Origin of the sequence: Pseudolysinimonas sp. (assembly GCF_039912695.1) — a bacterium.
Classification (GTDB): Bacteria; Actinomycetota; Actinomycetes; order Actinomycetales; family Microbacteriaceae; genus Pseudolysinimonas_A.
Window position 1 is genome coordinate 56,286 of the sequence record NZ_JBDSPJ010000014.1, and the last position, 56,056, is coordinate 112,341.

The following is a 56,056-nucleotide window of genomic DNA, read 5'->3' on the forward strand; positions in this document are numbered from 1 at the left end:
TTGGTAGCCCTCGACGACGATTCAGCGCACATTCACGCGGTCGACGTACCGTGTTGGCATGACGGATCTCGTGGACCTCACCACCGCTGCTGACAAGAGCGACGGCGCGCGCATTGACGTGACCGCGCTCGGGCAGACCCTGATGGGTCGCTGGGCGGATGTGCGTCGTCGGTCCCGCGAACTCGCCGGCCGTGAGGAGTTTCAGCGCATCCCCGGCCAGCCGATGGATGAGCACCGCACTCGCGTTTTCGGGCAGTTGAAGCGCCTCGTCGAGGAGCGCAGCGTGCACCGGGCGTTCCCGGTGAAGTTCGGGGGCCTTGACGACCACGGCGGTAACCTCGCGCAGTTCGAAGAACTCGTCATCGCCGACCCGTCTCTGCAGATCAAGTCGGGTGTGCAGTGGGGTCTCTTTGCTGCCGCAATCATGCACCTGGGCACCGACCGGCACCACGATCAGTTCCTGCCCGGCGCGATGAGTCTCGCTGTTCCGGGTGCGTTCGCGATGACCGAAACCGGCCACGGGTCGGATGTCTCGAGCATCGGTACGACGGCGACCTACGACGCAGGCACCGATGAGTTCGTCATCGACACCCCATTTCGTGCCGCCTGGAAGGACTACCTCGGCAACGCCGCCCTCGACGGTCAAGCCGCCGTGGTCTTCGCCCAGTTGATCGTCGGCGGGATCAACCACGGCGTGCACGCGCTCTACGTGCCGATCCGCGACGGTCGGGACTTCCTGCCCGGAATCGGCGGCGACGACGACGGACTCAAGGGCGGCCTCAACGGTATCGATAACGGTCGGCTGCACTTCAGTGGTGTGCGCGTGCCGCGTACCAACCTGCTGAACAAGTACGGCGACGTCGACGAGAACGGGGTCTACAGCTCGCCCATCGCCTCGTCGGGCCGTCGCTTCTTCACGATGATCGGCACCCTCGTTCAGGGTCGGGTTTCGCTCGACGGCGCGGCAGTCGTGGCGAGCAAGGTCGGCCTCACGATCGCGATCAAGTACGCGACCGAGCGCCGACAGTTCTCTGACACCCGCGGCGGCGACGAGATCGTGCTGCTCGACTACCAGCGTCACCAGCGCCGACTGATCACCCGGCTCGCGACGACGTACGCGATGTCGTTCGCGCACGAGCGTCTGCTCGAACAGTTTCATGCGGTGTTCAGCGGGCAGAAGGCAACGGATGCCGACCGCCAAGATCTGGAAACGCTTGCCGCTTCCTTGAAGCCGTTCTCGAGCTGGTCGGCTCTCGACATCCTGCAGGAGTGCCGCGAAGCGTGTGGCGGTGCCGGGTTCCTGGCCGAGAACCGGTTCACCCAACTGCGCAGCGACCTCGACATCTACGCGACCTTCGAGGGCGATAACAACGTGCTGCTGCAGCTCGTCGCCAAGCGTCTGCTCGCCGACTACGCGAAAGGCTTCAAGAACGCGGATGCTGCCGCGATCGCTGGCCTCGTCGCGATGCAGGTCGGTGAGGTGGCTCTCAACCGCTCCGGCATCCGTTCGCTCGCGCAGAGCATTGTCGATTTCGGCTCCCGCGCGCGTTCGATCGGCTACGTGCGGGGCGCAGCGGCGCAGCGTCAACTGCTCACCGATCGGGTGCACACCATGGTCGCCTCGATCGCGGGCCGCCTGAAGGGCGTCGGCTCGCTCTCGCCAGAGGATGCGGCGGCGCTGTTCAACTCGAACCAGAACGAACTCATCGAGGCTGCCTACGCGCACGCCGAGCTTCTGCAGTGGGAGGCCTTCACTGACGGTCTCGGGCAGGCCACCGACTCGGGCACCAAGACCGTTCTCACCTGGCTCCGCGATTTGTTCGGCTTTTCGCTGATCGAGAAGCACCTCGCCTGGTATCTCATCAACGGTCGTCTGTCGACCGCGCGAGCGACCGCGATCACCGACTACATCGACGACCGACTGCTCCCCCGCTTGCGGGCACACGCTGTCGACCTGGTCGACGCGTTCGAGCTCGCGCCCGAGCACCTTCGGGCGCCCATTGCGACCGGTGCCGAGAAGGAACGTCAGGACGAGGCGCGCGCGTACTACGCAGCCAAGCGCGCTGCCGGCGAACTTCCCGGCGACGAGAGTGCTCCCAAGCCGACCAAGTAGTTCAGGGCCGACGAAGTAGTTCAGGGCCGACCAAGTAGGTCAGGCCGCAGGAAGGGCGGCGACGATCGCTGCCGCAGTTTCGGTCGGCTTCGTGAACATCGGCCAGTGCCCGGTGGGTAAGTCAACGATCTCGTAGTGCTTCACCTTGCGCAGCTCGGCGGTGTACCCGTGGCCCTTCTCGACGAGGGCACGACGTCATCCCATGCGGTCGCGTCGAGCCAGAAGCCGGGGATCAGCAGAACGTTCATACCGGCAGCCTAGGAATGACCGCCGATATCGGGAGGTACTCAGTTCTTCTTGGTGGCCTTCGTGATCGCGTCCTGGGAGGCATCCCGAGCGCCCGATGCCTTCTTGTCGTTCTTCGCGACGCGCTTCTCTTTCAGCGTCTTCGCAGCCGCGGTCTTGGGGCTGTTCTTACGTGCGGATTTCTCGGCCATGGAGTCTCTTCTCGTTCTTGAGAGCCGCGGTGACCCTGTTGCCCGAAGGTTACGCCCTGCCGCCGTGGGGCGGGGGATACTCGCTCCATGGCCGCATCTTCATCGCACCCGCATCCGGAGCACCGTTGGCCGGTCACGGTGGCGATCCTGCTGGCGCTGGGGGTCTACGTCTTCCTTCCCCCACCGCTGCCCTTCCTCCCCTCCTGGGCGATCCCGGTCGCCGCGCTGATTGCCGTCATCCCGCTCGTTGCGCTCAACCCCCGTCGGCTCGGCAGAGAGACGGTCTGGTCGCGTGCGCTCGGCGTTGCGATCGCGGTCGGGCTGGTCATCGTGAACCAGGTGTACATCGTCGAGATTCTCAACCAACTGCTCAACGGTCAGGGCATCGGCGTCAACATCATCTACACGGCGGCGGGCGTCTGGGTGACGAACGTGATCGCGTTCGGGGTGCTCTTCTGGGAGGTCGACCGGGGTGGGCCCTACGCGCGGCGCTTCGAGGGCGTGCGGGATGACGCTCCGATGGACTTCCGGTTTCCGCAAGAAGACGGCTCGCCCGGTCTTGACCCGAACTGGCGGCCGGAGTTCTTCGACTACCTGTACTTCTCGCTCACCTCGATGATGGCGTTCAGTCCGACGGATGTCATGCCGCTCACCCGCAAGGCGAAAGCCCTGATGGCGTACGAGGCGCTGTCCGGGTTCGTGCTACTCGCGCTTGTGATCGCGCGCGCGGTCAACATCATCAGTTAGCAGCGCGAAAGCCTGGAGTCGCGAGGAGTGCGCCCGCGCGGTCGACGGTCAGCACGTCGACATCCCATCGGTCGCTGATGTCGTCGAGGGTGGTGCGTCCGCCGGCAATGATTGCCGTCGCAAGAACATCGGCAGTCAGGATGTCGTCGGCCACAACGGTTGCTTGCACGAAGTCGGCGATGCCGTCGCGGGACCAGATGTGGTCGCCGCGCTCGGCTGATCCCGAGGTCGCAACCGCGCGCCGCGAACCGCGCAGCTGAACTGTCGTCAGCAGAGCCGTGCGGTCATCCGGGTCGATGATCCCGATCAGTTCGGGCTCGTCGACGCCTGCTGGGAGAGCTCGGGATGCCGTGAGCACGTCACCGCCGACGGCGAGCGTCCAGTTTGTGACCCCCGCCCGATCCAGCACGGTGCCGGCATCCGCGATTGCGAGGGCTTTGACGACGCCGTTCAGGTCGATGACGCCGTCGGGGCGGTTCGGGGTGAACGCGCCTCCCGTGAGCCGGCGCCACTCGACGGCGGTCGCGTACGCGTCCCGGAGGGTCGTGCTGGCGTCGTCGAGCCGCAGTTCGCCGGAAGCGACTCTGCTGAGCTCGGAGTCGTTGCGGTAGAGGCTGAAACGTTCGTCGTAGGCGGTGAACACGGCCTCGACATCCCGCACCGGGATCGGGGCGTCATCGAGCGCGCCGAGGGATGCCACCGTACCCATGGTCGAAAAGGTATGGCGCACGCGGGCCTGTCAGAAGCCGGCTTGATCGAGCGCAGACTGCACCGAACGGAGGTAACCGTCTGACGTGTAGGTCGCACCGCTCACGTACGACACTCGTGTCGACTGTGCCGAAAGCACCTCTTGGCGCAGCATCGGGGCCGCTCGGTTGCTGATCTGCCTCGAACGACCATCGGCGTTGGTGAGTTGAAGGGCGGTCACCTCGGTGATCGAGTTTCCCGAGATCGTCACCGAGACCTGCACCGGACCGAACGGAGTGTTGGCGGTCGCACCCGTGTAGGTGCCGTCCTTCGACGCAGGCGTCGACGGGGCGGAAGACGGGCTTGCGGCCGGAGCGCCAGACGGGGTTGTTGACGGAGCGGCGGACGGCGTGGCGGCACCAGGACCTGGGACGCTGCCCGTCGACGATCCGGCGGTATTCGTGCTGCCGGAGGTCGAGCCGTTCCCCGACGCGAGTGCGGTCGGAGGCGAGGTCACCCCGGCTGCCCCGACCTGCCATCCAATGATCAGGATTCCGAGCGAGGCGACGACCCCGCCAACTGCTGCGCGCGCCCTCACCAGTCGAACCTTTCTGCGTGAATACGGTGCTCGGCAACACCGAGGCTTCGGGCTTCCGCGACGACCGACTCGAGCCACGCGGTTGGACCGCAGACGTAGAGGTCGGATTCGAGCAGACCGGGAAAGACGCTCGCCAGGGTCACCCCACGTGCCGCGTCGGCCTGGCTTGCCCACGCGTGGCCTCGACGCGACCGGTGCCCAATCATCGTGTAGAACTGAGCGCCCTTGGCCGCGGCAATCTCGCGGATCTCGTCCCAGTGATAGGTCTCGGTGTCGTCACCTGCCCGAAGCAGCACCGTGGCTTCGCCCGGCGCGAGGGGAGCGTCTTCGAGCAGCGCCCGGATCGGGGTCACTCCGATGCCTGCGGCAATCACAGCCAGTCGCCGAGAGGTGCGGGCCGCGTTCGAGAACAGGCCGTAAGGTCCCTCGATCCAGACTCGGGTTCCCACCGGGACCGACTGGAGCTTTGCCGACCCCTTCCCCAACTCGCGCACCGTGATGCGGGCGGTCGTTGAGGTCGGCACCGCGCTGAGCGAGATGGGATGAGAGTGCCACCAGGTGCGCGGAGTCCAGAAGCGCCAGATCAAGAACTGCCCGCCCGACCCGCCGAGAGCTCGCAGATCGCGACCGTGCAACTCGATGGAGGCCACCCCCGGTGCGATCTGGGTCACCCGCGAAACCCGGATGCCGTGGCGCAGGCTGGCGAACAGAGGGCGCGCGAAACGGAACCACCCGATCGCACCGAACGCGATCACGTAGAGGGCGACCCAGTAGACCCGTTGCATCGAACCCGCGGCGAGAACACCGCCGAGGCTGAGCTGGTGGGGAATCGCAACGGCGACGGCGACGTAGCTGAGCAGGTGCACGAGGTGCCAGCCCTCGTAGCTGAACTTGCGCCGCACGGCGACCAGCGAGGTCACCACCACGATAATCAGCAGACCCGTTCCGATGAACGCGAGCGGCATGTCGGGAAGCGCGAGCATCGAACCGATCTCGGCGATCGGATTGATTCCCTCACTCATCCCGTAGCCGATGAGCAGCAGCACCGCGTGGGCCAGGATCAGGTAGAGCGCGGGCTTTCCGATTCGCCGATGCAGGGCGATCGCCCGGTCATGCCCGATCGTGCGATCGAGCAACGGAACGCGCGCGGCGAGCACGAGCATCACGAGGATGAAGTCCGAGCCGACCAGGCCGGTGATGATTCCGAGGCTGGTGACCCCAACCGCGGGGGTCCCCCACAGCGCGGTGCCTCCGGTGGTCAGGAACAGCGCGATCGCGAGAGCGCCCGATGCCCAGAGCAGGGTGACCAGCAGATCCGACACTCGGGCCCGGTGCGCGTAGCGGGTCGCACGCAGGGCAACAGCCGCCTGATCCGGGTGCTGAGCACTCCGGCGCGAAGCGAGCTGGGGGGCGGTCATGGGCTCACAGTGCCGACGCCACCTGTACGCCAGCTATGAAATGTCGAGGAACGCGGCGTGTGAACATCCAAGGTTTGTCAAAGGCTCTTAGACCAGCCCGCTCGCTCCGAGCAGCGTGCCGATCAGGTAGGTCGCCGCCAGCGCTAAGGCCCCCCCGATCACGACCCGCAGCGTGGCCCGAAGCTTGGGGCTGCCCCCGATCCAGGCGCTCGTCGCGCCGGTGGCCCCGAGGGCGACGATGACGGCGACGAAAGTCACCGGCACCCGGATTTCGGGGGGCGGCAGCAGGATCGCCAGCATCGGCAGAATGGCGCCGATCGTGAACGCAAGGGCCGACGCGGCGGCCGCCTGCCAGGGGCTCGCGACATCCTCTTGGCGGATGCCGAGTTCGGCTTCGAGGTGGGCCGCGAGCGCGTCATGGGCGGTCAGCTCGAGCGCGACGCGCTCGGCGGTCTCCTCGCTCAACCCCTTGCCTCGGTACAGGGCGGTGAGTTCGGCGAGTTCCTCCTCGGGCATCTCAGCGAGTTCCCGCGTCTCTTTCGCGATGAGAGCGTGCTGACTGTCGCGCTGACTGCTGACCGAGACATACTCGCCCAGCGCCATCGAGATCGCACCGCCGACCAGTCCGGCCGCACCCGCGGTGAGGATCGGCGCGAGCATCGGGGTTGCGCCCGCGACTCCCACGACGATGGCCGCGACCGACACGATCCCGTCGTTGGCGCCGAGCACGCCGGCACGCAACCAGTTGAGTCGGCTGGCGATCCCCGGTCCGTGCGGCTCGAGAGGATGCAACCCGGGGATGTCGGCGCTCATCTTGCTATGACAGCACGACCGTCAGTCCGGCGCCAGCAAGGTCAGGCTGTGCTGACTGACGGATTCCCAACGACGAAACCCCCGGGAATCCCAGGGGTTTCGGTGGGTGGCTCCGACCGGCGTCGATCCGGTGACCTTCCGATTTTCAGTCGGACGCTCTACCAACTGAGCTACAGAGCCTCGGGGGCCGACTCGTGATGAGACGGTCCCCGATGTGGAAGAAGCCTTTCCTTGCGGAAAGGCTTCCACTCCGCGACCCTGACGGGACTTGAACCCGCGACCTCCGCCGTGACAGGGCGGCACGCTAACCAGCTGCGCTACAGGGCCATGCATTTTAAGTTGTCGTGGTGCAGTGAAACGGTACTGCTTTGTCGATCTGGTGACCCCAACGGGATTCGAACCCGTGCTGCCGCCGTGAAAGGGCGGTGTCCTAGGCCACTAAACGATGGGGCCCCTGGACGATCAAGTACAGCGCGAATCGCACAGCAACCGAGGGTCAAGCATACGGTCTTCAGCCCGTCGAACGCCAATCCCGTCTGCCGTAGCTACGGGATGGTCGGCCGCGTGACACTCGCCGGATGAGCCGGGGTATCAGCTCCCGCGGGATTACGTTCAAGTGGCTGTTGAAACTTTTCTAACGGATGTTGTAGCTGGCACGACGGATTAATCCCGCCGGCTGGGGAAGATGGGGAAGCCATGAGGCGACTGCGAGGCCGGGGGGCTGCGACTGCGGGGGCGCCGAGGGGCGTCGCGCGGTGGTTCCGGGTGATTGCCGGTGCCGTCGCACTCGCGTTGCTGCCGGTGCTCGCGCCGATGCCGGCATCCGCGCTGTCAGCCACCGACTACCCCAGTTGGCAAGACGTCATTGCTGCGCAGGCAAACGCCTCGTCGGCCAATAACCTCATCGCGTCGCTGAACGCGTCGCTCGGCGGGCTGCAAGATGAAGTAGACCGCACCAACGTCGACGCGAAGGCCAAGGGTCAGATCTACGCTGACGCGCAACAGAAGTACGACGAGCAGAACCTCAAGACGCAGGCCCTGATCGATCAGACCACGGCGGCCCAGGCTGATGCCGACAAGGCGTACAAGGTCGCAGCCCAGGTGATCGCTGAGATGAGCAAGGGCGGCAGCGGCGACCTGACGCCACAGTTGCTGACCTCTCCCGGATCCCCCGACCTGCTGCTCAGCCGCCTCGAGATCAGCCGCGTGCTCGGCGAACGCTACGCAGACATGTATCAGCGGGCGCTCGAGCTGAAGAATCGAGCGAACGCGCTCGCCGACCAGGCCGAAGTCGCCAAGGCTCTCCTCGAAGAGCTCCGGGATGCAACCGCGAAAGCCCTCCAAGAGGCGACAGCTGCCGCGACCGCGGCCGCCGACAAGCTGAAGCAGACCCAGAGCGACATCGTCGAAGTCTCCGCGCGGATCTCCTATCTGCAAGGCCTCAGCGCTTCGACAACCGCCGCCTACAACGAGGGACTCAAGGCCCAGTTCGGCGACGGCGCGGAGGGTGAGGTCAACTGGGACACCGGGTGGGCACGTCCGGTCGCCGGCCACATTACGAGCAACTTCGGGATGCGCGTCAACCCGGTCAGCCACATCTACCAACTGCACACCGGCGTCGACCTCTCAGGACCGGGGTGCGGTGCGACCATTCGGGCCGCCCACGCGGGCACGGTGATCTATGCCGGGTGGGACGGCAGTTGGGGCAACTACATCGCGACCGACAACGGTGACGGCACCGGTAACGGCTACGCGCACATCGTGAACGGCGGTATCGGAGTCAGCATCGGGCAACACGTCGACCCGGGACAGCCGATCGCCCGAGTCGGGTCGACGGGCCAGTCGACCGGATGCCACCTGCATTTCATTGTCCGCATCAACGGCAACCGTGATCTCACAGATCCCGTTCCCTTTATGCGCAACCAGGGGATTACCCTCAACTAGTACGCAATTAGTACGACATCCGAACCGGGGGGTTCGGAGAGGGGTAACACAATGGCCGACAAGGGGCAGCGCCGACGGCGCGCGATCGCCGCAGGGGTTCCGGCGACGCTTCTGCTTGCGTTCGCGAATCCGACGCAAGCGATGGCACTGCAGCACGACGACTACCCGAGTTGGGATGACGTCGAGCAGGCCCGACACAACGAGGCCGCCGCCTCCGCCAAGGTCGACGAGATCGAAGGCATCCTCGTTCGACTCGAAGCGGATGCCGCTGACCTGAACCGCACCGCCCAGGAGCGCGGCGAAGACTATGCGCTCGCCGCCACCGCACTCGACACCGCGAGTGTCAAGGTCGATCGACTTAAGACTCAGGCGGATGCCGCCCAGAAGCGTGCCCATGAGTCCGAACAGCGGGTTGCCGTCCTGGTTGCTCAGTTGGCGCGTTCGGGTGGCGGCGACGTCACACTCGGCCTTCTGCTGGGCTCGACGACTGACACCGACAGCCTGCTCACGAAGCTGGGTATCGCCGACCGGTTGACGGTGACGTCTGCGGCACTTCTCGACCGAGCCGTCTACGACAAGAAGACGGCGGATGCCCTCGCCACCGACGCCCGGGTCGCGCAACGTGAACGTGAACGCCTCGCTGGGGAGGCCCAGACCGCGCTCGACTCGGCCCAGGCTGCCGCGACCGATGCCCAGGCGAAGGCTGACGCGCAGCGCGCCGACATCGACCGGATGTACGCCCAGCTGGCGACTCTCAAGGGAACATCCGCCGCGCTGGAGCGTGAGTACTACGAGGGAATCTCGACCCCGCCCACGAACCCGCCTCCGTCTCCCTCGCCCTCGGACACGTCGTCCCCCTCGCCGTCCCCGTCACCATCGACACCCACCCCGCCAACGCCACCGACTCCGTCGTCGAGCGCTGTCGAGATGGCGATCAGTTATGCCACCGCGCAACTCGGCGAACGCTACGTGCTGGGGGGGATGGGCCCCAACGTCTGGGATTGCTCGGGGCTCACCAAGGCGAGTTACGCCGCGGCCGGCGTCTACATCGGCACCCACTCGTCGACCGATCAGTACAACTACATGGCGGCGCAAGGTCGGCTGGTGCCGATCTCGCAGATGCAGCGGGGTGATCTGCTGTACTACTCCGACGGTGGTTCGGCCTCGGTTGCCCGTAAATATCACGTCACGATCTACCTCGGCGGCGGCAAGATGATCGAGGCGCCGAACCCGACAACGGTCGTGCGGATCGTCAACGTTCGCTACGGAGATCTGGTTCCCTACGCAGGCCGGCCCACCGGCTGACACAATCAGAGCATGCGCCTGCCGTCGATCATCCCCGCCGCTGGTCTCGTGCTGCTGCTGGCTGGCTGCGGCGCCGGTGGTATTGCCACGCCGACCGGTACCGCGACTGAGACCGCGTCGCCGACTCCCTCGGCCACACCGACGACTGAGCCAACCCAACCACCGACGACCGTGACCCCATTTCCCTCGGGTGCATTCCTTCAGGTATCGGTGACAGCGTCGGTGGGCGACTCCGAGCTGCACCTAGTCCTGACTTTCGACCGCCCGGTCGTGGCCGCCGATTCGCAGGCCAAGTTCGACGCGATCCTCAGGGCGTGCCCGCGCGCGATCTCATCTCAGCTGGAGAACAACGCCGGATTTGAACCGACCGGCGTGGTCCTCTCCCGGATGACTGCCGTCGGAACGCTGCCCGCGGGCACCTCCTACGAGGTGTCGGCCGGGGGAGTCATCGCAACGATCGGCGAAGGCATCGGGGTCGCGGCACCCAACGACCCGCCCGCCGGCTTCGGGTGTTCATCCACGATTGTGAGCGGCTCGGACGGTGCGACCTTCGCGAGTCTGCTTCTGGGAACACCGGCAGGCATCGACCGTGAAGATCTTGAGAACGCCCTCGCCAAGGGCGTCTTTGGATTCCAGGCCGACGGCGACTCGGCGCACAAGATCGTCTGGCGTGACTGCGTCGTCCAGCTCGGGTCGCTCGCGAAACGTCTTTCGACGACGTGGACTCAGCCGGGCGACTGGGGCAATGGGTGCCAGATCGGCTACGCCGGCGGGGTCTGAGACCGCACCTCAGACCCGAGCGTCAGACCTGCACTTCAGTGTGACGCGGGCGGCACGTAGGCCTCGAAGCCGGCCTTAAGTGTGGCTTCGGCTTCGGCGGCGTCGCCCCAGCCTTCGGTCTTGACCCACTTGCCGGGTTCGAGATCCTTGTAGTGCTCGAAGAAGTGCTCAATCTCTTTGCGCGTGAATTCCGGGATGTCGTTGAGGTCCTGGATCCAGTCCCAGCGCGGATCCTTCGCGGGCACGGCGATCACCTTCGCGTCGCTGCCGCCATCATCGGTCATGTTGAAGACACCGACCGGTCGTACGTCGATCGCGATTCCGGGGAACAGCTCGGCCTCGAGCAACACGAGCACATCCACCGGGTCGCCGTCGAGGCCGAGGGTGTTCTCGAAGAAGCCGTAATTCGTCGGGTAGCCGAATGCGGTGTACAGGTACCGGTCGTAGGTGACGCGACCGGTCTCGTGGTCGACCTCGTACTTGACGCGGCTTCCCTTGGGGATCTCGATGATTGCGGTGTACGTGGCCATGATCGAAAGTCTCCTGAGGGTTCGAGTGCGTGCGCCGTTAAGGTTAGCCGATGCCTTCTTCCGGGCCCCGCCCTCGACTGACCCCGGAGATCGCGGATGTGCGCAGGGCCGTGCGGGGAACGTTGCCGACCTGGGGGTTGGTTCTCGTTGCGCTGAGCGGCGGTCCCGACTCGCTCGCTCTCGCGGCGGCCGTCGCGTTCGAGGGTCCTCGGGCCGGGCTGAGAGCCGGTGCGCTGATCGTCGATCATCAGCTGCAGACCGGATCGGATGCTGTGGCCGAGCAGGCGGCGAAAACGGCGGCAGCGCTCGGGCTCGACCCCGTTCGCGTGGTGCGGGTCACCGTCTCAGGCTCGGGTGGCCCGGAGGCGTCGGCCCGCGCGGCTCGGTATTCAGCACTCTCCTCGGTGGCAGTTGAGCTAGGTGCTGCCGCGGTGTTCCTCGGCCACACCCTCGACGATCAGGCCGAGACCGTGCTGTTGGGGTTGGCGCGAGGAAGCGGGTCGGGCAGCCTGCAGGGAATGGCATCCGTTTCGGGGATCTATCGGCGGCCGCTGCTCGGCATTCGACGGTCGACGACGGTGCAGGCCTGTGCCGACGCGGGGCTTGAACCGTGGTCGGATCCGCACAACGACGACCCGGCCTACACCCGGGTGCGAGTGCGGAGGAACGTGTTGCCCGTGCTCGAAGCAGAACTCGGGCCGGGAGTGGCGGAAGCGCTGGCTCGCACCGCCGAGCAGGCCCGGGAAGATGCGGAGGCACTCGAAGCTTTCGCCGAAGAAGTAGCCGAGGACCTGGCAGAGCACATCGAGGCGGGCATCTCGCTGCCGGTGTCGGCGCTCGCCGCGAACCCACCCGCACTGCGTCAACGCCTGGTGCGGTTCGCCGTGCACAGCGAGTTCGGGGTCGCGCTCAGTCGAGTCCAGACCCTCGAGGTGTGCCGCCTGGTTACCGACTGGCACGGCCAGAAAGGCGTCGACCTACCCGGCGTTAGGGTGGTCAGGCGGAACGGGCTGCTGGAGTTCCGCGCCCACGATTTTTAGGCAGCTGAGACGAGACCGGACGGGGATGCCGATGGACAGCACTGATGTCGAGGGCGACCTCACCGAGGTGCTCTTCACCGAAGCCCAAATCCACGGTCGAATCGCGGACCTGTGCCGCCAGATCGAAGTCGACTACTCGGGTCGAGACCTCTTGCTCGTCGGCGTGCTCAAGGGTGCCGTGATGGTGATGGCCGACCTCGCGCGCGAGCTCAAGCGTGACGTCGAGATGGACTGGATGGCGACGTCGTCGTACGGCACCGGCACGGCGTCGAGCGGCGTGGTTCGCATCGTGAAAGACCTCGACGCCGACATCTCGGGGCGCCACGTGCTCATCGTCGAAGATGTCGTCGATTCGGGGCTCACCCTCGCCTGGCTGCGCTCCAACCTCGAGAGCCGGGGACCGGCATCCCTCGAGATCTGTGCGCTGCTGCGCAAGCCTGACGCCGCAAAGGTCGACGTCGACGTTCGCTACGTCGGGTACGAGATTCCCAACGTGTTTGTGGTGGGCTACGGGCTCGACTACGCCGAGCGTTTTCGCAACCTGAGGTCGATTGGCGTTCTGGCTCCGCACGTGTACTCGTAGCGCGTTGGGTTCCGACGCCCGGGACGGGTGTCGGCGCTGGGACCGCGGCGGCGGCGCGAAAGCGCCCCCGCTCCTAGCGAAGTCCGCGCGGAGCGAACATCCGGGCGGCGCCCAGTAATAGGGCGATAACCTGGCTGTCTCATGGATGTCAGACGTATCTTTCGCGGACCATTTCTCTGGATTCTGGGCGGCCTGATCGCGCTCGGCGTCGTCTTCTGGCTGATCACCAGCTCGGCAGGTGCCAAAGAGATCACCACGCAGGAGGGTTTGACCCTCCTCAAGGGCACCACGGTCACCGAAGTGCAGATCATTGACGGTGAGCAGCGGGTCGACCTCACCCTGTCCGGCGCGTACAAGGACGAATCCGGCGTGGACTACGGCACGAACGTGCAGTTCTACTACGTCGCCCCGCGTGGCGGCGAAGTCGTCGACGCCATTACGGCGAGCAAGGCCAAGTTCGACGACCAGGTTCCGCAGGGCAACTGGTTCCTCAGCATCGTCGGCGTCCTGTTCCCGGTGCTGTTGATCGGGATCGTCTTCTGGTTCCTGATTTCGAGCATGCAGGGCGGCGGCAATCGCGTCATGCAGTTCGGCAAGTCCAAGGCGAAGCTCATCACGAAGGACTCGCCTCAGGTGACCTTTGCCGATGTCGCCGGCGCGCAGGAGGCTGTCGAAGAGCTCGAGGAGATCAAGGACTTCCTCAAGGATCCGGCCCGCTTCCAAGCCGTTGGCGCCCGCATTCCGAAGGGCGTGCTGCTGTACGGCCCTCCCGGAACGGGCAAGACCCTTCTCGCGCGCGCTGTCGCCGGTGAAGCCGGTGTGCCGTTCTACTCGATCTCGGGTTCGGACTTTGTCGAGATGTTCGTCGGAGTCGGCGCCAGTCGCGTGCGCGATCTGTTCGAGCAGGCCAAGCAGAATTCGCCGGCCATCATTTTCGTCGACGAGATCGACGCCGTTGGTCGCCACCGTGGGGCTGGCCTTGGCGGTGGCCATGACGAGCGCGAGCAGACCCTCAACCAGTTGCTGGTCGAGATGGACGGCTTCGACGTCAAGACCAACGTCATCCTGATCGCGGCAACGAACCGTCCCGACATCCTCGACCCCGCGCTGCTGCGTCCGGGGCGCTTTGACCGCCAGATCGGCGTCGATGCTCCCGACCTCAAGGGCCGCCAGAAGATCCTCGAAGTGCACGCCAAGGGCAAGCCGATGGCGAAGGGCGTCAACCTCGAAGTTCTCGCGCGCAAGACGCCGGGCTTCACGGGTGCCGATCTCGCGAACGTGCTCAATGAAGCGGCGCTGCTTACGGCGCGCAGCAACGCGCAACTCATCGACAACCGCGCGCTCGATGAGGCCGTCGACCGCGTGATGGCCGGCCCGCAGCGGCGCAGCCGCCTGATGAACGACAAAGAGAAGCTCATCACGGCGTACCACGAGAGCGGTCACGCTCTCGCCGCCGCGTCGATGCGCAACACCGACCCGGTGACGAAGGTCACGATTCTGCCGCGCGGTCGCGCCCTCGGTTACACGATGGTGCTGCCGCTCGAAGACAAGTACTCGGTCACGCGCAACGAACTGCTCGACCAGCTCGCCTACGCGATGGGCGGCCGCGTCGCGGAAGAGATCGTCTTCCACGATCCGACAACCGGCGCGTCGAACGACATCGAGAAGGCAACGGCGATCGCTCGCCGCATGGTGACCGAATACGGGATGTCGACCGACATCGGTGCGGTCAAACTCGGATCGTCGGGCGGCGAGGTCTTCCTCGGTCGCGACATGGGCCACCAGCGCGACTACTCCGAAGAGATCGCCGAGAAGGTCGACCTCGAGGTGCGCAAGCTCATCGACCAGGCGCACGATGAGGCGTGGAAGGTGCTCAACACCAACCGCGACATTCTCGACAAGCTGGCCAGCGAGCTCCTTGAGAAAGAGACCCTCGACCACGACCAGCTCGCCGCCCTGTTCGCCAAGGTGAAGAAGCTGCCCGAGCGGCCGCAGTGGCTGTCGAGCAAGACCCGCCCGGTCAGCAATCTGCCCGCGGTCAAGATGCCCAGCAAGGCACCGATCGATCCGGCCGCCGTTGATTCCGGCGTCGATTCCGAACCGACCCCGCGCCCGCGCACCCCGCGGCCGCGCAAGTCGCCCGGCATCGCCACCGCCTGACCGGCATGACCGTCGACCGGGGCCGCGTCGAAGCAGCCGTGGCCGAGCTGCTCGCGGCCATCGGCGAGGACTCGACGCGTCCGGGTCTCGTCGATACCCCGCGTCGAGTCGCCGAGGCCTACGGCGAATACTTCGCCGGCGTGGGCGTTGACGCCGTCGAGATCCTGCGCGCGGGCAAGGATGCGGCTGCCGCCGACGAGCGCGGTGAACTGGTTCTGATCCGCGACCTCGAGTTTCGCTCGATGTGCGAGCACCACCTGCTGCCCTTCCGCGGCGTCGCGCACGTCGCCTACGTGCCCAACGAGAAGCTGGTGGGACTTGGCCGCATCGCGAGCGTCGTCGAGACCCTTGCCGCGCGGCCGCAACTGCAAGAGCGCCTGACCGAGCAGATTGCCGACGCAATGGAGGCAGGGCTCGCTCCGCTCGGGGTGCTTGTCGTGCTCGATGCGCAGCACGACTGCGTGGCCGCCCGTGGTCCGCGGCAGATTCGGTCGACGACCGTGACGGTCGCGAGCCGCGGAGCGCTCACCGATCCGCTCGCGCGGGCCGAAGCGATGGTTCTGATCGGTGCCGTCGAGTGACGATCATCATGGGCATCCTGAACGTCACTCCCGACTCGTTCAGTGACGGGGGTCGGTTCGAGCACGTCGACGCCGCGATCGCGCGCGGACTCGAACTGCGCGATCAGGGCGCGGCGATTGTCGATGTCGGGGGCGAATCGACGAGACCCGGTGCCGCGCACGTGAACCCGCGTGACGAACTCGACCGTGTCATCCCCGTGGTCAGCGCTCTGACGCAAAGCGGTGTGAGCGTCAGCATCGACACCAAAAACGCCTCGACTGCCCAAGCGGCGGTCGAGGCGGGGGCACAGATGATCAACGACGTCTCGGGCGGCTTGGCCGACGAAGGGATGCCGCGGGTCGTCGCGCAGAGCGGCGTTCAGTACTGCGCCATGCACTGGGGTGGCGGCGCGGATGCGGTTCCCGTCTACGCCGACGTGGTCGCCGAGGTCCGTGCCGACCTCAAGAACCGGGTCGCAGAACTCGTCGTCGCCGGCGTTGACCCGTCGCAAATCCTGCTTGATCCTGGGCTCGGGTTCGCGAAAGACGCCGACGACAACTGGGCTCTGCTCGCTCGACTCGACGAGATCGCCTCCCTGGGTCATGGCGTGCTGGTCGGGGCGTCCCGCAAACGTTTCGTCGGTGCTCTGTTGCCCGCGGAGGCGCCGATGGATGCCCGCGACCTCCCCTCGGCCGTGATCAGTGCTCTGGCCGCTCGTTCGGGTGCCTGGGGCGTGCGCGTGCACGATGTGCCGTCGACTCGCCTCGCTCTCGCCGTGGCCGACCGATGGAACGCGGGAGTAGAACGGTGATGGAACCCCTCGACGAGATCACGCTCACCGGGCTGCGCGTGACGGCACACCACGGGGTCTTTGAAGCCGAACGTCAGAACGGACAAGAGTTCGTCATCGACGTGACAGTGCGGCTGCCGCTTGGCCCGGCGGCGGCCGGTGATGAGCTGGACCGCACCGTGCACTACGGACTGCTGGCCGAGCAGGTTGTGGCCGCGGTCGAGTCGGACCCGGTCAATTTGATTGAGACGGTTGCCGAGCGTGTCGCCGACGTCGCGCTCGCATTCCACGCGGTGCACGAGGTCGTTGTCACCGTGCACAAGCCCCAAGCGCCGATCTCCGTGCCGTTCGACGATGTCCGTGTCACCATCACGCGAGGGCGCTCATGAACGTTCAACTTCGTCAGATCACGTCGCGGGCGGTCATCGCTGTCGGGAGCAACCTCGGCGACCGCACGGCGACTTTCGCCGCGGCGGTGCGGGCACTTGCTGAGGCCGACGGCATCGAGGTGACCGCGATCTCGACCCCGATCGACACGGTCGCCGTTGGTGCTGACGGCGAGAATCCGGCTGCCCCCGCGTACCTCAACGCCGTGGTGCTGATCCGCACCACCCTTGCGCCCCGGGCGTTGCTCGCGGTGCTCAACGGCATCGAACACGACAACGGGCGGGTACGAGCCGAGCGCTGGGGCGACCGCACTCTCGACCTCGACATCGTCGACTATGCCGGCATGCAGTCCTCCGCACCCGACCTCACGTTGCCGCATCCGCGTGCGTTCGAGCGGTCCTTCGTGCTGCGCCCCTGGCTTGAGGTGGATCCCGAGGCCGTACTTGCCGGCCACGGTCGCGTCGCCGATCTGGTTGCTGGCTTGGACACCGGATCGTGACGCGTACCCGACCGTCGACGATCATCGGCCTCGTGCTCGCAGGCGGCATCGTCGCCTTCCTGCTGCAGCTCGGGCTCGCGGCGGCGAGTCAGCCGAAGTTTCGCCCGGAGTATTCGATCGCGGTCACCCTGATTGCGATTGCGATCGTGGTGATCGCGCTCTCGGTGCCTGTTCGACAAGCCACCCGCGCACAAGCCACGCGCGGGCGGGTCCGCGCTCGGATCGACCCGTTCCACGCGACCAGGGTGGTGCTGATCACGAAGGCGTCGAGCATCGTGGGCGCCCTGTTCTCTGGCCTCGCCGTCGGTCTCTTGCTCGAACTTCTCACCCGCAGCGGCGGGGTGAACGGCGACAATCTGCTGCGGGCGCTTGCCGTCGTTGGCGCGTCGATCGTGTTGCTGATCGCGGGGTTGCTGGGTGAGTTCTTCTGCACGGTGCCGCCTTCCGACGACGACGACCGGAACGGCGACCCCCTGCCGGGTAGCCTGGACCGGTGACCGCCTCGATCGATCCGGTTCCGGGTGACTGGCAGCGGGTGTCGCCCAAGTACGTCGTTGTCGACTTCGTCGGACACATCGTTTCATCGTTGGTGTTGGCCGCGGCCGCGACAGTGCCTTTCGGCATCACCCAGAATCCGTGGTGGCTGATCGCCCCTGCGGCCGTGCTGGTCATCGGCATCGTGGTTGCCGCGTTCATCCCGCGACGGGTTCGTTCCATCGGGTACCGGCTGCGTGACGACGACCTGGTCTTTCGCCGCGGCATCATGTTTTTGCGCGTCGTTGCGGTGCCGTACGGCCGGATGCAGTTGGTCGACATCAATCGCGGACCCATCGCTCGTGGCTTTGGGCTCTCAGAACTGAAGCTCGTCACAGCGGCCGCGGCGAGCCACATCACGATCCCCGGGCTGCCGGAGGCGGATGCTGAACACCTCCGCGACCGCCTCGTCGAACTTGCCGAAAGCCGCCGGGCGGGGCTGTGACTCCGCTCGCCGACGGCGCGTGGCACCGCCTGCATCCGGCGACGCCACTGCTGCGCGGCGGGATCGCGCTGATCGCGATCATCGGCATCATCGTCACGAATCTGCGCGAGCGTCTCGTGCAATGGTTTTTTCCCGCGATCGCCTGCCCGCCGAGGGCTCCCGAGTGTCAGGGCGACCCCGTCGATCTGATCGTGAGCAATGGCTACGCGCTCATTGCCCTGGCGATCGTTCTCGCCTTGCTGCTGGTTCTGGTCGCGTTGTTCTATGTCTCCTGGCGAGCGCACACCTTTCGCGTCACCGGCGAGGTCGTCGAAGTGCGCAGTGGCGTGCTCTTTCGAACCCATCGCAAGGCGCGGCTCGACCGCATCCAGGGCGTGACGATCGTGCGGCCGATGTTCGCTCGACTCCTCGGGGCCGCTCGGCTCGAGGTCGAGGTCGCGGGCAACGACGCGAACGTGCAGCTCGCCTACCTCGGTACCGCGGCATCCGATCTGCTGCGCGCCGACATCCTGCGCCTCGCGTCGGGGTCGCGCGCGGCAGCCGGTGAGAGTCCCGCGGCCGCCGGGTCACTGCTCGATCGCCGCGTGAGCGAACTTCTAGCTCCCGAACTCGATCCGTTGTTGGCCGCTCCGGAGTCGGTCGTGCGGATGCATCCGGGCCGCCTGATCGGCTCGACCCTGTTGAGCGGCACCACGGTGGTCTTCCTCGTCGTCGCCATCGCGGTCTCGATCGGTCTGGTGCTGTCGATCAGTGTCTCGCGTGATTTCCTCGTGCTGCTCTTCACTTTCGTGCCGATCGTGCTCGGTCTGGGCTCGTATCTGGTGCGGCGGGTCACCAGGTTTCTGCGGTACACGATCGCCCGTACGCCTGACGGAGTGCGGATCGGGTACGGCCTGCTGACGACGCGCAACGACACTCTGCCTCCGGGCCGCATCCACTCGGTTGCGGTGAGTCAGAACCTGCTGTGGCGTCCGGCGGGCTGGTGGACGGTGCGGGTCAACCGCGCCTCCCGTGGGGGGCCGTCGGCGGGGCAGTCGGCGCAGCAGAACACGATCGTGCTTCCGGTCGGATCGCGCGCGGACGTGTTGCGTGTTCTCGAGCTGCTCCTGCCCGAGCTGATGGGTGCCGCGCCGAACAGCGCCGGCGGTGTCGACCTGCGCACCCTGCTCAACAACGGCCTTGTGGGGCGTGGTGGACACGACGAGTTCACCGGGTCACCTCGCCGCGCGGTCGTGTTGCGCTGGTTCTCCTGGCGCCGCAACGGCTTCGCGCTCTTCCCGGGTGCCGTGCTGCTGCGCAAGGGGGCGATCTGGCGGGAGCTCGCGATCGTTCCGACGCCGCGCATGCAGAGCGTCGCGATCGAGCAGGGTCCGATCGAGCGGGCGCTGCGCCTCGCGGCGGTTCACGTGCACACCGTCGCCGGTCCGATCTCGCCGCGACTCGGCGCACTCGACGCCCGCGACGCCGAAGCGTTCTTTCGGGATGCCGAGCTCGCCGCGGTCACGGCCGGCGGCAGCGAGGGCACTCACCGCTGGCGTTCGGGGGAGAACTAGTGGCGCAGCGGTCGGGTCGACTCGGAATCGGGATCATCGGCGCGGGTCGCGTCGGCCCGGTGCTCGGTGCGGCGCTCGGCGGGGCGGGTCACGCGATCGTCGGCATCGCTGCGGTGTCCCAATCCAGTAGGGAGCGGGCCGACGCCCTGCTGCCTGGAGTGCCGATTCTCGAGGTGCCCGATCTGATCGAGCGCAGTGAATTGGTGCTGCTCGCCGTGCCGGGTGATGAATTGCCCGCACTGGTCGCCGGGCTTGCGGCAACCGGAGCCTGGCAAGCCGGGCAACTCGTCGTCCACACCGCCCCGGGCTACGGGATCGGGGTGCTCGCCCCCGCGGCCGCGGCCGGCGCGATTCCGCTCGCCATCCATCCGGTGATGGCCTTTACCGGCACGAGTCTCGACCTGGTGCGCCTTCGCGAGTCGTGGTGCGCCGTGACGGCGCCGACGCCCGTGCTGCCGATCGCGCAGGCGCTGGTCGTCGAAATGGGAGCGGAGCCGTTCGTGGTGGCCGAGGCCGACCGCGCCGCGTACTCAGATGCGGTTGCGGCCGCGACGACGTTCTCGACCGCGATCGTCACGCAGGCCACGGGCGCGCTCGGCCGAATCGGCGTCGACGACCCCGGGCGGGTGCTCGGGCCGCTCGTGCGCTCGGCTGTCGAGAACGCCCTGTCGTCCGCGGCTACGATCGACGCGGAGGCACGGAAGAGTGACTAGACCGCTCGTCGTCGAGACGATTCCGGCGATGAGGGCGGCTTTGGCCGAACACGTCGCTGCAGGCCGAACCGTCGCACTGGTTCCCACGCTCGGTGCCCTCCACGACGGGCACCTCGCACACGTCGCTCGGGCGCGCAAACTGGCGGATGTCGTCGTGGTGTCGATCTTCGTGAACCCGCTGCAGTTCGGTGCCGACGAAGACCTCGAGAAGTACCCGCGCGATCTCGACGGCGATCTCGACAAGCTGGCGCCCCTCGACGTCGACTACGTCTTCGCGCCGACCGTCGATCAGATGTTTCCCGACGGCGACACGCAGGTGAAGGTGACCGGGGGCGAGGTGTCGACGCTCTTCGAGGGTCGGGCGCGCCCCGGACATTTCGACGGCGTGCTGACCGTGGTGGCCAAACTGCTGCACATCGTGCAACCGCAGGTCGTCACTTTCGGGCAGAAGGATGCGCAGCAGCTCTTCCTCGTGCAGCGCATGGTGAAAGACCTCGACATCCCGGTCAAGATCGAGGTCATCGATACCGTTCGCGAAGCCGACGAGTTGGCGCTCTCGAGCCGCAACCGCTACCTGAGTCACGCCGAGCGTCAGGCGGCGCGAGCGATTCCGCGGGCGATCGAGGCGGCGGCATCGGCATCCGATCTCGGCATTGACACCGTCATTGCCGCCTCTCAGTCCGTACTGATGGATGAGCAACTGGTTAGCTTGGACTACCTCAAGGTCGTCAACCCGCGCACTTTCCTCCCCGTCGACGACGGCTACCGGGGGCCGGCTCGCGTGATCATCGCGGCGAAGGTGGGCACCACGCGGCTGATCGACAACGACTCGATTTACTTGAATTGAAATGAATGATCTCCCATGACTGACACCGTGACTCCCGAGCCTGAGGCGACTGACGAAGACATCGCCGAGCAGAAGGCCGTGCGGTTGGCTAAGCGAGCGCGATTGATTCGGGATGCCGACTCGGCTGGCGAGGGTGCGTATCCGGTCACGCTTCCGGTCACGCATTCGATCGCGGAGGTGCGGGCCACGTTCCCGGACCTTCAGGCCGATGATGTGACGGGTGTTACGGTCGGCGTTGCTGGGCGGGTCGTCTTCCTTCGAAATTCGGGCAAGTTGGGGTTCGTCGCGTTGCAGGCGGGGGATGGCCAGCGGCTTCAGGCGATGTTCTCGTTGGCGGAGTTGGGCGAGGAGTCGCTTCAGCGCTGGAAGGAACTCGTCGACCTCGGCGATCACCTGTTCGTGTCGGGGGAGGTCATCTCGTCACGGCGGGGGGAGCTCAGCATCCTGGTGAAGGAATGGGCGATCGCCTCGAAGGCGCTGCTGCCGCTGCCGAACCTGTACAACGAGTTGAGCGACGAGACGCGGATGCGCCAGCGTTACCTCGACCTGATCGTGCGCGAGCAGGCCCGGGTCACGGTGCGCGCACGGTCGACTGCGGTCGCGAGTCTGCGGGCGACGTTCGCGGGTCACGGCTTTCTCGAGGTCGAGACCCCGATGTTGCAGACGATTCACGGCGGAGCGTCAGCCCGGCCGTTCGTCACGCATAGCAACGCCTTCGACACGGAACTGTTTTTGCGCATCGCGCCGGAACTGTTTCTCAAGCGCGCCGTCGTCGGCGGGCTCGAGCGGGTGTTCGAGATCAACCGCAACTTCCGCAACGAGGGCGCTGACTCCACCCACAGCCCCGAGTTCGCGATGCTCGAGGCGTACCAGTCCTACGGCGACTACAGCACGATCGCCGACCTCACGCAGGAACTCATCCAGAACGCCGCCTTCGCGGTCACCGCGTCGCACGTCGTCACGCTCGCCGACGGCAGTGCGTACGACCTGGGCGGCGAGTGGGCGCGTATCTCGATGTATGGGTCGCTGAGCGCGGCGGCCGGCGTGGAGATCACCCCGGCGACCGACCTCGACCACTTGGCCCGGATGGCGGAACAGGAAGACCTTCAGGTCAGCCACCCGACTCACGGCAAATACGTCGAAGAGCTGTGGGAGCACTTCGTGAAGCCCGGGCTCACGCACCCGACGTTCGTCATGGACTTTCCGGTCGATACCTCGCCCCTGGTTCGCGACCACCGATCGATCTCGGGCGTCGTCGAAAAGTGGGACCTCTACGTGCGCGGCTTCGAACTTGCCACCGGGTACTCCGAGCTCGTCGACCCGGTCATCCAACGTGAGCGTTTCGTCGACCAGGCGAAGCAGGGCGCGCGCGGCGACGACGAGGCAATGCCGCTTGACGAGGAGTTCCTGCGGGCGATGGAGCACGGGATGCCGCCGATGGGCGGGATGGGGATGGGAATCGACCGGCTGCTGATGGCGATCACCGGCCTTGGCATCCGCGAGACGATTCTCTTTCCGTTGGTCAAGTGATGACTGCGCCGACGCCTCCCACCCCGAAACCTTCCGGCCGGAACCCTTCTGGCCCGAAGCCGATTACCCCGCTGCGGATCCTGATCTGGGTAGCTGTCGGAGCCGTCGGAGTCTTCTTGCTGGTGAGCGGCATTATCGGCATCATCGCCAAAGGCTGAGCGGTGGACCGTCGCACCTCGCGGTTTGTCGCAATCCTCGGACTCGTCGTCATCGTCGGAATCATCGCGGTGTCGTGGTTCGTCGCCCACGCGACGTAGCCTGGAGCCATGCCTGCTGACTTTTGGGGAAACGCGATCTTTTCGGTCGTGCCCACGGTGCTGTTCGGCCTGCTGTTCTGGTTCATCTTCCGCGCGATGATCCGCTCCGATAGTTCGGAGCGTGCGACCGCAGCGAAGATCGAGGCGCAAGAGCGCGCGAAGCGCGTCGCGGCACGCGCCGCCGCCGACTAGTCGGTCGTTTTCGGGGGCTTCGGAGTTTTCGGAGTTTTCGCCGGGGCAGCGGCTTGCGTGGGCGCGGCGGCCGGAGCGATCGTTGCGGGTATCGGAGGTATCGCGGACACGGCGGGTGTCGCGGGTGTATCCGTCTTTGCCGGCTCGGCAGCCATCGGGGTCACCGCATCCGTGACCGGCGGCGGGGGCGGGGGCGGGGATGCCGAGACAACAGCCGCTCGATTCCGCCGCGAACGCAGCAGCAGGAGCACCGCGACGACGGCAGCCGCGAGAACCACGACGACGACGCCGATGATCACGAACAGCAGAATTCCAGGACCCGCAGCGTTCGCGCCGCCACGTGCGGACATCTCGAGGCGCTTATCGATCGGGGTTTTCCAGGAGACCGTCGTGCCCGACAGTTCGCCGTTGTGATCAGTCACGGCACCCGGAAAGGTGACCGACACCGTCAGGTTGCTGTCGTCAGCGTTCTCGTCGGTTCCGCCCCCGGCGGATTCACTGCTGAAGTCGATAGTGCCGCTGAATACGAACTCGTCGCCCTCGCGGGTGAACTTCAGCGCGCCCGCCTCCTGACTATTGAAAGCGCTCAACGCGACGTTGGTCAGCTTGATCCGGGTGCCGAGGTAGCCATCCTGCTCGTAGTCGCTCGTCGAAACGCCCGGTGCGCTCGTCAGCGTGCCGAGCAGAGAGGTCGCGATCTGCGTCGTGCCCGCCTGCGCGGTCGTGCGCGATTCCGTGGTGTCGTCGGGGAGGAGGACCGCGACGACAATCTCGCCGTTCACCGTGTTGTCGGGCGTCAGAGTCACGGCAGCCTGGAAGCGCACGCAGCCCGCGAGGGCAAGAACGAGCACGCCGAGGGCGATGACGCGGGGCAGGATGCTTCGTTTCATAGCCTCCACACTGGCAGAGCACAGGCGCGCGGCGAAAGCCTCGCCCGAAGATCAGTGCATTCTCGCGGTCGGGAGTACCCGTCTCAAAGTGTGGAAAGCTGCTAACTCAATGGACCCCATGTCGTCGTCGCAGGGTCGCGATCCCGACCGCCTGCTGCCGACCGATCCGGCGGAACGGGCGATCGCGCGTGAGCTCTACGCCCGCGTCGCCGCCCATCCGATCATCTCGCCGCATGGCCACGTTCCCGTTGATCTGCTGGTTGCCGATGAACCATTCCGGGATGCCGCCGAACTGTTCGTGAGCAAGGACCACTACGTCACCCGCCTGTTGCACGCCTCGGGGGCAGATCTTGCACCACTTCTCGCGCCCCTCGATGAGGCGGACCGCCGGCGGGCGTGGAGAACCCTCGCCGAGAACTGGCATCGATTCGCCGGCACCGCGTCGGGGTACTGGATCGACGAGGAACTGACCCAGGTGCTGGGCCTCGATACGCCGCTCACCGGTGAGTCCGCCGACCTGTTGTTCGACGCCATTGCCGAGAAGCTCGCGCAACCGCAGTTTCGCCCGCGTGCGCTGTTTCGCCAGTTCGGAATCGAGTTTCTGGCGACGACCGATGATCCGCTCGATGATCTCGCCGGCCACGACGCGCTCGCCGCCTCCGGTCTGGGGGGCCGAGTCGCTCCGACGTTTCGCCCCGACAAATACCTCGACCCTGACGCGGTGGGCTTCGGCGACGCCGTGCACGCCCTGCTCCATCAGACCGCGCACGAGACCACGTTCGGTGGCTACCTCGCCGCCCTGGAGTCGCGGCGGGCCTACTTCATCCAGCGCGGGGCGGTTTCGACGGATCACGGAGTCGAAGAGCCCCTCACCGTCGACCTCGAACCGTCCGAGGCCGAATCCCTCTTCCAGTCGGTGATCGCCGGCCGGGCCGATGCGGCGGGTCGGCGAATCTTCCGTGCGCACATGCTGTTTCAGATGGCGCGGATGAGTGTTGACGACGGTCTGGTGATGACCGTGCACGCGGGTGTTTTTCGCAATCACAGCACCCCGACGCTGGCGACCCACGGTGCCGATACCGGTCACGACATCCCGGTTCCGACGTCCTTTACGCGCGGGCTTCAGCCCCTGCTGGAGCGCTTCGGACTCGAGCGCGACTTCCACCTCGTGCTGTTTACGGTCGACGAGACCGCGTTCTCCCGGGAGTTGGCGCCACTGGCCGGGTTCTATCCGAGCGTGTATGTCGGGGCGCCCTGGTGGTTTTTGGATGCGCCCGACGCGATGGCGCGCTTCCGCAGCGCGGTCACCGAGACCGCCGGTTTCTATCGCACCTCGGGCTTCATCGATGACACCCGCGCCTTCCTCTCGATCCCGGCCCGCCACGACACGGCCCGTCGGGCGGATGCCGGCTTCCTGGCACGTCTGGTCGCGCAGGGCCGCGTTACCCTTGCCGCCGCCGAGCGAATCGCCGACGATCTGGTCGGCGCGATTCCGCGTGAGGTGTTCAAGCTGTGACGTCGAGCCATACCGCCGTCAGGCTGTCGCGCGCCTCATCGCCGGGCGACGGCGTGATGCCGCGGGTGCGGATCGTTCATGTCGGGCTCGGTGCCTTTCACCGGGCGCACCAGGCCTGGTACACGGCGCGCGCTCCCGACGCCGCCGAGTGGGGCATCGCCGCCTTCACCGGGCGTTCCCCTGAGGCCGCCGAGACACTCGCGACGCAGGACGGTCTCTTCACGCTCATCGAACGCGGCCCACAGGGCGACCGGTTCGAGATCGTCCGGAGCATTGCCGAGGCGCACCCGGGCAGTGACCTCGAGACCTTCACCGAGCTCCTCAGCCGTCCCGAGGTCGCGATCCTCACGATGACCCTCACCGAGGCCGGCTACCGCCTGGACGTTGACGGCCTGCCTGATCTCGGCGATCCGGGCATGGCATCCGATGTCGACCTGCTGCGGAAGGGGCTGGCCGACTCTGCGGTGCTTCTGTCGAGGGTGGCGCCGACGACGGCACTGGGGCGTGTGATTCTCGGCCTGGAGGCACGCCGACGTGCTGACGGAGGCGGCATCGCCGTCATCCCCTGCGACAACCTGCCCGAGAACGGCGCGCTGGTTCGGGGGGCCCTGCTGTGGTTCGCCGATACCGTCAGCCCGCTGCTGGCAACCTGGATGCGCGATCACGTCGCGTTCGTGTCCACCAGTGTCGACCGGATCACGCCGCGCGCCACTGAGGCGGATCGGGTCGAGGTGCAGCAACTCTCGGGGTTCATCGACGAGGCGCCGGTCGTGACCGAACCCTTCTCGGACTGGGTGCTCTGCGGTGACTTCCCGTCCGGACGGCCGCAGTGGGATGTCGCCGGCGCGCGTTTCGTCGACGACATCCGCCCCTGGGAAGCACGCAAACTCTGGATGCTCAATGGTGCGCACAGCACGTTGGCGGCCGCGGGTGCGGTGCGAGGGCACCTGTTTGTCAGTGACGCGATGACCGATCCGGTCTGCCGCGATCTCGTCGAGAGACTGTGGGATGACGATCAGCGGCAGCTTCCCGATCTCGACGTGGGGAACTACCGGGCGGCGCTCGTCGAGCGTTTCGCGAACCCTCGGTTGGAGCACCGCCTCGACCAGATCGCGCAAGATTCGGCGACGAAGGTGCGGGTCAGGATCGTGCCGGTCGCGCGCGCCGAGCGTCTGGCGGGTCGATCGGCAGAGGGCTGTGCTGGCGCGATCGCGGCGTGGATCCTGTCGGTGCGGCGCGGTTACGCTCCCGGGCCGGACGGGCTCGTCGGGCCGGACGGGCTCGTCGGGCCGGACGGGTTGAGGGTCGACGAGTCGAGCGCGGGATGTGTCGCGTTCCTCGATGCGAACCTGGGCGCTGACGCCACATTCTGCGCGTCCGTCGACGCCGCAACGCTTCATCTGACCGTACAAGCTGACGCCGGGAGGCCCGCATCATGATCATCGACCAGGCAGAAGTCATCGTCACAAGTCCCGACCGCAACTTCGTGACCCTCAGGCTCACCACCGATGAGGGGCACGTTGGCCTCGGTGACGCGACCCTCAACGGTCGTGAGCTCGCCGTCGTCGCGTACCTCAAAGAGCATGTGGTTCCGCTGTTGATCGGCATGGACGCCAGCCGCATCGAAGACACCTGGCAGTTCCTCTACCGCAGCGCCTACTGGCGCCGCGGACCGGTCACGATGGCTGCGAGCGCCGCCGTGGATATGGCGCTGTGGGACATCAAGGGCAAGGCCGCCGGGATGCCGGTCTACCAACTGTTGGGCGGCGCCAGTCGCACCGGGTTGATGGCCTACGGGCACGCGTCGGGCAAGACGACCGACGAGCTGTTCGATTCGATCCGCGAGCACCTCGAGAAGGGGTACCGCTCGATGCGAGTTCAGACCGGCGTTCCGGGGCTGAAGGCGATCTACGGAATCGCGTCGCAGTCAGCGGATGCCGGAGGCGGCGAGGCGCGGTACGACCACGAGCCCGCCCGCCGCGGCGCGAAGCCGACGGAGGAAGACTGGGATACCCGCGCCTACCTGAAGCACCTGCCCGGTGTCTTCGAGGCCGTGCGCAACGAGTTCGGCCCCGACCTTCCGCTGTTGCACGACGGTCACCATCGGATGACGCCGATCCAGGCCGCGAAACTCGGCAAGAGCCTGGAACCGTACGACCTGTTCTGGCTCGAAGACTGCACGCCGGCGGAAAATCAGGAGGCGCTGCGGCTGGTGCGCCAACACACCACGACACCGCTCGCGATCGGCGAGATCTTCAACACGGTGTGGGACTTCAAAGACCTCATCCGTGAACAGCTGATCGACTACGTGCGCGGTGCGGTCACGCACATGGGCGGGATCACGCCGCTCAAGAAGACGCTCGAGTACGCGGCGCAGTACCAAATCAAGTCGGGGATGCACGGTCCCACCGACATCTCCCCGGTCGGAATGGCTGCTGCGATGCATCTCGGGTTGGCCATTCACAACTTCGGCATCCAGGAGTACATGCCCCACGGCGACCGCACCAACCAGGTCTTTGAGCAGACCTTCAGTTGGGCGGACGGCTACCTTCACCCGGGCAACGAGCCGGGACTGGGGGTCAGTCTCAACGTCGACGAGGCCGGCAAGTATCCCTACGAGCAGGCCTACCTGCCGTTCAACCGTCTCGCCGACGGCACCATGCATGACTGGTGAGCCCCGACCGGTGAGCCCCGACTGGTGAGCGGAGCCGCTCAGCCGCGAGGCTGCAACCGGATGTTGGGCAGTTCCGGTGCCGGAAGGGGCGCGCCGGGGTAGTCGGCGACCTCCCCGAACCGACCGGATGTCGTCGACCCGGCGATCACCTCGGACTGCCATTGCTCACGGAACGCGACGATCTCGTCGTGGCTTCGGCCAACGAAGTTCCACCACATCACGATCTGCTCCCCCAAGGGCTCGCCGCCGATCAGCAGCGCGCGCAACGGCTCGTCGCCCGCCTCAATGTGGAGGGTCGCGGCGCCCGCGGGAACGACGCCGAGCCGGGTTGTGGGCACGGTCACACCCTGCAGTCGGGGTGTGCCGCGATCGACGACGAGTGCGTGCTCGAACGTCGGATCGACGGGTACCTCGACCCGCCCGCCTGCCGGGAGGTCGATCTGCGCGCCGACTAGACCGGTGAACGCCGACACCGGCGACGACGCCCCGGCGAGGGTACCGATGAAGACGCGCAGTGTTGCGTCACCGAGTGTCACAGGCTGTGGCGTGAAACTCTCGAAGAACGGATCGACGTGACGCGACCGATCGGGCAACGCAATCCACAGTTGCGCTCCGTGAAGTTCGGTGGCAGCGGCGGTCGACACTTCGGAGTGCTGAATGCCGGCTCCCGCCGTCATGAGGTTCACCTGCCCAGGCTCAATGAGCGCGCGACTTCCCACCGAGTCACGGTGCTCGATCTCGCCGGCATAGAGCCAGGTCACGGTCTGCAACCCGGTGTGCGGATGCGGCGGAACCGTCATCGTGCCCGCGTGATCTGCCGGCACCGGACCGTAGGAGTCGACGAAGCACCAGGCGCCGACCAGGCTGCGCGCGCGCTGCGGCAGAGTCCGAAGAACAGTGAATGCGCGCGGCCCTCCGAGCGGCACCTCCCGGGGTTCGAGGATCTCGACGACGCTGCCCGGGACATCGCCGCTTACGAAATCCCCGCAGACGGTCTCGATTGAGTCGACCTCGAGGTTGCTCACGACGAGATCGTAAGCCGGAGTAGCGTCGGTGCATGTCGTTCCAGGCGTACCTCGACAACATCGAGCAGAAGACCGGACTCACCGCGCGGCAGTTCATCGCGGCGGCCGAGGCGAAGGGTTTCGGCCCGGGAACCAAGGCGACCCCGATGATCGAGTGGCTTGCCGCCGAGTACGACCTCGGACGCGGTCATGCGATGGCGCTCGTGCACGTCATCACCAAGGGCCCGAACATCGACGCGAAGCACGTCGACAGCGGCGGCACCCACAGCGACCCTGCGGAAGTTCTCTGGCTCGACGGCGCGGCGACTAAGCCGGCGGGTTAGGCGCGTTCCTCCAGCACCGCCGCGAGGGCCTCGAGCAGGCGATCGGCGTCGGCGTCGTCGAAAGGTAGCGGCGGTCGGATCTTCAGGGTCGTGTTGTCGGCACCCGCTGTCGCGAGCAGCACGCGCCGCTGCTTCATGGCATCCACGACGTCGAGGGTGAAACCCTCATCGGGGGTTCCGTCGGGGCCGACGAGGTCCACTCCGATGAAGAGTCCCGCCCCGCGCACCGCGGCGACCGACGAACCGAGCGAGCGGATGCCATCCATCAGCCGTTCCCCGACGCGGGCCGCGTGGGCCGGTAGTTGCTCGTCGCGCAGCACATCGAGTGTGGCCTGAGCTGCCGCGATCGCGACCGGGTTGCCGCCGAAGGTGTTGAAGTACCGACTCTTCGCCGCAAACGCCGCCGTGAGTTCGGGCCGGGCGACGAGACCGGCGACGGGATGCCCGTTGCCCATCGGCTTGCCGAGGGTGACGATGTCGGGCTGGAGGTCGGCGCGCTGAAAGCCCCACATCCCCGTGCCGTCGGCAGAGCCCAGTCGGCCGAAGCCGGCCTGTACCTCATCGGCGATGAACAGTCCGCCTGCCTTGCGCACAGCCGCGACGGCCTTCGCGAGCGAGGGCAGGTCGGGGTAGACCCCGTCGCTCGCAAAGACGGTGTCGACGAGAAGGGCTGCGGGTTTGATCCCCATGATCTCGAGTTCACCGAGGGTGGCGATCACCGCCTCCGCGATGTCGACGTCGGGATGCGGTGACCGCACCGCTCGGGCCCAGGGCGCCATCTCCTCGATGCCGACGAGCGAGGGCGACACTGCCGCGACCTCGGTGGTGACCCCGTGGTACGCGTTCCAGCTCACGATGACGCCCGTGCCGCCGGTCGCAGCCTTCGCGATGCGCAGGGCGAGGTCGTTCGCCTCGGACCCGGTGCAGGTGAACATCACGTTGCCGAGATGACTCGGAAAGGTGCTCAGCAGGTCTTCCGCGTACGCGACGGTCGCGGCATCCAGATAGCGGGTGTGCGTGTTGAGTCGCGCCGCCTGTTCGGCGATCGCGGCGACGACCCGGGGATGCGCGTGCCCGACCGAGGGGACGTTGTTATACGCGTCGAGGTAGTCGACACCGTCGCGGTCGAACAGGTGGGCGCGCTCGCCGCGCACGAACTCGACCGGTTCCCGGTAGAACAGCCGGTACGCGGGACCGAGGGCCGCGATCCGACGTTTCACGAGCGACGCCGTCTCGGCGGGCAACTCGTCGACCCGCGCGGGGTCGAAGTAGGTCGTCGGTCCGGTCATGCCCAATCCTCCAGTGCTCGATGAAGCAGTCGTCGCACGCGCGGTGCGGCGTGCGAGCCGCCGTCGCGTCGGCCCAACTCTTCGTTGATGACGATTCTCTGCAGTTCGCGTCCCACGACGAGGCCGGGGATGAGGCTGCGCTCCTCATCGGTCAGCGGCACGACCGACTCGTACCCGGCCGTGAACTCGGCGCGGACGGCATCCCCGGGGGAGTCGTCGGGAATCAGGTAGCCGAGCGACACTCCGAGGTCGCACACCCGCGGCGTGAGCACGACATCGCCGAAGTCGACGATTCCCGAGATCGCTCCCGACTCACCCACGAACACGTTGCCGGGATGGAAGTCGTTGTGCACGACCTGCCGCGGCAGCGCATCCAGCACCGGCGAGATCTCGGCGGCGTAGCGTGCGAAGGCGTCGACGAGCAGGGGCTCGTCGGTGTACGGCGCGAGACCCGGCACTCGGCGCAGATCCCACGGCAGGATGCGGTCCGCAGCCGGGTGGGTCAGGTGCGCGAGGGCGAGAGAGAGGCGCCCGAGCACCGCGCCGCCGACCTGCGGACGCCAGGGGCGGTCCGTTGCCCGAACCCCCGGCAGCCAGGTCAGAACCCGCACGATTCGCCCGTCGAGAAGCGCCGACGCCCCGCCGGATGTCGTGGGCACGAGACGCGGGACGGGCAGCTCGGGGTCGTGCTCGGCGACGGCCGCGAGGGCGGCATCTTGCAGGGCGAGCAGTTCGGGGGAGTCGGAGGGGTGGGCGACCTTGACGAGCACCACACCGCCGGTGTGGTCGACGCGAAAGGTGTCGTCACGCTCGGTGTCGAGACGGGTGAGGGCGCGGATGTCGAGGGCGTAGTCATCCCGAAGCGTCGTCGCGAGCGTCTCCGGCGAGATCCGCTCGAATGGCCCCACCAGATCGTCGAGCAACCCGTTCATGCTCGAATGCTAGGCGTCACTCGACGAGTTCGACATCGCAGTAGTCGGCGGCGGCCCGAGCGAGACGCCCATCGAGAGTGACCAGGGGAATCTTGAGACGCTCGGCGAGGGCGACGTAGACGGCGTCGTAAGCGGAGAAGTTGTCGCGCAACTCCCAGGCCCGACCGATGAGCGAAGTGTGCGGGTGTCGCACGATTCCGGGCAACGTTGCGAGCCGAACGAGGGCGGAACGGGCGTCGTCGGGGGCGACCGCAGCCCCGCGAACGAGTCGACGCAGCGCGGAGGCAACTTCGACGTCGAGGAGATGGGGCACCATCATCCTCGTTCCGGGATCGAGCATCGGACGCGCGCCGTCGCGGATTGTCGCGACGACCACCGAAGCGTCGACAACGCGCGCGGTCATTCCCACTTCCGGTCGACGTGGATCGCCTCGAGGATTTCGTCGTTGCTGGGGGTGAAGCCGGGAATGCGCAGCGCATCCCAACGATCTTCGAGTTCGATCTGTTCGGCAAGCTCGGTCAGTTGTCGTCGCAGGTACTCCGACAGCGAGAGGCCAGCGCGGTGGGCGCGGGTGCGCAACCTCTCAGTCACGTCGTCATCAAGGTTTCGGATCTGCACCGTCATCGCCATCCTCCGATCGTACCGATGTGCATTCGTATTAGACGAATCTGCATGCAGATGTGCCAACGGGCGGCCGTTGTGACGGCGACGTTCAACGCGAGCCTGGTGAAGGACGCGAGGCACTCACGCCCACGGCGAACATGGGAGTTTTCCCGAGGCTGCGTCGTTACCCTCGGATATATCGACGCCAGCCGACACGGCGTCACCAGGAGTCAAAGATGTTCGAGCGCTTCACAGACCGAGCCCGCCGGGTGGTCGTCCTCGCCCAAGAAGAGGCGAAGATGCTCAACCACAACTACATCGGCACCGAGCACATCTTGCTCGGCCTGATTCATGAGGGCGAAGGGGTCGCCGCGAAGGCGCTCGAGTCGCTCGGCATCTCTTTGGATGCCGTCCGCGAGCAGGTGCAAGACATCATTGGGCAGGGGCAGCAGCAGCCGACCGGGCACATCCCGTTCACTCCTCGTGCCAAGAAGGTGCTCGAACTGTCTCTGCGAGAGGCGCTGCAGCTCGGCCACTCCTACATCGGCACCGAGCACATCCTGCTCGGCCTGATTCGCGAAGGCGAAGGCGTTGCCGCTCAAGTGCTCGTGAAGTTGGGTGCCGACCTCAACCGCGTTCGCCAGCAGGTCATCCAGCTGCTCTCGGGTTATCAGGGCAAGGAGCAGGTCGCCGTCGGTGGCAACGACGCGACTCCCGACAAGGGTTCGCAGATTCTCGACCAGTTCGGCCGCAACCTCACCCAGGCGGCGCGCGAGGGCAAGCTCGATCCGGTCATCGGCCGCGAGAAGGAGATGGAGCGGGTCATGCAGATCCTCTCCCGCCGCTCGAAGAACAACCCCGTTCTGATCGGCGAGCCCGGCGTGGGCAAGACCGCCGTCGTCGAAGGACTCGCGCAGGCGATCGTGCGCGGCGACGTGCCCGAGACCCTCAAAGACAAGCAGCTCTACACGCTCGACCTCGGTTCGCTCATCGCCGGATCCCGCTACCGCGGTGACTTCGAGGAGCGCCTCAAGAAGGTCACCAAAGAGATCCGCACCCGCGGCGACATCATCACCTTCATCGACGAGATCCACACCCTCGTCGGAGCGGGTGCAGCTGAAGGCGCGATCGACGCGGCCAGCATCCTGAAGCCGCTGCTCGCCCGCGGCGAACTGCAGACGATCGGTGCGACCACGCTCGACGAGTACCGCAAGCACTTTGAGAAGGATGCCGCCCTCGAGCGGCGCTTCCAGCCGGTGCAGGTGCACGAGCCCACGATCCCTCACACGATCAACATCCTGAAGGGTCTGCGCGACAAGTACGAGGCCTTCCACAAGGTCTCGATCACCGACGGCGCGATCGTGGCCGCGGCGAACCTGGCCGACCGCTACGTGCAAGACCGCTTCCTGCCTGACAAGGCGATCGACCTGATCGACGAGGCTGGCGCGCGGCTGCGCCTCAGCATCCTGTCCGCCCCGCCGGAGCTGCGGGAGTTCGACGAGAAGATCGCCACCGTGCGTGCGTCGAAGGAAGCCGCGATCGAGGAACAAGACTTCGAGAAGGCCGCGTCGCTTCGAGATGAGGAGAAGAAGCTGCTCGGTGAGCGGCTGCGCCTCGAGAAGCAGTGGCGCTCGGGAGATGTCGCCGCATCTGGAACCGTGGATGAGGGCGTGATCGCCGAGGTGCTGGCGAACGCGACCGGCATCCCGGTCTTCAAGCTCACCGAAGAGGAGAGCTCGCGTCTGATCTTCATGGAGAAGGCATTGCACCAGCGGGTCATCGGTCAGGAGGAGGCCATCTCGGTTCTCGCCAAGACCATCCGCCGTACGCGTGCCGGGCTGAAAGACCCGAAGCGTCCCTCGGGCTCGTTCATCTTCGCCGGCCCCACCGGTGTCGGTAAGACCGAGCTCGCTAAGGCGCTCGCCGAGTTCCTGTTCGACGACGAGAACGCGCTGATCTCACTCGACATGAGTGAGTACGGCGAGAAGCACACCGTCTCGCGGCTGTTCGGTGCCCCTCCCGGGTTCGTCGGCTTCGAAGAGGGCGGGCAGCTCACCGAGAAGGTGCGCCGCAAGCCGTTCAGCGTTGTGCTCTTCGACGAGATCGAGAAGGCACACCCGGACATCTTCAACTCGCTCCTCCAGATTCTGGAAGAGGGACGACTGACGGATGGTCAGGGTCGCGTTGTCGACTTCAAGAACACCGTGATCATCATGACGACCAACCTCGGCACGAAGGACATCACGGGAGGCCCGGTGGGCTTCACGCTCGAAGGCAACTCGGCAGCCGACTACTCCGCGATGCGCGGCAAGGTCGTCGAAGAGCTGAAGAAGCACTTCAAGCCGGAGTTCTTGAACCGCGTCGACGAGACCATCGTCTTCCCGCAGCTCAACAAAGAAGAGTTGCTGCAGATCGTCGGTCTGTTCATCGGTCGCCTCTCCGAGCGCCTGCTCGACCGCGACATGTCGATCGAGGTGTCGGACGACGCCAAGGCCCGACTCATCGAACTCGGCTGGGACCCGACGCTCGGCGCTCGGCCGCTGCGTCGAGCCGTTCAGCACGAGATCGAGGATGCGCTCAGCGAGAAGATCCTGCACGGCGAACTCGAGGCGGGCGACCACGTGCGCGTCGGCTTCGACGCTGCCGCAGGCGCCAAGGGCGAGTTCACCTTCGAGACCGGCCGCCAGTCCGGCCGCGACGCGAAGCCCGCAAAGGCTGCCGCGCTCGGCGCGTAACTGCTGATCAACGGGGAACGGCTCCGCTTCGGCGGGGCCGTTCCTGCGTTCCCGATCGCCATCGGCGCGCTCACTCCGCGCCGGGTTGCCGGTTTCTGAGTCGGTTCTGCATTCCGTCGAGGATGAACTCGAGTCCGGTTTCGAACGCTTCATTGAGGAGCGCCCGAGGGTCGCTCCAACTTCCCATGGCGCGCGCCAGCGCACCCTCGTCGTCGGGGTCCACCCAGATCTGCTGGGGCACCCCTTGCTCGAGTGCGTTGCCGATCGCGAAACTGTCGATGACCTCGAGGAGCACACTGACCTCGGCGTCTTTGAACCCCGCGGAGGCGAGGGCTCGAGCGAGCTCGCGGTAGGCCTCCAACACGGCGGGCTGCGCGATGGGAACCCCGATGAGCAGCGGCACGACGTGCGGATGCGCCGAGTACGCGGCGCGCTGGGCCCGCGCAATTACCGCGACCCGGTCGACCCACGTACCGGGCTCCTCTTTCGGCACGGGATGCGCTGCCACCATCGACCCACGGAGCAGCTCGACCAGGGCGTCTTTGCTCTCGACGTGGTTGTACAGCGCTGGAGCCGACACCCCCAGGCGTTTGGCGAGGCGTCGCATGCTGAACGGCTCTCCGCTGTCGATGAGCTTGAGGGCCGTTTCGGCGATCAGTTCGACCGAGAGGAGGGGAGTAAGGGGTCGTCCCACCGGTACCTCGAACTCTCGTCACTGGGCGCTCGACCGGAGTAAGCGTTGATTGCCTATTGCACCACGATCCCCGGTACTCCCATACTAAATGAACACTGTTAGTTTTTGTGGCAGACAACGAAGTCGACCCGGAGGTACAGATGGCAGTCAACGAGAAAGACACAGAGGCGCGACCTTCCGAAGCGCCAGCCGGAGAACTCAAGAAGGGTGCCCTCGGTACCGGGGGAATCGTCTTCCTCGTGGTCTCCGCAGCAGCCCCGCTCACGGTCATCGCAGGAGTGGCACCGCTCGCGATCCTCATCGCAGGACCGGCCGCCCCGGCGGCGTATCTGATCGCCGGCGCAGCGCTAGTCGTCTTCGCCATCGGTTTCATGGCGATGACCCGCCACGTGAAACAGACGGGTGGCTTCTACACCTACATCACGCGCGCGCTCGGGAGGGTCGTTGGTCTCGGCGCGGGCATCCTCGCACTCGTGTCGTATAACGCGATGCAGATAGGCATCTACGGCCTCTTCGCCGTCACCTCGAGCGCTCTCCTCCAGACCGTCTTCGGCGTCAGCGTGCCGTGGTGGGTGTTGGCCCTCGTCGCCATCGCCGCCGTGTGGGCGCTCGGCTTCTTCGGCATCGATGTCGGCGCGAAGGTGCTCGGCGTTCTTCTCACCGCTGAGACGCTGATCCTTCTCATCGTCGGGATCGCCATCGCGGTTAAGGGCGGACCGGAAGGGTTCAAGTTCGGCATGTTCGATCCGACTCTGGTATTCACCCCGCAGGTCGGCATCGTGCTGGGGCTCGCTCTCGGAGCGTTCCTCGGCTTCGAAGCGACGGCGCTCTACCGAGCTGAGGCGCGCAATCCGAACACCTCGATCCCCCGCGCGACCTATATCTCGATCGGGTTCCTGACCGTCTTCTACACGGTGCTCGTCTGGCTCTTCGTGCAGGCGTTTGGCGAGACCGGCGTGCAGGCCTACATCGGCGAGAACGGAATCACGACGTTCGCGTTCACCACAGCCGATCAGTTCCTCGGCCAATGGGCGAGCATCGCGATGTACGCGCTGATCGTCACGAGTGTCTATGCGGGGCTCCTCGCGTTCCACAACACCATCAACCGCTACGCGTACTCCCTGGCGCGAGACGGCATCCTGCCTGCTGCCTTGACGAGGACCCGGCGCGACGGCTCACCGCACATCGCAGGACTCGCGCAGACCATCCTGGCGCTGCTGATCGTCGGCGCCTTTGCGATCGCTGGCGCCGACCCGTATCTCCAGCTGTTGATCTGGGTGAACACACCCGGCGTCGTGGGAGTTCTCATCCTGCAGTTGCTGGCATCCGTCGCGGTCATCGTCTTCTTCGTGCGCAACCGCAACCTGGAGCGCAAGTGGTACGTGCTGCCGGCAGCCATCCTTGCGACGATTCTGCTGGCGGTCTTCGCGGTTCTGATCGTGCTCAACATCGACTTCCTCACCGGAGCCGGACCTGTCGTCAACGCGATCATCCTGCTGATTGTGCCCGTCGCCTTCCTCATCGGGGTCGGCCTCGCCGTCGCCTACAAGCGGTCGCGGCCGACCGTCTATGCGCGCATCGGCGGCGGGGAAGCAGATGCCAGGGACGCGGATGACTGATCGTTACGCCGACCTCATCCTCGTCGCGGATCAGGTCCACACGATGTCGGCGCAGGTCGGTGCGACTGCCGTCGCGGTCCGTGACGGGGTCATCGTCGCGGTGGGCGCAGAGAGCGACCTGGCCGGGTTCATCGGGCCGGGCACTCGCTCTCTGCGCTACCCGGGGGCGACCATCGTCCCGGGGCTAAGCGACGCGCACGCTCATCCACTATCGGGGGCGGGCTTCACGGTCGGCATGGACCTTCGTGGCGTCACCTCGCTGACCGAACTCCGGCAGCAGCTGACCGAGGCACTCGCCGAGCTCCAGGCTGGGGACTGGCTGCGAGGGTGGGGGCTGAACCCCAACGTGTGGGGGCTCGAGCGCGTGACGTCGGCACTTCTGGACGAGGTCACGGGCACCGTGCCCGCGCTGCTGCGCTTCTTCGATGCCCACTCGGCGCTGGCCAACCAGCCGGCGTTGAGGGCCGCGGGGATCGCGGGGCCCCGCACGTTTCCGACCGGATCGCGAGTGGATGTCGACGCCGACGGCACCCCGACGGGACTCCTTCTCGAGGCCGACGCGATGCAGCTCGTGTTCGACGTGATGCCCCCCGAGCCAATCGAAGATCTTGCCCATCGGGTGACGCGTCTCCTCGACGACATGGCGGCCAGCGGTCTGACGTCGTCGCAGGTGATGGACTTCATCGACGAGCCCTTCGAACTTCTGCGGCTCATCGAGGCCGAGGGAGAACTTGCACTGCGGCTGCGATTCTCGCCGTGGGTCGAGCCCAAACACACTCGGGATGATTGGGCGCACTTCCTCGAATGGCAGGGCACCGGAGGGCGGCGGTGGAAGGTCCACGGCGTGAAGTTCTTCCTCGATGGAACGATCGACGGCGGAACGGCGTGGCTCGACGCTCCCGACACTCACGGCGAGTCGATTCACTCGGTCTGGAGCGATCCGGCCGACTACGCCGCCGCCGTGCGGTTCTTCGACGAGAACGGGGTCGGCACCGCGACCCATGCGATCGGGGATGCCGCCATCCGACACGCCCTCGCCACCATCTCGCAGCTGCCTGCGGCGAGCGCGGGAGGAGCCGTGCATCGCATCGAGCACGCCGAGACCCTTCCCGACGAACTCGTGGATGTCTTCCCGGCATCCGGGGCGGTCGCGAGTATGCAACCCACTCACTGCACTCACTTCGTGCGCTCGGACCACACCGACAATTGGTCCGAACGTCTCGGGCCTGAGCGCGCCCAACGTGCGTGGCGCACCCGCTCTCTCGCGAAGGCTGGCGTGAACCTCGCGCTCGGCTCGGACTGGCCGGTGGCCGACTTCGAGCCGCTCGCGATCATGGCGGATGCACAACTGCGGCGAGACGTTGCTCTGCCCGACCTCGATCCCGTCGGGCCCGAGGAGGCGCTGACGGCACTGCAGGCGCTCGAGGCGTACACGATGGGATCCGCCATTGCGGCCGGGGTCGCTGACACGGAAGGCTCCATTAGCGTGGGTAAGGTTGCCGACCTGACGATCCTGGCCGCCGACCCGCTCGCGATCTCACCCGAACACCTCGCAGCGACCGCAGTTCTGGCAACCGTGGTCAGCGGCGAGATCCAGTTCGCGGCGACAGGCTGATACCGACGACCGGCTGAAAGCGACCATATTGTGAGCGACACCACCTCCGCCGGCTTCGACTTCTTCGAAGCGGGGGCGCTGCCCTCCCCGCAAATCACCGCCGCCGAGGCCGAGCGGCTGGTCGCCGCCGAGTTCGGGCTCACCGTCACGGCCCGATCGCTCGGCAGCCAGCAGGATGCCAACTTTCTGCTGAGCGATGCTGAGGGTTCGGTCGTCGGCGTCCTCAAGGTGTCGAACGGCGCCTTCGGGGAGGTCGAAATCGAGGCGCAGGATGAGGGCGCGGCCTGGATCGCCAAACGTCTTCCCGAACTCCGGGCGTCGACGGTTCTCGAGCACACGACGGCGGGTCGACCGCAGCGCGTGCTGCGGCCCGGCGACTCAGGTGAAGTGGCGCGGATCGTCTCCTTCCTGGGCGGCGGAACACTCACCGGATCCAGCTACCTCCGACCCCCCGTCATCGAGCGGCTCGGCGCGCTCAGCGGCATGGTCAACCGAGAGCTGAGCGACTTCGAGCACGAGGGTGTTCATCGCAGGCTCCAGTGGGATCTGCGCGAAGCCACCCGAGTGATCGACGAGCTCGCGCACCACGTGGATGACGTCGAGCGGCGACGAGTCGTCGAAGAGGTGCGACGCGTCGAGGGCGCCAGGATCGCGGGACTCGCCGCGCGGCTCCCGGTCAGCGTCATCCACGGCGACATCACCGACGACAACGTCGTGCGCTCGAGCGACGAGCACGGCACCCCCGACGGCGTGATCGACTTTGGCGACCTCAACACGGGATGGTCGGTGGCCGAGCTCGCGGTCACGCTGTCGTCGATCCTTCACCACGAGGGAGCGACCCCGGTCTCGACCCTCCCGGCCGTCCGGGCGTTCCACCGCGAGCGGCCGCTCACCGGCGACGAGGTGCAGGCGCTCTGGCCGCTCGTGCTGTTGCGGGCAGCCGTGGGTGTCGTCAGCGGCTGGCAGCAAACAGCCATCGACGCGGGCAACGACTACGCGCGAGAAGCGCTGGAGCACGAATGGCGCATCCTCGAGAATGCGCTCACGGTGCCCACGGCGGTGATGACCGCGCTCGTACAGGACGCCCTCGGTTCGCCCGCGTCCCTGCTCGCGCTGCCGGCATCCTTCCAGCCGATGGTCGACCCGCAGCTGCGCGTGAGCACGCTCGATCTGTCGCCCGACTCTGACGCGATGGATGAAGGTGCCTGGCTCGTGACGGGCCGTGAGGATGCCCTCGCCCACGAGCAGCTGGCCGCCGGTGCCGACGCGGTGAGCACCATCCACCTCCAGCCGCGTCTCACCCGGTCGCCGCGCCTCTCCCGAGACGAGCCCGCGACCGCCGCGACCGGAATCGACATCTGGTTGGGGCGCGACACCGAAGTGCGCGCACCCTGGGCTGGGCGGCTGCAGGTGGAAAGCGGCGACGTCTCGCTGATCGGTAACGATCACGGCCTCGTGCTCCGGCTGAACGCCACCAGGGCCGACGTTCTGGCGTCGGACACCGTCGGCACCGGAGACCCCGTGCTGATGGTGAAGGCCGGATCTCGTCTCCGGGTCACGGTCCTTGCGGCGGGCGCCGACGTGCCCGACTTCGTGCGCGCATCCGAAAGCAGCGGTTGGCGCGCCGTCACCGCCGACCCCTTCGCGTTGCTCGGCGCGAGCGACGGTGTCGAGAAAGGTGGCCGGGTACTGACCGACGCCGACGAACTCGTGCAGGAGCGCGAGCAACATTTCGCGTCCGTGCAGGAGCACTACTACCGTCATCCACCTCGCATCGAGCGCGGGTGGCAGCACACCCTCATCGACACCGACGCGCGGTGCTACCTCGACATGGTGAACAACGTGGCCGCACTCGGGCACGCGCACCCCGGCGTGCAGCGGGCCGTCAGCCGGCAGCTTCGGCGCCTCAACACGAACTCGCGCTTCAACTACGGCGCGGTCGTCGACCTCTCCACCCGGCTCAGCGACCTGCTGCCGGCGCCCTTGGACACGGTCTTCCTGGTGAACTCGGGATCCGAAGCGGTCGATCTCGCGCTGCGCATCGCCCTCGCCACGACGGGTCGACCCGACATGCTCGCGGTCGCGGAGGCCTATCACGGCTGGACTCTCGCGAGCGATGCGGTGTCGACGTCCGTCGCCGACAACCCGAACGCGCTCGAGACGCGGCCGGATTGGGTGCACACCGTCGACGCGCCCAACGCCTATCGCGGGATCTACCGCGGCGCCGACGTCAGCCGCTATGCCGACGACGCGGTGGCCATCATTCACCGGCTCGCCGCCGAGGGCCGGCCGCTGGCTGCGTTCATCGCTGAGGCCTTCTACGGCAACGCCGGCGGCATGGCGCTGCCGGATGGCTACCTCGACAAGGTCTACGCCGCCGTCCGCGAGCACGGCGGGCTCGCCATCGCCGACGAGGTGCAGGTGGGTTACGGCCGGCTCGGCGAATGGTTCTGGGGCTTCGAGCAGCAGGGGGTGGTTCCCGACATCGTCACCGTGGCCAAAGCGATGGGCAACGGGCATCCGCTCGGGGCCGTCATCACGAGCCGTGCGGTGGCCGAGCAGTACCGCAACCAGGGCTACTTCTTCTCATCGGCCGGCGGAAGCCCGGTGTCGAGCGCGGTCGGGTTGGCCGTGCTGGACGCGTTGCGCGACGAGAAGCTGCAGCAGAATGCGCGGGATGTCGGCCGACACCTCAAGGGGCGGCTGACGCAGCTCGCCGAGAAGCACGAGCTGATCGGCGCGGTGCACGGCTCGGGCCTCTACCTCGGCGTCGAGTTGGTGCGTGACCGCGCCACACGTGAGCCCGCGACGAGCGAGACGGCCGCCATTTGCGAGCGGATGCTCGAACTCGGCGTCATCATCCAGCCAACGGGTGATCGCCAGTGCGTTCTCAAGACCAAGCCGCCGATGTGCCTCGACAGGGCGTCGGCCGACTACTTCGTCGATGCGCTCGATCACGTTCTGAGTACGGGGTATTGACGATGGATCAGGCGCCCAGAAGCGCGCTGATCACGGGCGCCGGCAGCCCAGGCGGCATCGGTTTCGCGACGGCGAAGCAACTCGGCCTCGACGGCACGCGGGTCATGCTGACCTCGACGACGGACCGCATCCAGGCGCGGGTCGACGAGCTGCAGGCGCTCGGGATCGACGCGACCGGCTACGTAACGCGGCTGGACACCGAGCCCGAGGTCGCCCGCCTCTTCGACGGCCTCCACGCGGCAGGCACGACGCCGTCGATCGTGGTCAACAACGCGGGCATGATCACGGTGAACGACGCCGAGATGGAATCCGGCGACATTCTCGGGAGCGTGGATGCGTGGAACAGGTCGCTCGCATCGAACCTCACGACGGCCTTCTTGGTCTCGCGGGCGGCCGTGCCAGCGATGAGGGATGCCGGCTGGGGGCGGATCGTCAACGTGTCGAGCCTCACCGGACACGTCATGGCTGCTCGCGCTGATGTCGCGTACGCCGCCGCAAAGGCGGGCATGGTCGGGCTCACGCGGGCCCTGGCCGTCGACGAAGCACCGCACGGCATCACGGTCAACGCGGTGGCGCCCGGGTGGATCGCCACCTTGTCGCAACTCCCGGAAGAGGCGGTGGCAGGCACCCGTGTTCCCGTCGGACGCAGCGGCACCCCCGACGAAGTCGCGTCCGCGATCGTCTGGCTGGCGTCTCGGGAAGCGTCCTACGTCACCGGACAGGTGATCGTCATCGACGGCGGGAACAGCATCGCCGAGGAGCGCTGACCCGTCGAGCCCGCGCGGGCCTACGCTCGACGTCATGAGGGTTGCTGTTGTTGGAACCGGAGGGTGGGGCGAGCAGCACGCCCGCATCTTCTCCCGCCGCCCCGATACCGAACTCGTCGGCATCCTCGGCCGCGACCCTGAGCGCACCGTTACCCGTGCAGCCGCGTACGGCACGGAGGGCTTCACCGATCTTGACGCGATGCTCGCGAAAGCCCGGCCCGAAATCGTCACCGTGTGCCTGCCCAACGAGCAGCACTTCGAGGTGACCCTGCGACTCCTGAAGGCCGGAGTGCCATTGCTCGTCGAGAAGCCGCTGGTCTTTGACCTAGCCGAGGCCGACATCCTGCTCGCGGAGGCCGCGCAGCGGGACCTGTTCTTCGCCATCAACTTCAACCACCGCTACGCCGAACCCGTCGCGCGTGCCCACGCGGCGATCACGGCCGGCGTCATCGGAACCCCGGTGTTCGCCACCTGGCGGTTCGGCGGCGAAGCGAACCACGGCACCTCGCGGCACGCGAACCTGATCGAGACTCAGTGCCACGGCTTCGACATGCTCGAACACCTGGTCGGCCCGATCTCGTCGGTGATGGCCCAAATGACGGATGCCACCTACGGCGACTGGAGCACGGTCGCGCTCGCCCTCGAATTCCAGAACCGGGCGGTCGGCACGATGCTCGGCAGCTACGACTCGTCGTACGCGTACCCCGATTCACAACTCCTCGAAATCAACGGAACCGAAGGTCGCCTGGTCATTCACGACACCGTGCGCGAACTGAGCATCCAGCGTGCGGGAGACGAGACAGCTCAGGTGTGGCGCGCCGGGTACTTCAATGATGAAGCGCGCAACTTTCACGGCACCTTCGACCGACACGTGGATGCCGTACTCGCTGCTCTGCGCGCGGGCGCCGCACCGCCGGTGCCTGCGTCGGCCGGCCGGCGGGCGCTCGAACTTGCCCAGGCCGCGATCGCCTCGCATGAGACCGGGCGACGCGTGAGTACCGTCGCCGTGTAACTGATTCGCCCCGTAACTGATTCGCCGTCGAGTGGCCGAGTCAGCCCCTGTGCAACTGGGTGAAGGTGTGCCGGGCGATCGCGCCCATCCGCGGGGCGTCGTCGGCGTGAGCGAGGTAGGTCACCGCGAGTCCGGCCGCCCAGGCCCGCGCTCGCACCCAGACCGCGTCGTCGTAGGAGCCGTTGGCGTCGAGACGCTCCCGCAACTGCGCACGGCCTTCTGGCCCAAAACCTGTCCAAGCGAGCGCGAGGTCGGTCGCCGGGTCTCCCGAGCACAGGTCGCCGAAGTCGAGCAACGCCACCAGGTCGCCGCGCACTGGATCAACGACCGTGTTCGCCGGATGCAGGTCGCCGTGCACCCATACCGGGTCGCCGTCCCAGATCGCAGCCGTCGCGCCGGCGGCGAAGGCAGCCTCCACCATGCCCAAGTCGTCGCCGTCCAGATCCGTCGCAGCGAGGTTGCCACGCCACGCCTCGAGTCGATCGGCGAGCGGTACGCCCCGCACCCGGTTCACGGGCGCGCCACCAGGGGCGCGGCGATGAAGAGCGAGGAGCGCGTCCGCGGTGGTGTCGGCCGCGGCATCCCGAACCGGTGGCGGAACCTCGTCGAGACCCGACCCGTCGATCCAGGCAACGATCGACCACGGCCACGGGAATCGTGCCGTCGGCCTTCCGACCGCGAGGGGCGACGGGATGATCACGGGCAGTACCGTAGTGAGCGTCGGGAGCCAGCGCTGCTCGTTCTCGATCAGCGGCACGGCGACCTCGCGTCGCGGAAGTCGCGCAGCGAATCCGGACCCCAGGCGGTAGATGACGTTGTCCCAGCCTCCGGCCACGAGATCCACGGGGCCTGCGAACGATGGGTGCTGCTCAGCGACGAGCGCCGCGACAAGCGCAGCATCCGAACGAATGTCGGACGGCGGGCGCTTCATGCCTCCACCTAAGCACGGCATGAGTACAGTCGTCGCGTGACTGATTTCACCGTGCGGCGGGCACGCACCGGGGACATCCCGGCGATCGAGATGCTGATTGCACCGCTGGTCGAGTCGCGGGTGCTGCTGGGCAAAGATCGTGTCGTCTTCTACGAGGCGGTCCAAGAGTTTCGCGTCGCGCAGAGCGACGACGGTGAATTGATCGGATGCGGTGCCCTGCACGTCATGTGGGAAGACCTCGGTGAGGTGCGCACCCTCGCGGTCGCGGGGAGTCGGCGCGGGCACGGGGTGGGACGCGCGATTCTGGATCGCCTCGAAGCGGATGCTGTCGAGCTCGGCCTGACGCGTCTGTTCTGTTTGACGTTCGAGACGGGCTTCTTCGGCAACCGCGGCTACCGCGAGATTGGCGAGAGCATCGTCTCACCCGACGTCTACGCCGAGTTGGTGCGGTCGCCCGACGAAGGTGTCGCCGAGTTCCTCGACCTCGCTCGCGTGAAGCCGAACACTCTCGGCAACTCCCGCATGCTCAAGGCCCTGGCGTGAGCACTCCCACCACCGCGAGGTCGATCGGACTCGCCGGCACCCTCGGACCGGAGCGCATCGCCCGGCTCGCCGTGCATGTTGAGGCGGCCGGGTATCGCGCCCTGTGGGTCAACGACAACCCGGGTGGCGACTCCCTGGCGCCGATCGCGGCCGCCGCCCAGGTCACGACGACACTCGGCCTGGCGACGGGGATCGTTCCGCTCGACCGGGTAACTGCCGCCGAACTGGGGCGTCGGGTTGGCGATCTGCCGCACGACCGCATCCGCATCGGAGTGGGCAGCGGCAACGCGGTTCACGGGCTCGCGCTGCTCGAGGCGGGAATCGCCGAACTTCGGGCTGCGACCGACGTCCCGGTGTTGATTGGAGCGCTCGGCCCGCGCACCCGTCGGCTGGCCGCTCGGGTGGCTGACGGCATCCTGTTCAACTGGCTCAGCCCCGTGACCGCCGCACTCGCGATGGCGCAACTCGCCACTGATACTCCCGAAGGTCGGCCGGTTGGCGCGGGAGTGCTCTACGCACGCACCATCGTCGAGCCGGAGGCCCGCGCTGCACTCGAGGCGGAGGCCGCCAAGTACGCCGGGCATCCCGCGTATTCGGCCAATTTCGCACGTCTCGGCATCACCCCACTCGAAGCGACCATCGATCTTGGCGACCCCGAATCACTTGAGGCATTCCAGGACGTTGTCGACGAGTTGGTGCTACGCGTGATCACCGCGACTGGCACCGATGAGGAGATCATCCGGGTGATTGAGGCTGGCGCACCCGCGTGATCTGCCGTTCCAAACTGCGGGATCGGGCGTGCCGACCTGGGTACGCGGCGCGTGCGGGCTTAACCTGACCGCATGTCGACGTTGCGCAACCCCACTGGGCCGCAGCCGTCGTCGGTCTATTGGCGGCGACGGTTGGTCGTTCTGCTCGGACTCGTCGCGGTCATCGTCATCATCGTGCTGATCGTCGTCGGTCGCGGCAACGGCGGCACCCCGACCCCCGCCCCGTCCGCCGACCCCTCGAACACCTCGGTGTCGACCGACGACGCCGTCGCATGCGATCCGGCGGTGATCACGATCGAGCCGGTGACGGATGCCACCAGCTACCCCGCAGGTCAACAACCGCAGATCTCGATGAGGATCACCAACCGCGGGTCGACGGCGTGCACATTCGACCTGGGGACGAAGGCGCAGCAGTACCTGATCGTGAGCGGATCCGACCCGATCTGGAACTCGAAAGACTGCCAGACCGACGGCACCGTCCTGCCCTACGTGCTGCAGCCGAACAAGCCGGTGCCGACGGTCGCATTTGCCTGGGACCGCACCCGCTCGGCGCCGTCAACCTGTGACACCGCGCGCACTCCGGTCACTGCGAGTGGCGCAACCTATCGCTTGAGTGTTGTGCTCGGCGAGGTGAAATCGGCCGGAGACGCTCCGTTCATCCTCAAGTGACAAGCTAGAGATTCGGCACCACTGATTCGCCGAACTCGTGTTCGCCGACCTCTCGGGAGAACTGATGCAGCTCAAGCTTGGCTACAAGGCATCCGCTGAGCAGTTCGATCCACGGGAGCTGGTCGAGATCGCTGTCGCCGCGGAGGCCCACGGGATGGAGTCGGTCGCGGTCAGCGACCACTTTCAGCCCTGGCGGCACGAGGGCGGGCACTCGCCGTTCTCGCTGACCTGGATGGCCGCCGTCGGCGAACGCACCTCCACCATCAGCATCGGCACCTCGGTGATGACCCCAACGTTCCGCTACAACCCGGCCGTGATCGCCCAGGCGTTCGCGTCGCTCGGAGTGATGTACCCGGGCCGCATCTGGCTCGGGGTCGGCACCGGGGAGGCGCTCAACGAGATCGCCACCGGCTGGAAGGGCGAGTGGCCCGAGTTCAAGGAACGGCTCGCCCGTCTCCGTGAGTCGATCACCCTGATGCGCCAACTGTGGACCGAAGATCGCGTCACCTTCGAGGGCGAGTACTACTCGACGGTCGAGGCGTCGATCTACGACCGGCCCAAGACGCCCATCCCGGTGTACATCGCCGCAGGCGGTCCGTTCGTCGCGAAGTTTGCCGGCCGCACCGGCGACGGCTTCATCTGCACCTCGGGCAAGGGCATGAGCCTCTACACGGATGAACTCCTCCCGGCGGTGATCGAGGGTGCGACCGCGGCCGACCGCGACCCCGAGTCGATCGACCGGATGATCGAGATCAAACTCTCCTACGACACAGATGCCGACGTCGCCCTCGAGAACACCCGGTTCTGGGCGCCGCTCGCGCTGTCGGCGGAAGAGAAGCACGACATCACCGATCCGATTGAGATGGAGAAGGCGGCCGATGCCCTCCCGATCGAGAAGATCGCCTCACGCTGGATCGTCGGCAACGACCCCGACGTCGTGGTCGCGCAGATCAAGCAGTACGTGGATGCCGGCCTGAACCACCTGGTGTTCCACGCACCCGGGGCCGACCAGCGCCGGTTCCTCGAACTCTTCGAGAAGGATCTCGCTCCGCGTCTGCGTTCCTAGTCGGGGCACTGGCGCTCACAGCAGCCTGCTAAGAATCTGATGCAGGATCTTCGGGTGCTACCTGCGAGTATCCCCAGCCCCGATCCGGTTTTGTCGCATTTCTCGGTCGGCCCCCTGACCATTCACACTTACGCGCTGTGCATCCTCGCGGGAATCGTCGCCGCGGTGATCATCGCCCAACGCCGACTTTCGGCGCGCGGGGGAAAGCCCGGACAGGTGATCGACATCATCCTGTGGGCGGTGCCGCTGGGCATTGTGGGGGCCAGGTTTTATCACGTGTTCACGCACGTCGGCGACTACTTCCACCCCGGCGCCAACCTCTGGGAGATCTTCGCGATCTGGGACGGCGGCAACGCGCTGTACGGTGCGCTGCTCGGTGGCACGGTCGGTGCGCTGATCGGATGTCGTCGGGCCGGCATCCGGCTGTGGTCGTTCGCGGATGTTCTCGCGCCCGCGATGCTCGTCGCCCAAGCGATCGGCCGCCTCGGCAACTGGTTCAACCACGAGCTGTTCGGACTGCCGACAACGCTTCCGTGGGGGCTCGAGATCTTGCCGTCGGACACGATGTTCCCGCCCGGGCTCCCGGCCGGAACCCTGTTTCATCCGCTGTTCCTGTACGAGATCATCTGGAACCTCATCGGCCTGGCGCTCATCCTGACGCTCGAACGGCGACTGCCGTTGCGCTGGGGCAAAACGTGGGCGTTGTACATGATCTGGTACGGCTTGGGCCGAAGCTGGCTGGAGGCGATCCGCATCGATCCGACCAGCAACGCGTTCCTCGGCATCCCGGCGAACATCTGGGCATCGTTCGTGGCGATCGCGCTCGGAGTCGTGCTGTTCGTGGTTCAGACCAAGCGTCATCCCGAACCCGAGACGTCGATCTTCCTCGACCCGACTCGTCAGGCCGAAGAGCCGCGCGCCGGTCGCCAGAAATCAGAAAGCGGGAACGCTCGCCCGCTCGGACGGGGCCGCGGCGAACGCGATGCCGATCGCGCTGTGAACTGATCCGGCATCCCCGTCGATCACCTGGGTGTAGCCGAGGCGCTTGGCTTCGCCGAGCCGCTGTCGTGCGGCAGCCACCGGGCGGATCTCGCCCGCCAGGCTGATCTCACCCACCGCAGCGAGGGTCTGCGGGAGGGCCACGTCTTTGACGGCGCTCGCGATCGCCAGCGCAATGGCGAGGTCGGTCGCCGGTTCGGTGAGTCGCATGCCGCCGACCGTCGAGACGTAGACATCCGAGGTCGATAGGCGCAGCCCGCAGCGTCGTTCGAGCACGGCGAGAATCATCGCGACCCGGGATGAGTCGACCCCGTTGACGATGCGGCGCGGCTGGGGCGCGGTGGTTCCGACGACGAGGGCCTGCACCTCGACCGGCAGCGCCCGACGACCTTCGAGGGCGATCGTGACGCAGGTGCCGCTGACCGGGGTTCCGCTGCGGGAGAGGAACAGGGCCGAAGGATCGGGTACCTCCGCGATGCCGTCGCCGGTCATCTCGAAACATCCCACTTCGTCGGTCGGGCCGAACCGGTTCTTCAGGGTACGCACGAAGCGCAGCGCGGTCTGACGGTCGCCGTCGAAGGTGCACACCACATCCACGAGGTGTTCGAGTAGCCGGGGGCCGGCGATCGAGCCGTCTTTCGTGACATGACCAACCAGCAGCACGGGCAGGTTGCGGTCTTTGGCGATGCGGATGAGCGTGCCCGCGACTTCGCGAACCTGGGCGGGTTGCCCAGCCGCCCCGTCGGAGAGTGCCGACGACACCGTCTGCACCGAGTCGACCACGAGCAGCCGCGGCTTCACGGCATCCACATGCCCGAGGATCGTCGCGAGGTCGGTCTCGGCGGCGAGATACAGCTCGTCAGAGAGGGCGCCGGTGCGTTCGGCCCGCAGTCGCACCTGCGACGCAGACTCTTCGGCGCTGACGTACAGGACGCGCTCGCCGTTCTGGGCCGCGCGCGAGGCGACCTCGAGCAGCAGCGTCGACTTGCCCACCCCGGGTTCCCCCGAAAGCAGGATCGCAGCGCCCGGCACGAGGCCCCCGCCGAGCACGCGGTCGAACTCGCTGATGCCGGTCGGCCGGTAGGCGCTCGACTCGGCGCCGACCTCGGTGATCGGGCGCGCGGTTCGGGATGCCGGCGGAGCCACCGCGGCGACCGCACGGGTGGGCGCCCCCTGTTCGACGAGGGAGTCCCAGGTCTGGCACTCGCCGCAGCGGCCGACCCACTTGAGACTGGTCCAGCCGCACTCGCGACAGGCGAAGCCGGGAGTCGCAGGGCGGGCCATGCCCCGAGCCTAGAGTCGGCCGCCGACAGAGCCGGGGGACGCCACGGAACGCAGAGCCGAGACCTTCGTAGGAAACGGGGGAGGGGTCGTCCCCCTCTCGGGGGACGCTCTCCACCCCTGCATGGGTCGCACCCCTGTTGGGGCGTAGGGATCGCATCCCGGCCCGCTTATGGTTCAGGCCAGGGCCAACAACCTATGGGCCCGATCCTGGGGGATCCTCGTGTCGTCTTTCCGTACCCGCCTGCTCGCCGTCGTCACAACGCTCGCCGTCGTCGGCCTGACGTCGCTCGGCGCAGCGTCAGCCGCCACAGCCGGCCCCGAGGCACCGGCCCTGACGGCCACGCCGCAGGATGCGACCCCGGGCATCTGGGATCCGATCGACATCGACCTCACCCTGACCGGCGTCGACGCCAGTTGCCTCGAGGACAGCGAGAACATCGACGCCATGACGGTGTCGTACACGGCCTGGGGCTATACCACCGGAGACGACTACCACACCGGGTCGCCGACTTCGGGAACCCTCCCCGCCTTCGACCCGAGCCTCGTGCAGACGCAATCCTTCGGCGCTGTCGGTAACGGCTACTCGATCCACGCCGAATACACGGTGAGCAGTCCCTGCTTCGAGAGCGACCTCACGGCCCAAACCGACGTCGGCACCGACTTCGTGCAGTCCTACGTCTACGGCCAGACGCTGACCTGGGACGGCACCGACTCGTGGTGGACGGGCACTCAGACGGAGGGCGTCGTCGTCGACCTGATGGAGGTCTCGGCCGGAGAGAACGGCACCCCCGTCGCGACCGATACGACGGATGCCGATGGTGCGTACAGCCTGAATGCCCCGTTCACCAGCGACGCCGACATCGCACGCACGTACAAGATCCGCTTCACCTTTCCCGACGGCGGCCCGGTGGTCTACTGGCTCGCCGGTCAGCAACCGAGCGAGTCTTCGCCGGGAGCCTGGGGCGACGGCGGCGACTCGGGTCCGGCGACGTGGGCCAACACGGCGTACTCCGGTGTGCGTTATGCCGGCGGCAGCGAAGATCCGCCCACCGACCCGACCGGCGAGGAGGTCAGCGGCACCGTCTACGCCCAGAACACCCTGCGGGGTCTGACCGCGGACGACTACGACCTGGCCGAGGGCGCGACCGTCGACGTGATGATCTACAACGGGAGCGACACCGTCTACGACACCGACACGACGGATGCCTCGGGCGCCTATTCGGTGGTGGTTCCGACCTCCGACTGGAACGCCACCGTCCTGCGCGTGACGCTGCTTGACGCCTCGGTCTGGTACTACCGGGCGGATGCCGGCCCGGTGACCCCGTCGCCGGCCCAGCGGTGGGGCGGCACCTTGCTCTCCGGGACGGAGTCCCCGACCACCGGCTACGACGTTTACGCCGGCCGCGCGATGAGCCCGACCGATCTGGACACCCTGTGTAACGCAAACGAGGACTACGCGACCGCAACCATCGCATGGGATGGGGTCTGTGAGGCCTCGGGCGGGATCGTCGACGCGGCGACGATCGGCCAGAACCGCGGCGATGCCTTCGACAACTACGGCTACGTCGAATTCACGGCTCCCGGTTTCACACCCGATGGACGGAAGGGGGCGAACCTCTTCGCCGACCAGCTGGTGTACGTCGCCACGGGGGATTCGCACTCCGTGAGCGACACGGCTGACGGTCGCCGCTACACCTTCACCGACGACGACGCGTGGGTGTTCGACGACGCCGGCGACCTCGTCAATGTCGACGTCACGGTCGACCGGCTGTTCTCGGGCAGCTGGGTGACCTGGAACATCTCGGTCTTCGCCCACGGCACCTCGACGCTCCTGACCGACGTGCCCTACTACTTCTACGGCGAACTCGGGTCGGACAACGACACCCGCTGGCACGGCACCGGCTCGGTGCTGCTGAGCGACGACGGCGAGTCAGCCAGCGACCCGATGGTCGGGCACATCCTGGTCTCGGGCGGCACCTGGAGCCATGGCGACGACAGCGACGACTGGATCGCGGCATCCCTCTCCGGTGCCGCGGAGATCGTGGTCGTGCTCTTCGACTACTGCGACACGCAGCCTGTCGCCGACGCGCAGGCGATCCTCGCCGACTGGGAGTCGTCGTACGGCGACGACCTCGACATGCTCGGCGTGTGCTCGGGACCGTGGAGCATCGCGGCCCCCGACCTCACCGTTGGCGTTCCGTTCGACCAGACCTACACGGTGGCCCGCGAGGACTGGGACTGGAACTACGGCGGCACCGCGCAACTCATGGGACTGCCGGATGGACTCCAGTACGAGATCCTCGACGAGTGGGCGAGCGACACCGCGCAGAGCATCCGGATCTTCGGTACTCCGACGACTGCCGGGGCCTACACGTTCTCGGTGCACGTGGAGGTCTACGTCAACAGCTACGACTTCGACGTGACCGGAACTGTGGCACCGGCGACGGAGTCGACTGACCCCGAGAACCTGAGTCTCAACTTGGACATCGACCTCGGCGATCCCGTCGAGGGGGCGACGGTCACCGCGACAGCATCCGGTCTCGGTGACGGCGCGGGATTCAGCATCGTCGTACATTCGACGCCGCAGACGCTCGCGACAGGGTCGGTTCCGGCCGGCGGTGTCCTCACCAGCACCGCGACCCTGCCGACGCTCGAGGCAGGCTGGCACACCCTGACGTTCGCGAGCACCTGGGCTAGCGGGAATGCTGCGGCGGCGAAACTGTGGTTCCAGGTCAGTTCGACCGGCACCCTGCTGGCGATCTCGAGGGTCGATCCGTCCCTTGCGAACACGGGTCAGGATGTCTCCGGGTCACTGTTCCTCGGAAGCGTCTGCCTGCTCGCCGGTCTCGCGCTCGTGGCTCTCCGTCGGAGGTCGGCGGTCAGAGCCCGCTGAGTCCCGTCGGGCGCTGGAAGCGCACCACGGCATCCAGCCCGCCACCCTCGCGGGAGTCAAGCCTGGCCTCGGCACCGCTCAACCTCGCGAACTGCGCCACGATCGCGAGCCCGAGTCCGCTGCCGGGAGTCGTCGACGACCCGCGCCAGAACCTGTCGAATGCGCGGTGGCGGTCGGCTTCGGGGAGACCTGGACCCCGGTCGAGCACGTGCAGTTCGACGTGACCCCCAACGGTCGTAACCCGCACCTCGACCGCAGCCGCGTTGGGCGATACCGCGAGAGCGTTGTCGATGAGGTTGTCGACGATCTGTTCCAGCGCGGTCGGCACGGCGAGCACGCGGGATGTCGTGGGGGCTTCGCAGCTGACGGTGCGACCGGACTCTTCGGCGAGGGCCGCCCACTGCTCGACCCGATCGCGGGCCACGTCGGCGAGATCGACGACGACGAGGGGTGCTTCTTTCGCCTCCGCCCGGCTCAGCATGAGCAGCCCCTCGACCAGGAGTTCGAGACGCTCCACCTCGTTCTCGGCCGCATCGAGACGTTCGACCGCGGCATCCCGATCGCCGGATTCGACCAGGACGCGTGCGCGTTCAAGTCGGAGGCGCAGCGCGGTGAGGGGAGTGCGAAGTTGGTGGGATGCGTCAGCCGCGAACCCGCGTTGCTGTTCCATCGCATCGTCGACGCGGCTCGCCATGTCGTTGAACGACCGGGCCAGACTACGCAGCTCGGGAGCACCTTCCGCAGGGTCGGCCCGCACGCCGCGCTCGCCGCCCGCGAACCGCTCAGTCGCGTCGCGCAGCAACCGCAGGCGTCGGGTGATCGAGCGGGACAAGACCATCCCGATCAGTCCGGCGAGCAGAACCGTGACGAGCCCGACCAGACCGAGCGTCACGACTTTGCGGTTGACGGCGGCGTCGATCTCCGATGCCGGATAGGTCAGTCGCACCGCCCCGAAAACCTCGGACCCGCTGAGCACCGGCACCGCGACGTACAGCAACTGCTGATTCAGCGTCTGCGAGAACCGCTCACCCGAGACGACCCCGCCCGCGAGCGCTTGCGCGATCTCGGCCCGACTCAGGTACGACTGCCCGACCGCAACGGGGTCGTCGTCGCTCGAGACGACCACGACGCCGGCCCGGTCAACGATGATGGTGCGCGCTCCGCCGGCATCCCGATAGGCCTTCGCGAGCGCGGTGATGCCTCCATCGGCGTCGGGCGTGGCGGAGTGCAGGGCCTCCTCGCTGCGCCCGGCGAGCAGAAAAGCGTCGCGTTCGAGAGCCGTCACGATGCGCTCACGTTCGGTTGCCGACAGGTATCCGGCGAGCGGGATGTCTTGCACCAGTAGCGCGAGCAACACCAGTCCGGCGAAGGCGGCGAACAGGCGCCAGGTCATGGGTTTCGCGGCTTCGGGGGCTCGAACCGGAACCCGATGCCCCGCACCGACTGGATCCACGACGCGTCGCCCAACTTCCGGCGGATGGCGGCGACATGAGCGTCGAGGGTTTTGGTCGCCCCGTACCACTCGGTTTTCCAAACATCCCGCAGGATGTCCTGCCGGCGCAGCACCGCGCTGCTGTCGGCCGCGAGGTACGAGAGCAGGTCGAACTCGGTGGGGGTCAGGTGCACCTCTTCGTCGCCGAGGGTTACCCGGCGGGAGCGGGCGTCGATGTTCAGGGCACCGTGGGCGGATGCCGGGGTCGGCTCGGCTCCACCGGAACGTCGGGCGAGGGCGCGCAACCGGGCGAGGAGTTCACGCATTCCGAACGGCTTCGTCAGGTAGTCGTCGGCGCCCAACTCGAGGGCGAGCACGCGGTCGGCCTCGTCACCTCGGGCGCTCACGACGATGATCGGCACGGCATCGTGTTCTCGGATGCGTCGGCACACCTCGGTGCCGTCGAGGTCGGGGAGGCCGAGATCGAGGATCACGAGCTCCGGGTGGAAGTCGGCGACCGCGGCAAGACCGCCCGCGCCGGTGTCGGCGCGACGCACCTCGTAGGTCTCGGAGTCGAGTGCGTCAGCGATGCCGGCCGCGATCGCCGCGTCGTCTTCGATGATCAGCACCCGCATGGTGCCATTCTCGCTGTGCTGCGGCGGGAGTTACCGTGTTCTCTTCTCGGAGCCCGGATCTTGGACGTTTCTTGGATTTACGGCATCCTGGCCTTCGCCGTCGAGTTCGTAAGGTCGAAGACATGAAGAAGCAACTGATGATCGCCCTCACCGGCGGCGCCATTCTCGCCCTCGCCGGCACCGGCATCGCCGTCAACGCAGCGACGCTGTCGCTCTCGCCGACCAGCAACATCGGCCAGGTGCCGAACGTTCTCGTGCCGTCGCCTTCGCCGTCGCCCTCGTCGACTCATGATGCGAACGACGACAACTTGCCGCACAACTCGGGGCAGGATGACGGTGCCACCCATGACGCCGGCGACGACAACCCCAACTCAAGCAACTCGGGATCGGGTGGCTCCGGCACGGATGACTCAGCTACGGGATCCGACCACTCGAGTTCGGGCTCGGGGTCGGATGACTCTGGCCATGACAGTGGCGACGACAGCGGAAGCGGGGGACACGGTTCCGACGACTGATCGTCACCACTAGCCAGACACGAGCCCGCGGCTCCCGGGGATAATCCCCAGGAGCCGCGGGCTCGTTGTTTGTCGACTAGGGCGTGGGGGCGGGCGCGGGGTCGACCGGGCCGCCGGGGTTGGTGTTGCCCGTGTTGCCGGGGCGACCCGGCATCCCATTCTGTTTGCCCTCACCGCGGTGCG

Annotated in this window: 55 protein-coding genes and 3 tRNA genes (1 of these 58 running past the window's edge); 37 read left to right on the plus strand and 21 right to left on the minus strand. The window is 66.9% G+C overall.

What is annotated here, in order from left to right:
• The first annotated feature begins 58 nt into the window (after positions 1–58).
• Positions 59–2,113 (plus strand): acyl-CoA dehydrogenase, encoded by a 2,055-nt coding sequence (locus tag ABIR17_RS05330; protein ID WP_348003334.1) that lies wholly within the window; start codon positions 59–61, stop codon positions 2,111–2,113.
• A gap of 287 nt (positions 2,114–2,400) precedes the next feature.
• On the opposite strand, the gene ABIR17_RS05335 is transcribed toward ABIR17_RS05330, so the two are convergent.
• Positions 2,401–2,550, minus strand: coding sequence for a hypothetical protein (locus ABIR17_RS05335; protein WP_348003335.1), 150 nt, complete (start codon positions 2,548–2,550; stop codon positions 2,401–2,403).
• Between the two features lie 87 nt (positions 2,551–2,637).
• Between ABIR17_RS05335 and ABIR17_RS05340 the strand changes: the two genes are divergently transcribed.
• A complete protein-coding gene (locus ABIR17_RS05340) occupies positions 2,638–3,297 on the plus strand; it encodes a hypothetical protein (RefSeq protein ID WP_348003336.1) in 660 nt (219 codons plus the stop codon).
• Here the strand turns inward: ABIR17_RS05340 and ABIR17_RS05345 are convergent.
• The 7 genes from ABIR17_RS05345 to ABIR17_RS05375 all read right to left on the minus strand — a co-directional run bounded on the left by ABIR17_RS05345 (position 3,290) and on the right by ABIR17_RS05375 (position 7,266).
• Positions 3,290–4,006 carry an FAD:protein FMN transferase gene (locus ABIR17_RS05345; RefSeq protein WP_348003337.1) on the minus strand — a complete coding sequence of 239 codons (717 nt, stop codon included), beginning with the start codon at positions 4,004–4,006 and terminating at the stop codon, positions 3,290–3,292. The two genes, ABIR17_RS05340 and ABIR17_RS05345, sit on opposite strands and share 8 nt — an antisense overlap.
• Before the next feature lie 30 nt (positions 4,007–4,036).
• Positions 4,037–4,582 (minus strand): FMN-binding protein, encoded by a 546-nt coding sequence (locus ABIR17_RS05350; RefSeq protein WP_348003338.1) that lies wholly within the window; start codon positions 4,580–4,582, stop codon positions 4,037–4,039.
• Complete coding sequence (locus tag ABIR17_RS05355) at positions 4,579–6,000, minus strand: ferredoxin reductase family protein (RefSeq protein WP_348003339.1); 1,422 nt, start codon at positions 5,998–6,000, stop codon at positions 4,579–4,581. The genes ABIR17_RS05350 and ABIR17_RS05355 overlap by 4 nt, the downstream gene beginning before the upstream one ends.
• Positions 6,001–6,087: 87 nt before the next feature.
• Positions 6,088–6,813: a VIT family protein gene (locus tag ABIR17_RS05360; RefSeq protein ID WP_348003340.1), complete on the minus strand. Its 726-nt coding sequence runs from the start codon at positions 6,811–6,813 to the stop codon at positions 6,088–6,090.
• A 107-nt stretch (positions 6,814–6,920) separates the two neighbouring features.
• Positions 6,921–6,993 (minus strand) — tRNA-Phe (locus ABIR17_RS05365).
• A 73-nt stretch (positions 6,994–7,066) separates the two neighbouring features.
• Positions 7,067–7,140: transfer RNA gene (locus ABIR17_RS05370), tRNA-Asp, on the minus strand.
• Between the two features lie 50 nt (positions 7,141–7,190).
• Positions 7,191–7,266, minus strand: a tRNA-Glu gene (locus ABIR17_RS05375).
• Between the two features lie 243 nt (positions 7,267–7,509).
• Between ABIR17_RS05375 and ABIR17_RS05380 the strand changes: the two genes are divergently transcribed.
• Genes ABIR17_RS05380 through ABIR17_RS05390 form a run of 3 tightly spaced genes read left to right on the plus strand, consistent with a single transcriptional unit; the run spans position 7,510 to position 10,842 of the window.
• Complete coding sequence (locus ABIR17_RS05380; protein WP_348003341.1) at positions 7,510–8,757, plus strand: peptidoglycan DD-metalloendopeptidase family protein; 1,248 nt, start codon at positions 7,510–7,512, stop codon at positions 8,755–8,757.
• Positions 8,758–8,808: 51 nt separating this feature from the next.
• Positions 8,809–10,062 carry a C40 family peptidase gene (locus tag ABIR17_RS05385; RefSeq protein ID WP_348003342.1) on the plus strand — a complete coding sequence of 418 codons (1,254 nt, stop codon included), beginning with the start codon at positions 8,809–8,811 and terminating at the stop codon, positions 10,060–10,062.
• Positions 10,063–10,074: 12 nt separating this feature from the next.
• On the plus strand, positions 10,075–10,842 hold the full coding sequence (locus tag ABIR17_RS05390; RefSeq protein ID WP_348003343.1) for a hypothetical protein: 768 nt from the start codon (positions 10,075–10,077) through the stop codon (positions 10,840–10,842).
• Between the two features lie 35 nt (positions 10,843–10,877).
• Here ABIR17_RS05390 and ppa read toward each other — a convergent pair whose 3' ends face one another.
• Entirely contained in the window at positions 10,878–11,372 is a 495-nt protein-coding gene (ppa, locus tag ABIR17_RS05395; protein WP_348003344.1) for an inorganic diphosphatase, read from the minus strand.
• A gap of 50 nt (positions 11,373–11,422) precedes the next feature.
• On the opposite strand from ppa, the gene tilS reads away from it, so the two are divergent.
• From tilS to ABIR17_RS05470, 15 genes are all read left to right on the plus strand, one after another.
• Positions 11,423–12,412 (plus strand): tRNA lysidine(34) synthetase TilS, encoded by a 990-nt coding sequence (tilS, locus tag ABIR17_RS05400; RefSeq protein ID WP_348003345.1) that lies wholly within the window; start codon positions 11,423–11,425, stop codon positions 12,410–12,412.
• A 31-nt stretch (positions 12,413–12,443) separates the two neighbouring features.
• The gene (hpt, locus tag ABIR17_RS05405; protein WP_348003346.1) at positions 12,444–12,995 is read left to right on the plus strand and encodes a hypoxanthine phosphoribosyltransferase; all 552 of its coding nucleotides are present in this window, start codon (positions 12,444–12,446) and stop codon (positions 12,993–12,995) included.
• Between the two features lie 141 nt (positions 12,996–13,136).
• The gene (ftsH, locus tag ABIR17_RS05410) at positions 13,137–15,155 is read left to right on the plus strand and encodes an ATP-dependent zinc metalloprotease FtsH (protein ID WP_348003347.1); all 2,019 of its coding nucleotides are present in this window, start codon (positions 13,137–13,139) and stop codon (positions 15,153–15,155) included.
• Between the two features lie 5 nt (positions 15,156–15,160).
• The gene (gene folE, locus ABIR17_RS05415; RefSeq protein ID WP_348003348.1) at positions 15,161–15,736 is read left to right on the plus strand and encodes a GTP cyclohydrolase I; all 576 of its coding nucleotides are present in this window, start codon (positions 15,161–15,163) and stop codon (positions 15,734–15,736) included.
• Entirely contained in the window at positions 15,733–16,527 is a 795-nt protein-coding gene (gene folP, locus ABIR17_RS05420; protein WP_348003349.1) for a dihydropteroate synthase, read from the plus strand. The genes folE and folP overlap by 4 nt, the downstream gene beginning before the upstream one ends.
• Complete coding sequence (gene folB / locus ABIR17_RS05425; protein ID WP_348003465.1) at positions 16,527–16,895, plus strand: dihydroneopterin aldolase; 369 nt, start codon at positions 16,527–16,529, stop codon at positions 16,893–16,895. Before folP ends, folB begins: the two co-directional genes overlap by 1 nt.
• Positions 16,892–17,392 (plus strand): 2-amino-4-hydroxy-6-hydroxymethyldihydropteridine diphosphokinase, encoded by a 501-nt coding sequence (gene folK / locus ABIR17_RS05430; RefSeq protein ID WP_348003350.1) that lies wholly within the window; start codon positions 16,892–16,894, stop codon positions 17,390–17,392. The genes folB and folK overlap by 4 nt, the downstream gene beginning before the upstream one ends.
• On the plus strand, positions 17,389–17,889 hold the full coding sequence (locus tag ABIR17_RS05435; RefSeq protein ID WP_348003351.1) for a DUF3180 domain-containing protein: 501 nt from the start codon (positions 17,389–17,391) through the stop codon (positions 17,887–17,889). Before folK ends, ABIR17_RS05435 begins: the two co-directional genes overlap by 4 nt.
• Positions 17,886–18,371 carry a PH domain-containing protein gene (locus tag ABIR17_RS05440; protein ID WP_348003352.1) on the plus strand — a complete coding sequence of 162 codons (486 nt, stop codon included), beginning with the start codon at positions 17,886–17,888 and terminating at the stop codon, positions 18,369–18,371. The genes ABIR17_RS05435 and ABIR17_RS05440 overlap by 4 nt, the downstream gene beginning before the upstream one ends.
• Complete coding sequence (locus ABIR17_RS05445; RefSeq protein WP_348003353.1) at positions 18,368–19,924, plus strand: PH domain-containing protein; 1,557 nt, start codon at positions 18,368–18,370, stop codon at positions 19,922–19,924. The genes ABIR17_RS05440 and ABIR17_RS05445 overlap by 4 nt, the downstream gene beginning before the upstream one ends.
• The gene (locus ABIR17_RS05450) at positions 19,924–20,637 is read left to right on the plus strand and encodes a DUF2520 domain-containing protein (protein ID WP_348003354.1); all 714 of its coding nucleotides are present in this window, start codon (positions 19,924–19,926) and stop codon (positions 20,635–20,637) included. The genes ABIR17_RS05445 and ABIR17_RS05450 overlap by 1 nt, the downstream gene beginning before the upstream one ends.
• Positions 20,630–21,484 (plus strand): pantoate--beta-alanine ligase, encoded by an 855-nt coding sequence (panC, locus tag ABIR17_RS05455; protein WP_348003355.1) that lies wholly within the window; start codon positions 20,630–20,632, stop codon positions 21,482–21,484. Before ABIR17_RS05450 ends, panC begins: the two co-directional genes overlap by 8 nt.
• Positions 21,485–21,499: 15 nt before the next feature.
• Positions 21,500–23,014, plus strand: coding sequence for a lysine--tRNA ligase (lysS, locus tag ABIR17_RS05460; protein ID WP_348003356.1), 1,515 nt, complete (start codon positions 21,500–21,502; stop codon positions 23,012–23,014).
• Positions 23,014–23,172, plus strand: coding sequence for a hypothetical protein (locus ABIR17_RS05465; protein ID WP_348003357.1), 159 nt, complete (start codon positions 23,014–23,016; stop codon positions 23,170–23,172). Before lysS ends, ABIR17_RS05465 begins: the two co-directional genes overlap by 1 nt.
• A gap of 108 nt (positions 23,173–23,280) precedes the next feature.
• Positions 23,281–23,463 carry a hypothetical protein gene (locus ABIR17_RS05470; protein ID WP_348003358.1) on the plus strand — a complete coding sequence of 61 codons (183 nt, stop codon included), beginning with the start codon at positions 23,281–23,283 and terminating at the stop codon, positions 23,461–23,463.
• Here ABIR17_RS05470 and ABIR17_RS05475 read toward each other — a convergent pair.
• Positions 23,460–24,353, minus strand: coding sequence for a hypothetical protein (locus ABIR17_RS05475; protein WP_348003359.1), 894 nt, complete (start codon positions 24,351–24,353; stop codon positions 23,460–23,462). The genes ABIR17_RS05470 and ABIR17_RS05475 overlap by 4 nt on opposite strands.
• Positions 24,354–24,471: 118 nt before the next feature.
• Between ABIR17_RS05475 and uxaC the strand changes: the two genes are divergently transcribed.
• Genes uxaC through manD form a run of 3 tightly spaced genes read left to right on the plus strand, consistent with a single transcriptional unit; the run spans position 24,472 to position 28,543 of the window.
• Positions 24,472–25,869: a glucuronate isomerase gene (gene uxaC, locus ABIR17_RS05480; protein WP_348003360.1), complete on the plus strand. Its 1,398-nt coding sequence runs from the start codon at positions 24,472–24,474 to the stop codon at positions 25,867–25,869.
• Positions 25,866–27,308 carry a mannitol dehydrogenase family protein gene (locus ABIR17_RS05485; protein WP_348003361.1) on the plus strand — a complete coding sequence of 481 codons (1,443 nt, stop codon included), beginning with the start codon at positions 25,866–25,868 and terminating at the stop codon, positions 27,306–27,308. The genes uxaC and ABIR17_RS05485 overlap by 4 nt, the downstream gene beginning before the upstream one ends.
• The gene (gene manD, locus ABIR17_RS05490) at positions 27,305–28,543 is read left to right on the plus strand and encodes a D-mannonate dehydratase ManD (protein ID WP_348003362.1); all 1,239 of its coding nucleotides are present in this window, start codon (positions 27,305–27,307) and stop codon (positions 28,541–28,543) included. The genes ABIR17_RS05485 and manD overlap by 4 nt, the downstream gene beginning before the upstream one ends.
• Before the next feature lie 38 nt (positions 28,544–28,581).
• Here the strand turns inward: manD and ABIR17_RS05495 are convergent, their stop codons facing one another.
• Positions 28,582–29,568 (minus strand): pirin family protein, encoded by a 987-nt coding sequence (locus ABIR17_RS05495; protein WP_348003363.1) that lies wholly within the window; start codon positions 29,566–29,568, stop codon positions 28,582–28,584.
• Positions 29,569–29,600: 32 nt separating this feature from the next.
• On the opposite strand from ABIR17_RS05495, the gene ABIR17_RS05500 reads away from it, so the two are divergent.
• Positions 29,601–29,891, plus strand: coding sequence for a DUF4287 domain-containing protein (locus ABIR17_RS05500; RefSeq protein ID WP_348003364.1), 291 nt, complete (start codon positions 29,601–29,603; stop codon positions 29,889–29,891).
• Here ABIR17_RS05500 and ABIR17_RS05505 read toward each other — a convergent pair.
• The 4 genes from ABIR17_RS05505 to ABIR17_RS05520 are packed head-to-tail and all read right to left on the minus strand — an operon-like array spanning position 29,888 to position 32,742.
• Positions 29,888–31,180 carry an aminotransferase class III-fold pyridoxal phosphate-dependent enzyme gene (locus ABIR17_RS05505; protein ID WP_348003365.1) on the minus strand — a complete coding sequence of 431 codons (1,293 nt, stop codon included), beginning with the start codon at positions 31,178–31,180 and terminating at the stop codon, positions 29,888–29,890. The two genes, ABIR17_RS05500 and ABIR17_RS05505, sit on opposite strands and share 4 nt — an antisense overlap.
• Positions 31,177–32,112 (minus strand): phosphotransferase, encoded by a 936-nt coding sequence (locus ABIR17_RS05510; RefSeq protein WP_348003366.1) that lies wholly within the window; start codon positions 32,110–32,112, stop codon positions 31,177–31,179. Before ABIR17_RS05510 ends, ABIR17_RS05505 begins: the two co-directional genes overlap by 4 nt.
• Before the next feature lie 16 nt (positions 32,113–32,128).
• Positions 32,129–32,515 (minus strand): type II toxin-antitoxin system VapC family toxin, encoded by a 387-nt coding sequence (locus ABIR17_RS05515; RefSeq protein WP_348003367.1) that lies wholly within the window; start codon positions 32,513–32,515, stop codon positions 32,129–32,131.
• Entirely contained in the window at positions 32,512–32,742 is a 231-nt protein-coding gene (locus ABIR17_RS05520) for a hypothetical protein (RefSeq protein WP_348003368.1), read from the minus strand. Before ABIR17_RS05520 ends, ABIR17_RS05515 begins: the two co-directional genes overlap by 4 nt.
• 209 nt (positions 32,743–32,951) lie before the next feature.
• Between ABIR17_RS05520 and ABIR17_RS05525 the strand changes: the two genes are divergently transcribed.
• Positions 32,952–35,450, plus strand: a complete 2,499-nt coding sequence (locus ABIR17_RS05525) for an ATP-dependent Clp protease ATP-binding subunit (protein ID WP_348003369.1) — start codon at positions 32,952–32,954, stop codon at positions 35,448–35,450.
• 70 nt (positions 35,451–35,520) lie between these two features.
• Here ABIR17_RS05525 and ABIR17_RS05530 read toward each other — a convergent pair whose 3' ends face one another.
• On the minus strand, positions 35,521–36,144 hold the full coding sequence (locus tag ABIR17_RS05530) for a TetR/AcrR family transcriptional regulator (RefSeq protein WP_348003370.1): 624 nt from the start codon (positions 36,142–36,144) through the stop codon (positions 35,521–35,523).
• Between the two features lie 107 nt (positions 36,145–36,251).
• Here ABIR17_RS05530 and ABIR17_RS05535 point away from each other — a divergent pair, with 107 nt between their 5' ends.
• The 5 genes from ABIR17_RS05535 to ABIR17_RS05555 are packed head-to-tail and all read left to right on the plus strand — an operon-like array spanning position 36,252 to position 44,136.
• Positions 36,252–37,763, plus strand: a complete 1,512-nt coding sequence (locus tag ABIR17_RS05535) for an APC family permease (RefSeq protein ID WP_348003371.1) — start codon at positions 36,252–36,254, stop codon at positions 37,761–37,763.
• Positions 37,756–39,378, plus strand: coding sequence for an amidohydrolase (locus ABIR17_RS05540; RefSeq protein WP_348003372.1), 1,623 nt, complete (start codon positions 37,756–37,758; stop codon positions 39,376–39,378). The genes ABIR17_RS05535 and ABIR17_RS05540 overlap by 8 nt, the downstream gene beginning before the upstream one ends.
• 30 nt (positions 39,379–39,408) lie before the next feature.
• Positions 39,409–42,357, plus strand: a complete 2,949-nt coding sequence (locus ABIR17_RS05545; protein ID WP_348003373.1) for an aminotransferase — start codon at positions 39,409–39,411, stop codon at positions 42,355–42,357.
• 2 nt (positions 42,358–42,359) lie between these two features.
• Positions 42,360–43,124 carry an SDR family NAD(P)-dependent oxidoreductase gene (locus tag ABIR17_RS05550; protein WP_348003374.1) on the plus strand — a complete coding sequence of 255 codons (765 nt, stop codon included), beginning with the start codon at positions 42,360–42,362 and terminating at the stop codon, positions 43,122–43,124.
• A gap of 34 nt (positions 43,125–43,158) precedes the next feature.
• Positions 43,159–44,136, plus strand: a complete 978-nt coding sequence (locus ABIR17_RS05555; protein WP_348003375.1) for a Gfo/Idh/MocA family oxidoreductase — start codon at positions 43,159–43,161, stop codon at positions 44,134–44,136.
• Positions 44,137–44,176: 40 nt separating this feature from the next.
• Here ABIR17_RS05555 and ABIR17_RS05560 read toward each other — a convergent pair whose 3' ends face one another.
• Positions 44,177–45,067, minus strand: coding sequence for an aminoglycoside phosphotransferase family protein (locus ABIR17_RS05560; RefSeq protein ID WP_348003376.1), 891 nt, complete (start codon positions 45,065–45,067; stop codon positions 44,177–44,179).
• Positions 45,068–45,103: 36 nt separating this feature from the next.
• Here ABIR17_RS05560 and ABIR17_RS05565 point away from each other — a divergent pair, with 36 nt between their 5' ends.
• The 5 genes from ABIR17_RS05565 (at position 45,104) to lgt (ending at position 49,120) form a co-directional block, all read left to right on the plus strand.
• Entirely contained in the window at positions 45,104–45,610 is a 507-nt protein-coding gene (locus tag ABIR17_RS05565; protein WP_348003377.1) for an amino-acid N-acetyltransferase, read from the plus strand.
• The gene (locus ABIR17_RS05570; RefSeq protein WP_348003378.1) at positions 45,607–46,380 is read left to right on the plus strand and encodes an LLM class flavin-dependent oxidoreductase; all 774 of its coding nucleotides are present in this window, start codon (positions 45,607–45,609) and stop codon (positions 46,378–46,380) included. The genes ABIR17_RS05565 and ABIR17_RS05570 overlap by 4 nt, the downstream gene beginning before the upstream one ends.
• A 72-nt stretch (positions 46,381–46,452) precedes the next feature.
• Positions 46,453–47,049 carry a hypothetical protein gene (locus ABIR17_RS05575; RefSeq protein ID WP_348003379.1) on the plus strand — a complete coding sequence of 199 codons (597 nt, stop codon included), beginning with the start codon at positions 46,453–46,455 and terminating at the stop codon, positions 47,047–47,049.
• A 64-nt stretch (positions 47,050–47,113) separates the two neighbouring features.
• Positions 47,114–48,115, plus strand: coding sequence for a glucose-6-phosphate dehydrogenase (coenzyme-F420) (gene fgd / locus ABIR17_RS05580; RefSeq protein ID WP_348003466.1), 1,002 nt, complete (start codon positions 47,114–47,116; stop codon positions 48,113–48,115).
• A gap of 39 nt (positions 48,116–48,154) precedes the next feature.
• On the plus strand, positions 48,155–49,120 hold the full coding sequence (lgt, locus tag ABIR17_RS05585; RefSeq protein ID WP_348003380.1) for a prolipoprotein diacylglyceryl transferase: 966 nt from the start codon (positions 48,155–48,157) through the stop codon (positions 49,118–49,120).
• On the opposite strand, the gene radA is transcribed toward lgt, so the two are convergent.
• Positions 49,049–50,398, minus strand: coding sequence for a DNA repair protein RadA (radA, locus tag ABIR17_RS05590; protein ID WP_348003381.1), 1,350 nt, complete (start codon positions 50,396–50,398; stop codon positions 49,049–49,051). The two genes, lgt and radA, sit on opposite strands and share 72 nt — an antisense overlap.
• A 220-nt stretch (positions 50,399–50,618) precedes the next feature.
• Between radA and ABIR17_RS05595 the strand changes: the two genes are divergently transcribed.
• Positions 50,619–53,291: an LPXTG cell wall anchor domain-containing protein gene (locus ABIR17_RS05595; protein ID WP_348003382.1), complete on the plus strand. Its 2,673-nt coding sequence runs from the start codon at positions 50,619–50,621 to the stop codon at positions 53,289–53,291.
• On the opposite strand, the gene ABIR17_RS05600 is transcribed toward ABIR17_RS05595, so the two are convergent.
• Both ABIR17_RS05600 and ABIR17_RS05605 read right to left on the minus strand, forming a co-directional pair.
• Complete coding sequence (locus tag ABIR17_RS05600; protein ID WP_348003383.1) at positions 53,278–54,684, minus strand: ATP-binding protein; 1,407 nt, start codon at positions 54,682–54,684, stop codon at positions 53,278–53,280. The genes ABIR17_RS05595 and ABIR17_RS05600 overlap by 14 nt on opposite strands.
• Positions 54,681–55,358: a response regulator transcription factor gene (locus tag ABIR17_RS05605; RefSeq protein ID WP_348003384.1), complete on the minus strand. Its 678-nt coding sequence runs from the start codon at positions 55,356–55,358 to the stop codon at positions 54,681–54,683. Before ABIR17_RS05605 ends, ABIR17_RS05600 begins: the two co-directional genes overlap by 4 nt.
• Before the next feature lie 122 nt (positions 55,359–55,480).
• Here ABIR17_RS05605 and ABIR17_RS05610 point away from each other — a divergent pair, with 122 nt between their 5' ends.
• Entirely contained in the window at positions 55,481–55,873 is a 393-nt protein-coding gene (locus ABIR17_RS05610) for a hypothetical protein (protein WP_348003385.1), read from the plus strand.
• A 76-nt stretch (positions 55,874–55,949) separates the two neighbouring features.
• Here ABIR17_RS05610 and ABIR17_RS05615 read toward each other — a convergent pair whose 3' ends face one another.
• Positions 55,950–56,056: the 3' portion of a hypothetical protein gene (locus ABIR17_RS05615; RefSeq protein WP_348003386.1), read on the minus strand. Its footprint extends 298 nt past the window's final position; 107 of the gene's 405 nt are visible here — the last part of the coding sequence; its start codon lies beyond the right edge, outside the window; the stop codon is at positions 55,950–55,952.

Coding starts and splice junctions, on each gene's coding strand:
- ABIR17_RS05500 (WP_348003364.1), top strand. CDS start 29,601: ATGTCGTTCCAGGCGTACCTCGACAACATCGAGCAGAAGACCGGACTC.
- ABIR17_RS05390 (WP_348003343.1), top strand. CDS start 10,075: ATGCGCCTGCCGTCGATCATCCCCGCCGCTGGTCTCGTGCTGCTGCTG.
- ABIR17_RS05525 (WP_348003369.1), top strand. CDS start 32,952: ATGTTCGAGCGCTTCACAGACCGAGCCCGCCGGGTGGTCGTCCTCGCC.
- folB (WP_348003465.1), top strand. CDS start 16,527: ATGGAACCCCTCGACGAGATCACGCTCACCGGGCTGCGCGTGACGGCA.
- ABIR17_RS05345 (WP_348003337.1), bottom strand. CDS start 4,006: ATGGGTACGGTGGCATCCCTCGGCGCGCTCGATGACGCCCCGATCCCG.
- ABIR17_RS05355 (WP_348003339.1), bottom strand. CDS start 6,000: ATGACCGCCCCCCAGCTCGCTTCGCGCCGGAGTGCTCAGCACCCGGAT.
- ABIR17_RS05340 (WP_348003336.1), top strand. CDS start 2,638: ATGGCCGCATCTTCATCGCACCCGCATCCGGAGCACCGTTGGCCGGTC.
- radA (WP_348003381.1), bottom strand. CDS start 50,398: ATGGCCCGCCCTGCGACTCCCGGCTTCGCCTGTCGCGAGTGCGGCTGG.
- ABIR17_RS05600 (WP_348003383.1), bottom strand. CDS start 54,684: ATGACCTGGCGCCTGTTCGCCGCCTTCGCCGGACTGGTGTTGCTCGCG.
- ABIR17_RS05465 (WP_348003357.1), top strand. CDS start 23,014: ATGACTGCGCCGACGCCTCCCACCCCGAAACCTTCCGGCCGGAACCCT.
- ppa (WP_348003344.1), bottom strand. CDS start 11,372: ATGGCCACGTACACCGCAATCATCGAGATCCCCAAGGGAAGCCGCGTC.
- ABIR17_RS05470 (WP_348003358.1), top strand. CDS start 23,281: ATGCCTGCTGACTTTTGGGGAAACGCGATCTTTTCGGTCGTGCCCACG.
- ABIR17_RS05380 (WP_348003341.1), top strand. CDS start 7,510: ATGAGGCGACTGCGAGGCCGGGGGGCTGCGACTGCGGGGGCGCCGAGG.
- uxaC (WP_348003360.1), top strand. CDS start 24,472: ATGTCGTCGTCGCAGGGTCGCGATCCCGACCGCCTGCTGCCGACCGAT.
- folK (WP_348003350.1), top strand. CDS start 16,892: ATGAACGTTCAACTTCGTCAGATCACGTCGCGGGCGGTCATCGCTGTC.
- ABIR17_RS05360 (WP_348003340.1), bottom strand. CDS start 6,813: ATGAGCGCCGACATCCCCGGGTTGCATCCTCTCGAGCCGCACGGACCG.
- ABIR17_RS05550 (WP_348003374.1), top strand. CDS start 42,360: ATGGATCAGGCGCCCAGAAGCGCGCTGATCACGGGCGCCGGCAGCCCA.
- tilS (WP_348003345.1), top strand. CDS start 11,423: ATGCCTTCTTCCGGGCCCCGCCCTCGACTGACCCCGGAGATCGCGGAT.
- ABIR17_RS05385 (WP_348003342.1), top strand. CDS start 8,809: ATGGCCGACAAGGGGCAGCGCCGACGGCGCGCGATCGCCGCAGGGGTT.
- hpt (WP_348003346.1), top strand. CDS start 12,444: ATGGACAGCACTGATGTCGAGGGCGACCTCACCGAGGTGCTCTTCACC.
- lysS (WP_348003356.1), top strand. CDS start 21,500: ATGACTGACACCGTGACTCCCGAGCCTGAGGCGACTGACGAAGACATC.
- ABIR17_RS05560 (WP_348003376.1), bottom strand. CDS start 45,067: ATGAAGCGCCCGCCGTCCGACATTCGTTCGGATGCTGCGCTTGTCGCG.
- ABIR17_RS05475 (WP_348003359.1), bottom strand. CDS start 24,353: ATGAAACGAAGCATCCTGCCCCGCGTCATCGCCCTCGGCGTGCTCGTT.
- lgt (WP_348003380.1), top strand. CDS start 48,155: ATGCAGGATCTTCGGGTGCTACCTGCGAGTATCCCCAGCCCCGATCCG.
- ftsH (WP_348003347.1), top strand. CDS start 13,137: ATGGATGTCAGACGTATCTTTCGCGGACCATTTCTCTGGATTCTGGGC.
- folE (WP_348003348.1), top strand. CDS start 15,161: ATGACCGTCGACCGGGGCCGCGTCGAAGCAGCCGTGGCCGAGCTGCTC.
- manD (WP_348003362.1), top strand. CDS start 27,305: ATGATCATCGACCAGGCAGAAGTCATCGTCACAAGTCCCGACCGCAAC.
- ABIR17_RS05610 (WP_348003385.1), top strand. CDS start 55,481: ATGAAGAAGCAACTGATGATCGCCCTCACCGGCGGCGCCATTCTCGCC.
- ABIR17_RS05505 (WP_348003365.1), bottom strand. CDS start 31,180: ATGACCGGACCGACGACCTACTTCGACCCCGCGCGGGTCGACGAGTTG.
- ABIR17_RS05555 (WP_348003375.1), top strand. CDS start 43,159: ATGAGGGTTGCTGTTGTTGGAACCGGAGGGTGGGGCGAGCAGCACGCC.
- ABIR17_RS05515 (WP_348003367.1), bottom strand. CDS start 32,515: ATGACCGCGCGCGTTGTCGACGCTTCGGTGGTCGTCGCGACAATCCGC.
- ABIR17_RS05520 (WP_348003368.1), bottom strand. CDS start 32,742: ATGGCGATGACGGTGCAGATCCGAAACCTTGATGACGACGTGACTGAG.
- ABIR17_RS05510 (WP_348003366.1), bottom strand. CDS start 32,112: ATGAACGGGTTGCTCGACGATCTGGTGGGGCCATTCGAGCGGATCTCG.
- fgd (WP_348003466.1), top strand. CDS start 47,114: ATGCAGCTCAAGCTTGGCTACAAGGCATCCGCTGAGCAGTTCGATCCA.
- ABIR17_RS05335 (WP_348003335.1), bottom strand. CDS start 2,550: ATGGCCGAGAAATCCGCACGTAAGAACAGCCCCAAGACCGCGGCTGCG.
- ABIR17_RS05330 (WP_348003334.1), top strand. CDS start 59: ATGACGGATCTCGTGGACCTCACCACCGCTGCTGACAAGAGCGACGGC.
- ABIR17_RS05605 (WP_348003384.1), bottom strand. CDS start 55,358: ATGCGGGTGCTGATCATCGAAGACGACGCGGCGATCGCGGCCGGCATC.
- ABIR17_RS05575 (WP_348003379.1), top strand. CDS start 46,453: ATGTCGACGTTGCGCAACCCCACTGGGCCGCAGCCGTCGTCGGTCTAT.
- ABIR17_RS05540 (WP_348003372.1), top strand. CDS start 37,756: ATGACTGATCGTTACGCCGACCTCATCCTCGTCGCGGATCAGGTCCAC.